This window comes from Microbacterium sp. ZW T5_56, assembly GCF_044987425.1.
In the GTDB taxonomy this organism is placed as follows: Bacteria; Actinomycetota; Actinomycetes; order Actinomycetales; family Microbacteriaceae; genus Microbacterium.
Genome location: NZ_JBJDRI010000034.1, coordinates 1 through 46227 on the forward strand (window position 1 = coordinate 1; position 46227 = coordinate 46227).

Annotated in this window: 46 protein-coding genes; 23 read left to right on the forward strand and 23 right to left on the reverse strand. The window is 67.4% G+C overall.

The window, feature by feature from the left end; all coding sequences use genetic code 11:
- Positions 1-157: 157 nt before the first annotated feature.
- The 3 genes from ACI3KU_RS15030 to ACI3KU_RS15040 all read right to left on the reverse strand — a co-directional run bounded on the left by ACI3KU_RS15030 (position 158) and on the right by ACI3KU_RS15040 (position 3175).
- Positions 158-1489, reverse strand: coding sequence for a class II 3-deoxy-7-phosphoheptulonate synthase (locus ACI3KU_RS15030; RefSeq protein WP_404923118.1), 1332 nt, complete (start codon positions 1487-1489; stop codon positions 158-160).
- Positions 1490-1553: 64 nt separating this feature from the next.
- Entirely contained in the window at positions 1554-2240 is a 687-nt protein-coding gene (locus ACI3KU_RS15035; protein WP_404923119.1) for a lysophospholipid acyltransferase family protein, read from the reverse strand.
- Positions 2237-3175 carry an ROK family glucokinase gene (locus tag ACI3KU_RS15040; protein WP_404923120.1) on the reverse strand — a complete coding sequence of 313 codons (939 nt, stop codon included), beginning with the start codon at positions 3173-3175 and terminating at the stop codon, positions 2237-2239. Before ACI3KU_RS15040 ends, ACI3KU_RS15035 begins: the two co-directional genes overlap by 4 nt.
- A 207-nt stretch (positions 3176-3382) precedes the next feature.
- Here ACI3KU_RS15040 and ACI3KU_RS15045 point away from each other — a divergent pair, with 207 nt between their 5' ends.
- On the forward strand, positions 3383-5215 hold the full coding sequence (locus tag ACI3KU_RS15045) for an AMP-dependent synthetase/ligase (protein ID WP_404923121.1): 1833 nt from the start codon (positions 3383-3385) through the stop codon (positions 5213-5215).
- A gap of 65 nt (positions 5216-5280) precedes the next feature.
- On the opposite strand, the gene def is transcribed toward ACI3KU_RS15045, so the two are convergent.
- The 3 genes from def to ACI3KU_RS15060 are packed head-to-tail and all read right to left on the reverse strand — an operon-like array spanning position 5281 to position 11461.
- Positions 5281-5772, reverse strand: a complete 492-nt coding sequence (def, locus tag ACI3KU_RS15050) for a peptide deformylase (protein ID WP_404923122.1) — start codon at positions 5770-5772, stop codon at positions 5281-5283.
- A gap of 1 nt (position 5773) precedes the next feature.
- On the reverse strand, positions 5774-8005 hold the full coding sequence (locus ACI3KU_RS15055) for an AAA family ATPase (protein WP_404923123.1): 2232 nt from the start codon (positions 8003-8005) through the stop codon (positions 5774-5776).
- 48 nt (positions 8006-8053) lie between these two features.
- Positions 8054-11461 (reverse strand): pyruvate carboxylase, encoded by a 3408-nt coding sequence (locus ACI3KU_RS15060; protein ID WP_404923124.1) that lies wholly within the window; start codon positions 11459-11461, stop codon positions 8054-8056.
- A gap of 72 nt (positions 11462-11533) precedes the next feature.
- On the opposite strand from ACI3KU_RS15060, the gene ACI3KU_RS15065 reads away from it, so the two are divergent.
- Both ACI3KU_RS15065 and ACI3KU_RS15070 read left to right on the forward strand, forming a co-directional pair.
- Positions 11534-12352 (forward strand): ParA family protein, encoded by an 819-nt coding sequence (locus tag ACI3KU_RS15065; protein ID WP_404923125.1) that lies wholly within the window; start codon positions 11534-11536, stop codon positions 12350-12352.
- Positions 12349-12858, forward strand: a complete 510-nt coding sequence (locus ACI3KU_RS15070) for a GNAT family N-acetyltransferase (protein WP_404923126.1) — start codon at positions 12349-12351, stop codon at positions 12856-12858. Before ACI3KU_RS15065 ends, ACI3KU_RS15070 begins: the two co-directional genes overlap by 4 nt.
- Positions 12859-12883: 25 nt before the next feature.
- Here ACI3KU_RS15070 and ACI3KU_RS15075 read toward each other — a convergent pair whose 3' ends face one another.
- The 6 genes from ACI3KU_RS15075 to ACI3KU_RS15100 all read right to left on the reverse strand — a co-directional run bounded on the left by ACI3KU_RS15075 (position 12884) and on the right by ACI3KU_RS15100 (position 16879).
- Positions 12884-13978, reverse strand: a complete 1095-nt coding sequence (locus ACI3KU_RS15075; RefSeq protein WP_404923127.1) for a hypothetical protein — start codon at positions 13976-13978, stop codon at positions 12884-12886.
- 4 nt (positions 13979-13982) lie between these two features.
- The gene (locus ACI3KU_RS15080; RefSeq protein WP_404923128.1) at positions 13983-14378 is read right to left on the reverse strand and encodes a VOC family protein; all 396 of its coding nucleotides are present in this window, start codon (positions 14376-14378) and stop codon (positions 13983-13985) included.
- Positions 14379-14397: 19 nt separating this feature from the next.
- Complete coding sequence (locus ACI3KU_RS15085) at positions 14398-14937, reverse strand: MerR family transcriptional regulator (RefSeq protein ID WP_404923129.1); 540 nt, start codon at positions 14935-14937, stop codon at positions 14398-14400.
- 103 nt (positions 14938-15040) lie between these two features.
- Positions 15041-15724, reverse strand: a complete 684-nt coding sequence (locus ACI3KU_RS15090) for a MerR family transcriptional regulator (RefSeq protein WP_404923130.1) — start codon at positions 15722-15724, stop codon at positions 15041-15043.
- Complete coding sequence (locus ACI3KU_RS15095; RefSeq protein ID WP_404923132.1) at positions 15724-16209, reverse strand: FHA domain-containing protein; 486 nt, start codon at positions 16207-16209, stop codon at positions 15724-15726. Before ACI3KU_RS15095 ends, ACI3KU_RS15090 begins: the two co-directional genes overlap by 1 nt.
- Positions 16210-16312: 103 nt before the next feature.
- Complete coding sequence (locus tag ACI3KU_RS15100; protein ID WP_404923133.1) at positions 16313-16879, reverse strand: TetR family transcriptional regulator; 567 nt, start codon at positions 16877-16879, stop codon at positions 16313-16315.
- A gap of 105 nt (positions 16880-16984) precedes the next feature.
- Between ACI3KU_RS15100 and lpdA the strand changes: the two genes are divergently transcribed.
- Positions 16985-18385 carry a dihydrolipoyl dehydrogenase gene (gene lpdA / locus ACI3KU_RS15105; protein WP_404923134.1) on the forward strand — a complete coding sequence of 467 codons (1401 nt, stop codon included), beginning with the start codon at positions 16985-16987 and terminating at the stop codon, positions 18383-18385.
- A gap of 63 nt (positions 18386-18448) precedes the next feature.
- Here the strand turns inward: lpdA and ACI3KU_RS15110 are convergent, their stop codons facing one another.
- The 5 genes from ACI3KU_RS15110 to ACI3KU_RS15130 form a co-directional block, all read right to left on the reverse strand.
- Positions 18449-18838, reverse strand: a complete 390-nt coding sequence (locus ACI3KU_RS15110) for an MmcQ/YjbR family DNA-binding protein (protein ID WP_404923135.1) — start codon at positions 18836-18838, stop codon at positions 18449-18451.
- 29 nt (positions 18839-18867) lie between these two features.
- Positions 18868-19485 (reverse strand): CYTH domain-containing protein, encoded by a 618-nt coding sequence (locus ACI3KU_RS15115; RefSeq protein ID WP_404923136.1) that lies wholly within the window; start codon positions 19483-19485, stop codon positions 18868-18870.
- Position 19486: 1 nt separating this feature from the next.
- Complete coding sequence (locus ACI3KU_RS15120; RefSeq protein ID WP_404923137.1) at positions 19487-19702, reverse strand: response regulator; 216 nt, start codon at positions 19700-19702, stop codon at positions 19487-19489.
- 158 nt (positions 19703-19860) lie between these two features.
- On the reverse strand, positions 19861-20448 hold the full coding sequence (locus tag ACI3KU_RS15125; RefSeq protein WP_404923138.1) for a prepilin peptidase: 588 nt from the start codon (positions 20446-20448) through the stop codon (positions 19861-19863).
- A 249-nt stretch (positions 20449-20697) separates the two neighbouring features.
- Positions 20698-21006 (reverse strand): DUF1905 domain-containing protein, encoded by a 309-nt coding sequence (locus tag ACI3KU_RS15130; protein WP_404923139.1) that lies wholly within the window; start codon positions 21004-21006, stop codon positions 20698-20700.
- Positions 21007-21052: 46 nt separating this feature from the next.
- Between ACI3KU_RS15130 and ACI3KU_RS15135 the strand changes: the two genes are divergently transcribed.
- From ACI3KU_RS15135 to ACI3KU_RS15150, 4 genes are all read left to right on the forward strand, one after another.
- On the forward strand, positions 21053-22198 hold the full coding sequence (locus ACI3KU_RS15135; protein ID WP_404923140.1) for a serine hydrolase domain-containing protein: 1146 nt from the start codon (positions 21053-21055) through the stop codon (positions 22196-22198).
- A gap of 105 nt (positions 22199-22303) precedes the next feature.
- Entirely contained in the window at positions 22304-23059 is a 756-nt protein-coding gene (locus ACI3KU_RS15140; protein WP_404923141.1) for a hypothetical protein, read from the forward strand.
- Positions 23056-24606: a DNA polymerase Y family protein gene (locus tag ACI3KU_RS15145; RefSeq protein ID WP_404923142.1), complete on the forward strand. Its 1551-nt coding sequence runs from the start codon at positions 23056-23058 to the stop codon at positions 24604-24606. Before ACI3KU_RS15140 ends, ACI3KU_RS15145 begins: the two co-directional genes overlap by 4 nt.
- A complete protein-coding gene (locus ACI3KU_RS15150; RefSeq protein WP_404923143.1) occupies positions 24606-28049 on the forward strand; it encodes an error-prone DNA polymerase in 3444 nt (1147 codons plus the stop codon). The genes ACI3KU_RS15145 and ACI3KU_RS15150 overlap by 1 nt, the downstream gene beginning before the upstream one ends.
- 157 nt (positions 28050-28206) lie before the next feature.
- Here the strand turns inward: ACI3KU_RS15150 and ACI3KU_RS15155 are convergent, their stop codons facing one another.
- Entirely contained in the window at positions 28207-29064 is an 858-nt protein-coding gene (locus ACI3KU_RS15155; RefSeq protein WP_404923144.1) for a 3-hydroxyacyl-CoA dehydrogenase, read from the reverse strand.
- Positions 29065-29081: 17 nt separating this feature from the next.
- Positions 29082-29654: a TetR/AcrR family transcriptional regulator gene (locus ACI3KU_RS15160; protein ID WP_404923145.1), complete on the reverse strand. Its 573-nt coding sequence runs from the start codon at positions 29652-29654 to the stop codon at positions 29082-29084.
- A 129-nt stretch (positions 29655-29783) separates the two neighbouring features.
- On the opposite strand from ACI3KU_RS15160, the gene ACI3KU_RS15165 reads away from it, so the two are divergent.
- The 7 genes from ACI3KU_RS15165 to ACI3KU_RS15195 all read left to right on the forward strand — a co-directional run bounded on the left by ACI3KU_RS15165 (position 29784) and on the right by ACI3KU_RS15195 (position 35496).
- Positions 29784-30584 (forward strand): ABC transporter ATP-binding protein, encoded by an 801-nt coding sequence (locus ACI3KU_RS15165; RefSeq protein WP_404923146.1) that lies wholly within the window; start codon positions 29784-29786, stop codon positions 30582-30584.
- On the forward strand, positions 30581-31918 hold the full coding sequence (locus tag ACI3KU_RS15170) for an FtsX-like permease family protein (protein ID WP_404923147.1): 1338 nt from the start codon (positions 30581-30583) through the stop codon (positions 31916-31918). Before ACI3KU_RS15165 ends, ACI3KU_RS15170 begins: the two co-directional genes overlap by 4 nt.
- 102 nt (positions 31919-32020) lie before the next feature.
- Positions 32021-33121 (forward strand): ABC transporter permease, encoded by a 1101-nt coding sequence (locus ACI3KU_RS15175; RefSeq protein ID WP_404923148.1) that lies wholly within the window; start codon positions 32021-32023, stop codon positions 33119-33121.
- The gene (locus ACI3KU_RS15180; RefSeq protein ID WP_404923149.1) at positions 33118-33525 is read left to right on the forward strand and encodes a hypothetical protein; all 408 of its coding nucleotides are present in this window, start codon (positions 33118-33120) and stop codon (positions 33523-33525) included. The genes ACI3KU_RS15175 and ACI3KU_RS15180 overlap by 4 nt, the downstream gene beginning before the upstream one ends.
- The gene (locus ACI3KU_RS15185; protein ID WP_404923150.1) at positions 33522-33746 is read left to right on the forward strand and encodes a helix-turn-helix transcriptional regulator; all 225 of its coding nucleotides are present in this window, start codon (positions 33522-33524) and stop codon (positions 33744-33746) included. The genes ACI3KU_RS15180 and ACI3KU_RS15185 overlap by 4 nt, the downstream gene beginning before the upstream one ends.
- 107 nt (positions 33747-33853) lie before the next feature.
- A complete protein-coding gene (locus tag ACI3KU_RS15190) occupies positions 33854-34690 on the forward strand; it encodes an ABC transporter ATP-binding protein (RefSeq protein WP_404923151.1) in 837 nt (278 codons plus the stop codon).
- A complete protein-coding gene (locus ACI3KU_RS15195; protein WP_404923152.1) occupies positions 34687-35496 on the forward strand; it encodes a hypothetical protein in 810 nt (269 codons plus the stop codon). Before ACI3KU_RS15190 ends, ACI3KU_RS15195 begins: the two co-directional genes overlap by 4 nt.
- A gap of 54 nt (positions 35497-35550) precedes the next feature.
- Here ACI3KU_RS15195 and ACI3KU_RS15200 read toward each other — a convergent pair whose 3' ends face one another.
- The 4 genes from ACI3KU_RS15200 to ACI3KU_RS15215 all read right to left on the reverse strand — a co-directional run bounded on the left by ACI3KU_RS15200 (position 35551) and on the right by ACI3KU_RS15215 (position 38562).
- Complete coding sequence (locus tag ACI3KU_RS15200; protein ID WP_404923153.1) at positions 35551-35922, reverse strand: hypothetical protein; 372 nt, start codon at positions 35920-35922, stop codon at positions 35551-35553.
- A gap of 3 nt (positions 35923-35925) precedes the next feature.
- Entirely contained in the window at positions 35926-36909 is a 984-nt protein-coding gene (galE, locus tag ACI3KU_RS15205) for a UDP-glucose 4-epimerase GalE (protein ID WP_404923154.1), read from the reverse strand.
- Positions 36910-36955: 46 nt separating this feature from the next.
- The gene (locus ACI3KU_RS15210; protein WP_404923155.1) at positions 36956-37777 is read right to left on the reverse strand and encodes an ABC transporter ATP-binding protein; all 822 of its coding nucleotides are present in this window, start codon (positions 37775-37777) and stop codon (positions 36956-36958) included.
- Between the two features lie 116 nt (positions 37778-37893).
- A complete protein-coding gene (locus tag ACI3KU_RS15215; protein ID WP_404923156.1) occupies positions 37894-38562 on the reverse strand; it encodes a FadR/GntR family transcriptional regulator in 669 nt (222 codons plus the stop codon).
- A 196-nt stretch (positions 38563-38758) separates the two neighbouring features.
- Between ACI3KU_RS15215 and ACI3KU_RS15220 the strand changes: the two genes are divergently transcribed.
- The 8 genes from ACI3KU_RS15220 (at position 38759) to ACI3KU_RS15255 (ending at position 46225) form a co-directional block, all read left to right on the forward strand.
- Positions 38759-40462 (forward strand): 2-isopropylmalate synthase, encoded by a 1704-nt coding sequence (locus tag ACI3KU_RS15220; RefSeq protein WP_404923157.1) that lies wholly within the window; start codon positions 38759-38761, stop codon positions 40460-40462.
- A 91-nt stretch (positions 40463-40553) separates the two neighbouring features.
- The gene (locus tag ACI3KU_RS15225; RefSeq protein ID WP_404923158.1) at positions 40554-41558 is read left to right on the forward strand and encodes an ADP-ribosylglycohydrolase family protein; all 1005 of its coding nucleotides are present in this window, start codon (positions 40554-40556) and stop codon (positions 41556-41558) included.
- 192 nt (positions 41559-41750) lie between these two features.
- Complete coding sequence (locus tag ACI3KU_RS15230) at positions 41751-41939, forward strand: hypothetical protein (RefSeq protein ID WP_404923159.1); 189 nt, start codon at positions 41751-41753, stop codon at positions 41937-41939.
- A 129-nt stretch (positions 41940-42068) separates the two neighbouring features.
- Positions 42069-43142, forward strand: a complete 1074-nt coding sequence (locus ACI3KU_RS15235) for a PfkB family carbohydrate kinase (RefSeq protein ID WP_404923160.1) — start codon at positions 42069-42071, stop codon at positions 43140-43142.
- Entirely contained in the window at positions 43139-43786 is a 648-nt protein-coding gene (locus ACI3KU_RS15240) for an IMPACT family protein (RefSeq protein ID WP_404923161.1), read from the forward strand. The genes ACI3KU_RS15235 and ACI3KU_RS15240 overlap by 4 nt, the downstream gene beginning before the upstream one ends.
- 100 nt (positions 43787-43886) lie before the next feature.
- Complete coding sequence (locus tag ACI3KU_RS15245; RefSeq protein WP_404923162.1) at positions 43887-44555, forward strand: DNA alkylation repair protein; 669 nt, start codon at positions 43887-43889, stop codon at positions 44553-44555.
- Positions 44552-45238, forward strand: coding sequence for an HAD family hydrolase (locus ACI3KU_RS15250; RefSeq protein WP_404923163.1), 687 nt, complete (start codon positions 44552-44554; stop codon positions 45236-45238). The genes ACI3KU_RS15245 and ACI3KU_RS15250 overlap by 4 nt, the downstream gene beginning before the upstream one ends.
- A 15-nt stretch (positions 45239-45253) precedes the next feature.
- A complete protein-coding gene (locus ACI3KU_RS15255) occupies positions 45254-46225 on the forward strand; it encodes a nucleoside hydrolase (protein WP_404923164.1) in 972 nt (323 codons plus the stop codon).
- Positions 46226-46227 lie beyond the last annotated feature (2 nt).

Below are 46227 nucleotides of genomic sequence, written 5' to 3' on the forward strand. Positions count from 1 at the left end.
AACCGGCCTCAAACAACGCTACCGCCGTGGCACGCTGGTCATCGGAAAGCGAACTGCGTGGATGCATGAAACTGCTCCCTGAATGTCAGAACTGAATTCATCAGTCCAACTTCCAGGGAGCAGTTCACCTGTCCGCACCCCCTCTTCTCGATGGGTCTCAGCGCGTCTCGAGCTGCTCGGCGACGAGGAACGCGAGCTCCAGGGACTGCATGTGGTTCAGACGCGGGTCGCAGAGCGACTCGTAACGCGTGGCCAGCGTGGCCTCGTCGATCATCTCGGAACCACCCAGGCACTCGGTGACGTCGTCGCCGGTGAGCTCGACGTGGATGCCACCCGGGTGGGTGCCGACGGCGCGGTGCACCTCGAAGAAGCCGCGAACCTCGTCCACGACGTCGTCGAAGCGACGCGTCTTGTATCCGGTGGGCGTGGTGATGCCGTTGCCGTGCATCGGGTCGGTGACCCACAGCGGCGTCGCACCGGAGTCCTTCACGGCCTCCAGCAGCGGCGGCAGCGCGTCGCGGATCTTGCCCGCACCCATGCGTGTGATGAACGTCAGGCGGCCCGGCTCGCGCTCGGGGTCGAGCTTGTCGATCAGCGCCAGCGCCGTCTCCGGCGTGGTGGTGGGGCCGAGCTTCACCCCGATCGGGTTGCGGATCTTCGAGAAGTAGTCGACGTGCGCGCCGTCCAGCTCACGCGTGCGCTCGCCGATCCACAGGAAGTGACCCGAGGTATTGTACGGCGTACCGGTGCGGGAGTCGATACGCGTGAGCGGCGCCTCGTAGTCCATTAGCAGGCCCTCGTGGCCCGTGTAGAAGTCCACCCGACGCAGCTCGTCGAAGTCGGCGCCCGCCGCCTCCATGAACTTGATCGCCCGATCGATCTCGTTGGCCAGACCCTCGTAGCGCGCGTTGGCCGGGTTCTTGGAGAAGCCCTGGTTCCAGCCGTGCACCTCGCGCAGGTCGGCGAAGCCACCCTGGGTGAACGCGCGGATCAGGTTCAGCGTGGACGCCGCCATGTGGTAACCCTGCAGCAGGCGCTGCGGATCGGCGGTGCGAGAGCCCTCGGTGAAGTCGTAGCCGTTGACGATGTCGCCACGGTAGGCGGGCAGCGTGACATCGCCACGGGTCTCCACGTTGCTGGAGCGCGGCTTGGCGAACTGTCCGGCCATACGGCCCATCTTGATGACGGGCATGGAGGCGCCGTACGTCAGCACGACGGCCATCTGCAGGATGGTCTTGATGCGGTTCTTGATGTTCTCGGCGTTGGCACCGGCGAAGGTCTCGGCGCAGTCGCCACCCTGCAACAGGAAGGCCTCACCGGCGGCGGCGCGACCGAGGCGATACTTCAGGTCGTCGACCTCGCCCGCAAACACGAGCGGGGGGAACGAGGCAAGCTGCGTGGAAGCGGCGGCGACGGCATCTGCGTCGGGCCACTCCGGCTGCTGCTTGATGGGAAGCGAGCGCCACGAATCCAGATCTGCAAGGGACATCCCTCGATCGTATCGTTCCCGCGAGGGGCCTCAGACCACCGTGACGCCCGGCATCGATCGCCGCTCAGGAGGCGGGCTTCAGGCGGTCCTTCACGGTCGACGCATAGACGTCTTCATAGGTCTGCTCGCCCAGTTGCTGGATGGCCACCATGATCTCGTCGGTGATGCTGCGCAGGATGTACCGGTCCGATTCCATGCCCTCGAATCGCGAGAAATCCAGCGGCTCTCCGATCACCACGCCCACCCGCATGATGCGCGGCATGCGCCGTCCGATGGGCATCATGGTGTCCGTGTCGACCATCACCACCGGGATGACGGGAACACGCGCCTCCAGCGCCATGCGGGCGATTCCGGTGCGCCCACGGTACAGGCGGCCGTCGGGGCTGCGGGTGCCCTCCGGGTAGATCCCCAGCAGGTCACCGCGACCCAGCACCTGCAGCCCGGTGTTCAATGACGCCTCAGAGGCCTTTCCCCCGGAGCGATCGATCGGCAGCTGCCCGGTTCCGATGAAGAACAGCTTGGTGAGCCAGCCCCTGATGCCCTTGCCGGTGAAGTAGTCGCTCTTGGCGAGGAAGGTGACGGGCCTGTCCAGCATCAGCGGCAGGAAGATCGAGTCGGCGAACGAGAGGTGATTGCTCGCGAGGATGGCGGCTCCTGAGGCCGGGACGTTTCGTCGACCGGTGATCCAGGGCCGGAACACGGCCTTGACCACAGGCCCGATGACCACGTACTTCAGGAACCAATAGATCACTCGCTGCCCTCCCTGGCGAGATCGGCGACGCCGATCACACCGGCGTCATTGACCAGCTGGGCGATGGTGAAGTCCCCACCCGGGCGGTTGCCGTGCGCCGGCAGATACTGATGATAGGCCTCGCGCATGGGAGCGAGAAGAACTTCGCCGAGCTGCGACACGCCGCCGCCGATGACGAACACGGCGGGATCGAATGCGGCCGAGAACGTGCCGCAGGCCTCACCCAGCGCCGCCGACACGGCGCGCAGCGCCTCGAGGGCTCCCGGGTCGCCCTCCAGCACCAGGCGCGAGATGGTCGCGCCCTCGAGAGATCCTTCCGCGGCGCGGGCTGCGGCGAGTCCTCCGCCGATGCCGCCGGCGTCGGCCAGTTCACCGGCGACGCGCTGCAGCGCGCGCCCGGAGGCGTACTGCTCGACGCAGCCGCGCTGACCGCAGCCGCACATGAGGCCGTCACGCTGGAAGCGCATGTGGCCGAGCTCGGCGGCAGCGCCGAAGCCGCCGCGGAACAGTTCGCCGTTCACGATGACCGCGCCGCCGATGCCGGTGCCGATGGTCAGCATCATGAGGTCTTTGATGCCGCGCCCCGCACCGAAGCGATACTCCGCCCATCCAGCGGCGTTCGCGTCGTTCTCGACGACGACGGGCAGATCGAGCCGCCTCTCCAGGCGCTCCTTCAGCGGCTCATTGCGCCACGCGAGGTTCGCGGCGTAGGTGACCACCGCGCGACCACGATCGATGAAGCCGGCAGCCGCGACCCCGACCGCGCCCACTTCGTGCTCGGTGCGCAGATCTCCCACCATCGCCGCCACGGCATCCTCGATGCCTGCAGAGTTCGCCGGGGTGGGGGTACGTCGCGGCGAGAGCAGTTCACCGTCTTCGGTGACCACGCCGCCCGCGATCTTGGTTCCGCCGATGTCGATGCCGATGGTGAGCACGCGTTCGTGGTCCTTCCCGCGCGCACCCGCGTGCGCACGATCATGAAGTCTACCGAGCGCAGCCGCCGTGATGACGCCGAAGAGCAGCGCGCGGAACCCGGTTTCGCAACTATTGGCACTGGGTTCCAGGTCAGGCAGAACCCGTGCCCTAGAGTGGAGATACGACACCCGCGTCGTATCCACCCGTCCGGTATCGAAGGAGCTGCCGTGGTTGCATTCGAAGTCCCAGCGATCGTTCCCGCCGCCCCGCAGGACAACATCACCGACCTGCTCGAACAGCGTGTCGCGGCCACACCCGATCGCGCACTGTTCTCCGTTCCCGAACAGGGCCGGTGGCGAGACATCACCGCCGCGCAGTTCCGTGAACAGGTCATCGCCCTCGCGAAGGGCTTCGTCGCCGCGGGCCTCGAGCCCGGCGACAAGGTGGGCTTCATCGCCCGCACCACCTACCAGTGGACTCTCGTCGACTTCGCCCTCTTCTACACGGGCGCGGTGATGGTGCCGATCTACGAGACCAGCTCCCCCGCCCAGATCCAGTGGTACATGGAAGACTCCGGCGCCGTCGCCCTCATTGCAGAGAGCGGCGATCACTTCGCACGCTTCGACGAGGTGGCCTCGGAGCTGCCGAACATCCGCACCGTCTGGCAGATGCACCTCGGCGCGCTCGACACCCTCGTCGCCGGCGGCACGGGTGTCACCGATGAGGAGATCGAGCGTCGTCGCACCATCGCGAACGGTGACGACATCGCCACGCTCATCTACACCTCCGGATCCACCGGCCGCCCGAAGGGCTGCGTACTCACACACAGCAACTTCGTGGAGCTCGCACGCAACTCGGCACGCTCGCTCGACGAGGTCGTGCACATGCCGGGCGCCTCCACGGTGCTGTTCATCACCACCGCGCACGTCTTCGCCCGCTTCATCTCCATCCTCGACATCCACGCCGGCGTCCGTACCGGTCACGAGCCCGACACCCGCAACCTGGTGCCCACGCTCGGCTCCTTCAAGCCGACCTTCCTCCTCGCCGTCCCACGTGTGTTCGAGAAGGTGTACAACTCGGCCGAGCAGAAGGCGGAGACCGGCGGCAAGGGCAAGATCTTCCGCGCCGCGGCGGCCGCCGCGATCGAGCACTCGACCCTGCTGGGTGAGGGCAAGAAGATCCCGTTCGGACTGAAGCTGCGCTTCGCGCTGTTCGACAGGCTCGTGTACGCGAAGCTGCGCGAGGCCATGGGCGGCAACGTGAAGTACGCCGTCTCCGGATCGGCACCCCTCGGTGCGCGCCTCGGCCACTTCTTCCACAGTCTCGGCATCCACATCCTGGAGGGCTACGGACTCACCGAGACCACAGCTCCGGCCACGGTGAACCAGGCGACGAAGTCGAAGATCGGTACCGTCGGTCCCGCGCTTCCGGGCGTCGGAATCCGTCTGGGCCAGGACGACGAGATCCAGGTCCGCGGCATCAACGTGTTCAAGGAGTACTGGAACAACCCCGAGGCGACGGCGGCGGCTTTTGACGACGGCTGGTTCAAGACCGGCGACATCGGCTCGTTCGACACGGAGGGCTTCCTCACGATCACGGGCCGCAAGAAGGAGATCCTCGTGACGGCCGGAGGCAAGAACGTCTCCCCCGCGCCGCTCGAGGACGTCATCCGCGCAAACCCGGTCGTGGGACAGGTTGTCGTCGTCGGCGATCAGCGTCCGTTCATCGGCGCTCTCGTCACCCTCGACCCGGAGATGCTGCCCACCTGGCTCGCCAACAACGGCCTGCCGAAGGACATGTCCATCACGGACGCGGCGAAGAACGAGCGTGTCATCGCGGAGGTGCAGACCGCCGTTGATCGCGCGAACAAGAACGTCTCGCGCGCCGAGTCGATTCGCAAGTTCACGATCCTGCCCACGGAGTGGACGGAGGCCAGCGGCCACCTCACCCCGAAGCTGTCGATCAAGCGCAACGTGATCATGTCGGACTTCGCGACCGACGTCGAGGAACTCTACACCGCTCCCGGAGCACAGACCACGAACGTCTCGGTCGCCGGCTGATCAGTTCGCATACGAGTGGCCCGGAGGGTTATCCTCCGGGCCACTCGTATGTTCTCTGTGAACGATCAGAACCAGTCGCTCTCACGCACCTCGCGCATCGCGATCTTGCGATCCTCGGGGGCGAGACGCGAGAGGTAGAGCATGCCATCAAGGTGGTCGGTCTCGTGCTGCAGCGCCTGCGCCATGAGGCCGGTCCCTTCGAGCACGACACGCTCGCCGTCCAGGTCGATGCCCTCCACCCGCGCGTACGGGTGGCGCAGCGCCGGATGCCAGAGCCCGGGGACCGACAGGCACCCCTCGCCCGTGGGCACGGGCTCGCCCTGCACCTCGACGATGACGGGGTTCAGCACGTAGCCGACCTCGCCGTCCACGTTGTAGGAGAAGGCGCGCAGGTTCACGCCGATCTGCGGGGCGGCGACTCCGGCACGGCCGGGTTCGCGCACCGAGTCGAGAAGGTCCTCCACCAGCGAGCGCACGCCGTCATCGATCTCGGTGATCGGCTCGCTCGGCTGCCGAAGAACGGGGTCGCCGAAGAGGCGGATCGGACGAACCGCCATCTCAGGCGCTCGTTCCGCGCAGGCCATTGACCACCAGTGCCGCCAGCTCGCGCGCGGCGATACGGGTCTCCGGCTGCAGGTCACGGAACGTGATCGCGCTGCCGGAGGCGATCATCGGGTCGTACGGAATGCGCACGACCTCGCTCACGCGCGTGCGGAAGTGCTCCTCGACCTCGTTCATCCGCACGACGGGCGCGCCGGCGGAGGTCTGGTTGAGCACGACGATGGCACCGCGGGCGATGTCGGAGAAGCCGTTGGTCTCCAGCCAGGTGAGCGTCTCGGATGCGGCACGAGCCTCGTCGACACTGAGCCCGGCCACGATCACGAGCTGGTCCGCCAGGTCCAGGGTCGCGCCCATCACGGAGTGAACGATGCCGGTTCCGGTGTCGGTGAGGACGATGGAGTAGTACCGGCTCGCGACGTCGGCGACGTGACGGTAGTCGATGTCGCTGAAGGCCTCCGACACACGGGGATCGCTGTCGCTGGCGAGCACGTCCAGGCGCGTCTCGTCCCGCGACACGATGCCGGAGAGATCGTTGTAGCCACGAATCTCGTCGCGCACGCGCACCAGATCTCGGACCGTCTGGGTGCTGGAGCGCGAGATGCGCTCAGCGAGCGTCCCGCGATCGGGGTTCGCGTCCACAGCCACCACGCGGTCGTCGCGGGCGTCGGCGAGTGCCATGCCGATCAGCGTGGTGACGGTGGTCTTGCCGACGCCGCCCTTGCGGGAGAGCACCGGGACGAAGCGCGAACCACCCGTGATCGGTGCGGCGATGCGCGCGGTGAGCGCCTTGCGCTCGCGCGCGCGCTTGCCATCGCCGAGGTTGATGCGCTTGCCGGAGATCGAGTACACGAAGTGCTGCCAGGCGCCCTCGGGCTCGGGCTTCGGCTTGCGATGCGGGTCGAGCAGGCGATCAGCGGTGAGCAGGTCCGGCGTCTCGCGGGACGCGCCCTCACCGACCTCGCCCAGTCGGCGCGGCGCGGGCGTCGTCTCGACGGCACCGGTGCGAACTGTCACGCGCTCCAGGTCGTGGATGTCGCGGTTCTCGGACACGGGATGCTCCTCGACGGCTGCCCGCGGAGCGGGTGCCGAATCAGTCTGGGCGGCGGGTGCAGCGGCGGCGGGAGCCACCGGCGCGGGCTCGGAAGGGGCCTCGCTCGTCACCGCGGGCCCCGTGGTGTCGGACGATGGGGCGGCGGGGGCAGCGGCCGCAGCGATTGATGCATCGACGTGCTCGTCGAGGATCGGGGAGTCGATCTCAGCCGCGTCTTCGCTCGACGCGGAATCTTCGTCAGCCTCCGTGTCCTCCTCGGACTCACCGCTGTCGGGTTCTTCGCCGCTGTCGGGTTCTTCGCCAGCTTCGACGTCGGAAGCCTCATCGGCAGAGTTCACGCCAGCAGCTTCCGCCTCGGACTCATCGCCATGGACGTCGTCGTCGGGTTCGTCATCCGCAGATGTGTCGACAGACTCCGCCTCAGACTCATCCGGGCCCGATTCGACTCCATGGTCGACGGCGTCAGCAGCATCAGCAGCGGACGCGTCCTCGGAGTCTTCGCGCTCGAACTGGTCGGCGGCGGACTCGTCATCCAGCTCATCAGCGTCGGACTCATCGTCCAGCTCATCGGCCTCAGACTCATCGTCCAGCTCATCAGCGACAGACTCAACGTCCGAATCAGCGACAGACTCGTCGTCGGACTCCGCAGCGTCAGACTCGTCTTCAGGCTCCTCAGCACGGACCTCCGAGACATCGAGGGCGGCAGGGACAACAAGGTCGTCTTCGTCTTCGTCTTCGATGATCTCGGCCTCAACGACGTCGATCTCGTCATCGCTCTGCTCGGACATCGGCTCGGACCCGGGCGTCGTCTCGGGCTCGGGCTCGGGTGCCGTCTCGGGCTCGACCTCGGCCTCGGCCTCGGCCTCGGCCTCGACGACACTCTCCTCGACGTCCTCCGCCTCACTGAGGTCGTCCGTGTCAATGACGACCGGGGCGGCATCCTCCTGCTGAGCGGTGACCGTGTCACCGCTCAGCAGTGAGTCGAAGAGGATCGAGATGTCGTCGTCATCCACGACGTCGTCATCGTCCTCGTCCTCCTCGGTCGGCAGAATCACGTTCACGTGCGCCGTGTTCGTGGAGAGCAGACCGAGGTCCGAGGTGTCGATGGCGCCGGTCTCGGCGAGAACGCCGTTCTCCGGCTCGTCGGAGGGCACGTTGATACTGGGATCAGACGTCACTGAAACATCACTTCCGTACTGCTGGCGAGGCTGTCCCGCCCACCCAGGTTACTGGGCGGGCCGGACGACGACCAAAAGATCGCCTGCCTCCACCTGCTGCGTGCTCGAGATCGCGATGCGCTCGATGACTCCGGAAACCGGCGAGGTGATCGCCGCTTCCATCTTCATCGCCTCGATCGATGCGACCGGAGCACCAGCCTCGATGGTGTCGCCCACGGCCGTCTTGATGGTCACGACACCGGAGAACGGAGCCGCCACCTGACCGGGCTTGGATGTGTCGGCCTTCTCCGCCGAGCGCGCCGCAACCTCGATGCTGCGGTCACGCACGAACACCGGGCGCAGCTGGCCGTTGAGCGTCGTCATCACCGTGCGCATACCCTTGGCATCGGCCTCACCGATGGCCTCAAGACCGAAGTACAGGCGGACGCCGCGATCGATCTCCACCACGTGCTCGGCACCGGGCACCAGGCCGTAGAGGTAGTCGGCGGTGTCCAGCACGGACAGGTCACCGTAGACCTCGCGGGTCTCCTCGAAGATGCGGGTGGGTGCCGGGAACAGCAGGGCGTTGAGCATCGCACGGCGCGTGGCCGAGTCACCGTTCAGCGCCGCCTCCTGCTCCGCGGTGATCGGCGTGATGCCGATCTTCACATCGCGCCCCGCCAGCACCTTGGTGCGGAAGGGCTCAGGCCAACCGCCGGGGAGATCTCCCAGCTCGCCTGCCATGAAGCCGACCACCGAATCCGGAACGTCGTACTTCTCCGGGTTCGCGGCGAAGTCCGCGGGATCCGCCTTGACCGCGGCGAGGTGCAGGGCGAGGTCGCCCACCACCTTCGAGGACGGCGTCACCTTGGGCACACGGCCCAGGATCTCGTTGGCGGCCGCGTACATGTTCTCGATGAGCTCGAAGTCATCGGCCAGGCCCAGCGCGATCGCCTGCTGACGCAGGTTGGAGAGCTGACCGCCGGGGATCTCGTGGTGGTACACGCGACCGGTGGGGCCGGGCAGGCCCGACTCGAACGGCGCGTACATGTGGCGCACCGCTTCCCAGTAGGGCTCCAGATCCGAGGCTGCCTGCAGGTCGATCCCGGTGTCACGCTCGGTGTGAGCGAGGGCCGCGACGAGCGCGGACATCGACGGCTGGCTGGTGGTGCCCGACATCGGTGCGGAGGCCACGTCGACGGCATCCGCACCGGCCTGCGCCGCCGCCATGAGGGTGGCGAGCTGGCCGCCGGCGGTGTCGTGCGTGTGCACGTGCACCGGGACGTCGAAGCGCTCGCGCAGTGCGGAGACCAGCTTCGCCGCTGCCGCGGGACGCAGGAGTCCTGCCATGTCCTTGATGCCGATGATGTGAGCGCCCGCGGCGATCATTTGGTCGGCGAGGTTCAGGTAGTACTCGAGGGTGTACAGATCCTCGTTCGGGTTCAGCAGATCTCCGGTGTAGCACAGGGCGGCCTCGGCCACCGCGGTGCCCGTGGCGACGACCGACTCGATGGCCGGACGCATCTGCTCGACGTCGTTCAGCGCATCGAAGATGCGGAAGATGTCGACGCCGGTAGCCGCCGCCTCCCGGATGAACGCGTCGGTCACCTCGGTCGGGTACGGCGTGTATCCGACCGTGTTACGACCACGCAGCAACATCTGGATGGCGACGTTCGGCAGCGCCTCACGCAACTTCGCCAGACGCTCCCACGGGTCCTCGCCCAGGAAGCGCAGTGCAACGTCGTAGGTCGCACCGCCCCAGGCCTCCACCGACAGCAGCTGCGGCAGCATGCGTGCCTCGTAGGGCGCGACGGCCAGCAGGTCCTTGGTGCGCACGCGAGTCGCGAGCAGCGACTGGTGCGCGTCGCGGAAGGTCGTGTCGGTGACGGCGAGCGCGGTCTGCGCGCGCAGCTCCTTCGCGAATCCTTCCGGGCCCAGCTCCTGGAGGCGCTGACGCGATCCGGCCGGAGCGGGCTGCGCCAGGTTGATCTTCGGCAGTTTGACGACCGGGTTCACCGACAGCGGGTTCTCGCCATGGGGCTTGTTCACCGTCGTGTCGACGAGCCAGTTGAGGACCCTGGTACCGCGGTCCTTGGACTCGCGACCGCGCAGCAGCTGGGGGCGCTCGTCGATGAAGGAGGTCGACACGTCGCCGTGGACGAAGTCGGCGTCATCCAGCACGGCCTGCAGGAACGGGATGTTCGTGGACACACCACGGATGCGGAACTCCGCCAGGGCCCGGCGCGCGCGCGAGACAGCGGCCTCGAAATCGCGACCGCGGCAGGTGAGCTTGGCGAGCATCGAGTCGAAGTGCGGGCTGATCTGCGAACCGGCGGCCGTGGTGCCACCGTCGAGGCGGATGCCGGCACCACCGGGCGAACGGTAGGTGGTGATCTTGCCGGTGTCGGGACGGAAGCCCTGCGTCGGGTCCTCGGTGGTGATGCGGCACTGCAGAGCGGCACCGCGCAGGTGGATGTTCTCCTGCTGCAGACCGAGCTCGGCGAGGGTGGCTCCCGAGGCGATCTTCATCTGTGTCTGGACGAGGTCGACATCGGTGACCTCCTCCGTGACGGTGTGCTCCACCTGGATGCGCGGGTTCATCTCGATGAAGACGACCTCACCCGTGCGCGGACCCGCGGTCTCGAGGAGGAACTCGACGGTTCCGGCGTTCTGGTAGCCGATGGACTCGGCGAAGGCGACCGCGTAGCGGTGCAGGTCGTCCTTGATCTCCTGCGCGAGGTTCGGCGCGGGAGCGATCTCGATCACCTTCTGGTGACGACGCTGCACCGAGCAGTCACGCTCGAACAGGTGCACGGTGCCACCCTGCGAGTCGGCGAGGATCTGAACCTCGACGTGGCGCGGGCGCAGCACGGCCTGCTCGAGGAACATGCGCGGGTCACCGAAGGCGGAGTCCGCTTCGCGCATGGCCTCGGCCAGTGCCGGGGCCAGCTCCTCCTGGGTCTCCACGCGGCGCATGCCGCGACCGCCACCACCGGCGACCGCCTTGGCGAACAGCGGGAAGCCGATCTCCTCGGCCTGTGCAACGAGCGCGTCCACGTCATCGGACGCGCTCGTGGAGCGCAGGACCGGCACGCCGGCCGCGATGGCGTGCTCCTTGGCGGTCACCTTGTTGCCTGCCATCTCCAGCACGGACGAGGGCGGGCCGATGAAGGTGATGCCGTTGGCTGCGGCCTTCGCCGCAAGGTCGGGGTTCTCCGAGAGGAAGCCGTAGCCCGGGTAGATGGCGTCGGCGCCGGATTCGAGGGCGACGCGGATGATCTCATCGACATCCAAGTAGGCGCGCACGGGGTGGCCGACATCACCGATCTGGTACGCCTCATCCGCCTTCAGACGGTGCAGGGAGAAGCGATCTTCATACGGGAACACGGCGACGGTGCGGGCACCGACTTCATAAGCGGCGCGGAATGCGCGGATGGCGATCTCACCACGGTTGGCTACGAGGATCTTCGAGAACATGACACCTCTGTCTTCTGTGAGACGTGTGGGGGAATAGCCCTTCCACCCTACGGGACGGTAACGTGGTTGATTGTGCACGTACTCAGCGTCAGCTCATTGAAAGGCGGAGTCGGCAAGACGACAGTGACTCTCGGACTTGCCTCCGCGGCATTCGCGCGCGGCATCCGCACACTCGTCGTGGACCTCGACCCGCAATCCGACGTCTCTACGGGGATGGACATCCAGGTGGCCGGGCGGTTGAACATCGCCGACGTCCTCGCCAATCCGAAGGAGAAGACAGTCCGCCAGGCCATCACCTCCTCGGGTTGGGCGAAGGTTCACCCGGGGACTATTGACGTCCTCATCGGCAGCCCTTCGGCGATCAACTTCGATGGTCCACACCCAAGCGTGCGTGACGTGTGGAAGCTCGAAGAGGCGCTGGCCACGATCGAGGCGGACTACGACCTGGTCCTCATCGACTGCGCGCCATCGCTGAACGCCCTCACACGCACCGCGTGGGCGGCGTCTGACCGGGTGATCGTCGTGACCGAGCCGGGTCTGTTCTCCGTGGCCGCCGCCGACCGTGCTCTGCGCGCCATCGAGGAGATCCGTCGCGGCCTCTCCCCTCGACTGCAGCCGCTGGGAATCGTCGTCAACCGCGTTCGTCCGCAGTCGATCGAGCACCAGTTCCGCATCAAGGAGCTGCGCGACATGTTCGGCCCGCTCGTGCTCTCACCCCAGCTGCCGGAGCGCACGTCGCTGCAGCAGGCGCAGGGTGCGGCGAAGCCCCTGCACATCTGGCCCGGTGACTCCGCTCAGGAGCTTGCCGCGGACTTCGATGCACTGCTGGACCGGATCATGCGCTCGGGTCGCATCGCGACTCCCGGCGACGAGGCCACCCCCTCCGCGTGAGCGGAGCAGTCATTCGACTCATCGAGGTCGGCGACGCGGAAACGCTCGCCGATCTCGTCTTTTCCAATGCCGATTTCCTGGCTCCGTTTGAGCCATCGCGTGCGGCGGACTGGGCCACGGTGCGCCGTCAGCGCGTCTCGATCGCCGCGTCGCTCGATCAGAGCGACGCGGTTCCGTTTGTGATCTTGGATGCGAACGGCCAGGTGGCGGGTCGAATCACGCTGAGTTCGATTCAGCGCGGTGTGGCTCAATCAGCCTCACTCGGATACTGGGTGGATCAGGACCACAACGGACAGGGACTCGCCACGGCGGCCGTCGCGGCATCCGTGGCTTACGCGTTCGACGTGCTCGATCTGCACCGCGTCGACGCCGCCACCCTCGTCGACAACATCCGCTCCCAGCGCGTGCTGGAGAAGAACGGATTCCAGCGGATCGGACTCTCCCCCGCGTACCTTGAGATCGCCGGGCGGCGTCAGGATCACATCCTCTTCACGCGAGTGCGCTGACGCAATCGTGATGGAACCGTCACCGTCACATTTCGTCACGCGCACGGTCGGGGGCGTTCTGGATCGTCTGCCGCCAGCGATCGTCATCGTCGAGAATCCAGTGCTGGGGCAGTTCGTCGTCGAGCACCAGGCTGTTCGTGAACCAATAGGTCGTGTCGGGATCCCATCCCGCGATCACTGACGCTCGATCCTCGTCCACCGCCAGCGCACGACCTGCCCCGGCCAGATAGGCGGCAACCGTGAGGTGAACACCGTCCCATTCTTCGGCCACCGCGTCCCAGTCCGGCAATGCCCAGTCGCCGACGCGCCCCGTCGTGCGGAACCACTCATGACGGCGTGACGCGGAGACATCGACGGAGAATCTCCGACAGAGGCCTGTCCAGTCCTCCGGTGTCCGGATCTCCAGCACACGCGGTCCCCCGCGCACGGCGAACGTGCGCGCGGTTCTCGGACCGTAGGAGTCCTCCATCAGGGCGAGGGCGTCCGGCAGCCGACTGACGGTGTGGTGGTGCCAGCCGGCCAGCGACCACCAGGAACCACTTATCGGGTGAGTGGGGTCGGCGGGACGCTCGCGCTTGGCCGCTGCTTCCTCTTTGACGACACCGCGATGCAAGTCACGAATCTTCTCCCGCACCTTGCTGACATCGATGGCGGGATTCAGAGCGGCGAGATCCTCGATGCCCTGCGGTGCGGCGTAATCGACGATCCAGTGGTGTGCCGGGGCCGACGTCCACCATTCGATGCCGGCGGCCTCGGCGACCGCTTCCGCTATCGGTCGAAGCGCTGCGATCACGGGATCCTGCGCTGCGATGACATCGCGGCCGTCGGGATCCTGCCAATAGCGGGCGCTGTCCACGCTGTCGCGGAGCGCGCCGCTGATCGCCGCGACATCAACGCGCACCGACGCCGCCGAGATCAGTCGCCCGACGTCGTCCACGGAGAACACCGGATCAGGTTCCTGCTCTCCTTTTCGCATGCGGATGATCGTGCCGGGATTCGGGTCGTGTGTGTGTCCTGCCCAGAACAGGGCGTTCATCACGGCGTCGTCCTGCGCGGCGAGCTCCAGACACAGGCGGCGTCCGCGGGGTCCCTGCATGAGGATCTCGGCGGTCAGTTCCATGTCTTCACCCCTTCGTCGCTGCGACGACCTCCGCTTTGAAGCCATTCGCGTTCTCCAGCCACCCGGCATAGTGATCCGGCCCACCCGCGTGCGGGTAGCGATCGTGGTACAGCGGGCTCCAGCCGTGACTGGTGGCGTCCCTCGTGATCCGGTCCACGTCCTCGCGCGTGCCGCCGACGAACGCGAGATGGTTGAGCCCGGGGCGTCGCCGATCGTACGGCTCATCACGGAGGTTCGGCGAACCGGTGAACGTCAGGTACACGCCCTCGGCGGACCACGTCTCGCCTTCGGGCCAGGTCGTCGTCCGCGACCAGCCCAGCTCCGTCAACAACCAGCGCCAGTCATCCAGGCCATCACCGGTATCCGCGACCCAGATCTCGACGTGATGGAGACCGGGCATCGCTCAGTGAGCCGTTCGCTCAGGCGGTGCGTCGTGCGCGACGAGCGGCGAGCTCATCCACGGGGTCCGGAGTGGTCGCATCGAACTGCACGAGCGTGGACTCCACCTCGCGCAGCACCTTGCCCACGGCGATACCGAACACGCCCTGACCCCTGCTGACCAGATCGATGACCTCATCGTTCGAGGTGCAGAGATAAACCGAGGCGCCATCGCTCATCAGCGTGATGCCTGCGAGGTCGCGGATGCCCTGCGCACGCAGCTGCTCGACAGCGGTACGGATCTGCTGCAGCGAGATGCCCGTGTCCAGCAGTCGCTTCACCAGCTTGAGCACCAGGATGTCACGGAAACCGTAGAGCCGCTGCGAGCCCGAGCCGGACGCACCACGCACGGTGGATTCGACGAGCTCGGTACGAGCCCAGTAGTCCAGCTGACGGTAGGTGATGCCTGCGGCACGGGCGGCCTGTGCACCGCGGTAGCCCACCTCGTTACCGAGCTCCGGCATGCCGTCGGTGAAGAGCAGCTCAGCGGAGAACTGCGCCTCGTCGCCCTCATCGACCATGTGGCCGCACCTCCAGTTAGAAACTTTCAACTTCTACTCCAAAGTTAGAGCAGGAGTCGTGCGCTCACGGAGACATTCGCGTGAGCGATTCGGCGTGTCGCTCTCAGGACGAGAGCATCCGCTCCAGGGCGGACTTCACGAAGATCTGTCGCACCTCATCCAAGCGCGCCGCGAGCTCCGGGGCAACCTCATCTGCTCGCGCACGCGACGGCGCATCGGTGCGGCGAAGGAGCGGAGTGAGAGCGGATTCGATGAGCGCCACCTCGCGCTCGGCCGCCTGCCGAAGGCCGCGCACATGACGCGGCTCGATGCCGTGCTGGTCCAGCGCCACCAGAGCGCGGAGCATCGTCAGGGCCTGTTCGCCATAGGAGTCCCCCGCAGGGAGCAGACCAGTGCTGATGGCGTCATTGAGAAGCTGCGCACCCGATCCGCTCGCCACCAGCAGTTCGGTGCGGTTGTAGCGCCGGGCTGTGGAGTGGATGGTGATCGGGACCGGGATGGCGGGCTCGCGCCCGGCATCGATGTCATCGAGATAGTCGCGAATCACCTGGAGGGGAAGGTAATGGTCACGCTGCAGCGTGAGCGCGAGCGTGAGGCGCTGCACGTCGGCGGGCGAGAACTTCCGATACCCCTTCGGCGTGCGCGCCGGCGTGACGATGCCCTGCACCTCGAGGAATCGCAGCTTCGAGCTGGTGAGCGCCGGGAACTCCGGCGACAGCCTCCGCAGCACCTGCCCGATGCCGAGAAGAGAACCGGAGGCCGCCCGCGAGTCGGCGGCGGCGGCCATCAGGCTTCGGTTCCGAGATCGGCGGGCGAGGCGAAGAAGTTGAGGCGGAACTTGCCGATGCGAACCTCGGCACCGTTGGTCAGCGCACCGCGGTCGGCACGTTCGCCGTTGAGGTACGTGCCATTGAGCGAGCGCTGATCGATCATCTCGAACGCGCGGCCATCGCGGACGATCTCGGCATGACGACGCGACACGGTCACATCGTCGAAGAAGATATCCGCCTCGGGGTGACGACCGATCGTGGTGACGTCACCATCCACGAGATAGCGCGCTCCCGCGGTGGGGCCGGAGCGAACCAACAGGATCGCGGAACCGGACGGCAGCGCGCCGATGGCATCGATCTCGGCCTCCGAGAGCTCGGCTCCGAAGGGCACGAACGAGAGGTCGGAATCGTGACCCCCGAAAGTCTGGGTGTTGTCCGATCCCCGGTCGTACCGGTCACCTTCGCGGTGGACCTGGCTCAGGCCGTTCTCATCTGCAGACACGCTCGTCCTCCTTCGTCTGACCAGCCTATCTGAATCACCTTTGCGACAGGCAATTCCGATGGCGCGATCTGAGAGATCTCATAGGCGCCTGGCGAGTCTGGGCTCAGCCGCGCACGGCCGCCTCGATCATCGCTCGCAATGGAGCGCGCAGCGCCCCAAGCGGCATGCCCTCCGCGACACCCACCACCGCTCGCTGTACCGCTCCGGCGAGGAGCAACGACACCGCGGCGCGTCTTGTCGGGTCGACCTCTGCACGATCGAGTGCATCCGTGAGCAACGACGCGGCGTATTCGCGCTCGAGCGCAACCCATCGCGCACGATCGATCACCGCAGGCCCGTCGACGAGCAGGATGCGCCGGTGACGGTCATCCGCACACGCGGCGACATAAGCCAGCGCCCCGTGCAGAAGCACCTCGATCGGGTCGTTGATATCGGCGGTGGCGACCGCGGCCCGTTCCGCAGCGTCCGCGTGGGCGTGCTCCACCACCTCGGCGAACAGCGCTGTCTTGTCCGCCCAGTTGTGATAGACCGCTCCCCTGCTGACACCAGCCGATCCCGCCACATCGACGACGGAGACGGAATGAAAGCCGCGCTCGGCGAACAGTGCGGTCGCGGACACCAGCAGCGCCATCCGGGTGCGCTCGGCGGCGTCTCGTGTGGCACGAGGCATGCGGAACTCCCCCATCTGGAACGGCTTTACGTACACAGTGTACGTAAAGCCGTGACCGGTCCACACGGGACGTGGTTCGGCCGTATGGAGCGCTAGGCTGGATGCATGCCTCACTATGACGTCGTCATCCTCGGCGCGGGCCCCGGCGGATATGTCGCGGCCGTGCGAAGCGCTCAGCTCGGACTGTCCACCGCGATCATCGAAGAGAAGTACTGGGGAGGCGTCTGCCTCAACGTCGGGTGCATCCCGTCGAAGTCGCTTCTGAAGAACGCCGAGCTCGCCCACACGCTGGCTCACAAGCTCGACTTCTTCGGCATCTCGGGCGAGAACATCTCGATGGACTACGGCGTGGCCTGGGATCGCTCGCGTGATGTGGCCGATGGCCGCGTCAAGGGCATCCACTACCTGATGAAGAAGAACAAGGTCACCGAGTACGACGGCCGCGGCACCTTCGTCGACGCCAACAGCATCTCGGTCGCGCTCAGCAAGGGCGGCGAGGAGACGGTCACGTTCGACAACGTGATCATCGCCACCGGCTCCACCGTGCGCCTGCTTCCGGGCGTGCAGCTCAGCGAGAACGTCGTCACGTACGAGAAGCAGATCCTCACCCGCGACGTCCCCGACTCCATCGTCATCGTGGGCGCCGGTGCCATCGGCATGGAGTTCGCCTACGTGCTCTCCAACTTCGGCGCCAAGGTCACCATCATCGAGTTCCTCGATCGTGCCCTCCCCAATGAGGACGCCGACGTCTCCAAGGAGATCCAGAAGCAGTACCGCAACTACGGGATCGACATCCTCACCTCCACCAAGGTCGAGACGATCACCGACAACGGCGGCAACGTCACGGTGACCTACACCGGCAAGGACGGCCAGGCCGGTTCCATCGACGCGTCGAAGGTGCTCATGTCGGTCGGCTTCGCCCCGAACGTCACCGGGTACGGCCTGGAGAACACCGGTGTGGCCCTCACCGAGCGCGGCGCCATCGACATCGATGACTTCATGCGCACGAACGTGCCGCACATCTACGCCATCGGTGACGTGACCGCCAAGCTCCAGCTGGCGCACGTGGCGGAGGCGCAGGGCGTCGTCGCCGCCGAGACCATCGGCAAGGCCGAGACCATGGCCCTGGGCGACTACCGCATGATGCCGCGCGCCACGTTCTGCCAGCCGCAGGTGGCCTCGTTCGGCCTCACCGAGCAGCAGGCGAAGGACGCGGGTCACGAGATCAAGGTCGCGACCTTCCCGTTCATGGCAAACGGCAAGGCTCACGGCCTGGGCGAGCCGGTCGGTTTCGTCAAGGTCATCGCCGACGCCGAGCACCTGGAACTGCTCGGTGCGCACATGATCGGCCCGGACGTGTCCGAGCTTCTCCCCGAGCTCACGCTCGCACAGAAGTGGGATCTGACCGCCTGGGAGCTCGCGCGTAATGTGCACACGCACCCGACGCTGTCGGAGGCCCTGCAGGAGACCTTCCACGGCCTCACCGGCCACATGATCAACTTCTGATCGACAGAGAGAATGACCCTCGAGGCGCTGTCTCGGGGGTCATTCTCTTGCTACCGCCCGACTTCAGATCTCGGAGCGGTGCGCGAAGGTCGCAGGATCAACGGGTCGATCACGCCGGGGTATGCCCTCAAGCACGAGCAGGTAGGACTCGGTGACCAGCTCGCGGACGAGGTCCGCGTCGATGTCCCCACCGGCGTACACCGTGATCCAGTGCTTCTTGTTCATGTGATAGCCCGCAGTGATGTCGGAGTAGGACTCCCGCAGGGCACGCGCATCCTCCGGAGCCGACTTCAGAGTCAGACGCACGTCGCCGCCGTATTCGGTGTGCAGCATGAAGACCTTGCCGCGCACCTTGTAGACGTCCCACTCCGGCCCGAAAGGATGGGTCATCTCGGTGCCAGGAAGTTCCTCCGCCCGACTGGCAGCCACCTCGTAGAGATCTTCTGCGCGCATCGTGCCTGCTCCCCCTCTACGTCGTGTGGTCAGTGCCCGAGCGCGCGGGCGAGCTTCGATGCGGAGGACGCGGGTCTCGCGCCTGCTTCATGAGCGAGCAGGGTGGCGGCGGCGAAGAAGTCGTCTCTCGCGCCGCGATCTCCGGGGGCGGCCGATCCGAGCTCGACCTCCCACTCGCGCCACGCGCGCGCCTCGCCCGATCGCAGATCCTCCGCTTCGACGTGGTCATCCACCATCTCGGCGATGACGCCGCCCTCAGCATCGCGCAGTTCGAACGCGTGCCGTTCGTTGCGGATGCGCGCCAGGGGAACGAGCGGTTCGTCGGTCCACTCCGCGGCCGCCTGGCGCACCGTGTCGGGAATGTCGATGCCCACAGTGATGGGCCAGTGCAGCTCCACCCGCCCGCCGTCGACGATCGGCCCCTTCAGGTGCCAGCCCTCATCGGGCCCTCCCGTCCGGCGACGGATGGCGACGCCGGCCCGCGCCAGCGTTCCGGAAGCCGTGTCGAGGTACAGCGCATCCAGCGGTCGCACCTCGGGACCCACCACGTGACGCACGCCCGGCAGCGCGCTCCAATCCGGAAGCGGCGTCGAGACGTCCGCGTCGAAGGTGATCTCGATCTCGATACTGCGGTGCGGGCCAGCCACGTCAGTCGTCGGAGGGGTTGATCGGCTCGGTGTCTTCGACGAAATGGAACTCCGCCGTGGTGGCACCGTCCGTGGATCCCGTGTTCTCCAGCGCGCCAGCGCGGCGGTAGATCACCTGTCCTTCCGTGTAGGGCAGGATCAGCTCATCCTGGTTGGAGTCGTCAAGGGGCAGCAGCTGGCCGTCGAGGGGGCCACCGGAAAGTCGTGCAATTGCCATGGGCACATGGTACTCCCGGCCTCGGACATCGCTCGGTGATCACTCCCCCGGCTCGCGCACCGTGGTGCCGTCCTTGCCGGGAGTGGGCTCGTCACGACGGCTGATGTTGGCGCGGGCGTCGACGATGTGGCGCACACCTCCGTCCGCGAGGCGCCTGGTCAGGACAGCAGCAGTCCGCACCATCCGCCGAGGACGAGGAACGGACCGAAGGGGACGGCCTGGCTTGTTCGCAGCCGGCCGAGTGACAGGCCTGCGAGCGCGAACACGCCGGCGCTGAGGAAGGCGGCGGCGAAGCAGATCGCAAGCGACGGCCACGATGCCCATGCCGTGAGGCCACCCAGGAGACCCGCCAGCTTCACGTCTCCCCCTCCCATTCCGCCGGGGTGCAGGACCGCGAGCACCAGAAAGGCGAGGAACGAGACGAGCGCTCCGACTCCTGCCCGCAGCGCAGCAGCACCGGTGCCGTCCTCGAGCCAGCCGATCAGCACGCACGCCGACAGCGCTGCGAAGCTCGGGAGCATGAGGGTGTTGGGGAGGCGGTGCTCGGTGATGTCGATGACGGTGAAAGCTGCGCCGGCGGACGCGAAGACGAGGAGCGCGGCGACGCTCACCAAAGGGGATCCCGGAAGCGGCAGCCGGTCTCGGAAGGTGGCGTCGACGGCGACGAGGAGCGCCCCGACGCTGAACAACACCGTGCTGATGACGACGATGGGCCGCGGTCGTGTGCGCTTCTGGGTTCCAGCCATCTCGGGAGGATAGGCGGCCTTGCACACCCGTGATGCCGCCTGTGGACAAGAAAATCGCCCGTCCGGAGCCGAGGGGGTCGGCATCGGACGGGCGAAGCCGGGAGGAACGATCTCGGCCTGACCGTCACTCCTGCTATCGCCATTCGGGTGGCGACTCTCGCAGCGCAGGAGAACGAGTGCTCCTCCGAGTATGAGACTTTTCTCATGAACTTGCAAACGCTCCCAGGATCTTCAGACGAAGCGCTCAGATCACAGCTGGACGAGCTCGATCACCACGCGGATCTCCGTCCCCGGCTCCAGCTTTTCGGCCAGGCGCACCGCCTTCTTGACGGGGAGCACATATTCCTGCCCGACGCCGGGAACCTCCTGTTGCGGGAAGATCGAGGTGCGCCATCGCGTGCCGCCGATGACCGCCTCGACCTTGACGGCGCCGAACCCTCGTCTCATCCGAGGCATCTCAGCGATGTCGCCGCCGAGCTCGGCGGGAACCGTGATGAAGTACCAGTCTTCTGTGCGCGCCTCCCAGCGCCACAGTGAGCCGTCGAACTCGAATCGCATCCTCCGATCCTGCCGCACACCACCGACACCGACATAAGCTCGGCTCATGCGTGCAGGAGCTGTGGACAGGGCAGTCCAGGATGCGGTGGACGACGGCATTCCGGGGATCATCGCGGGAGTGACGGGCGTGGACGGCATTCAGCATCTGGTCGCACGGGGACGGCGCAGCGCGGATGATGCCGAGCCCCTCGATGTCGACGGGATCATCGCGCTGTACTCGGCGACCAAGCAGGTGACGGCCACAGCCGCTCTGCAGTGCATCGAAGACGGACTGTTCGAGCTGGACACCCCGGTGACGCAGATCCTCCCCGAGATCGAACGCGTCGGCGTCCTGGAGAGCATCGACGAGGACGCAACGCCACACACACGTCCGCCCCGCACCCCGATCACCGTGCGCGATCTGCTGCTGCACACGTCGGGATTCGGATACGACATGTTCGATGAGCGTCTCGCGCTCCTGGCTCGCTCTCGGCCCCGCACCGCCACCCCACTGCGCGACTCGCTCTTCCAACCTCTGCTACATGATCCCGGCGAGCGGTGGACGTATGGCATGTCGATGGACTGGCTCGGTCTGGTGATCGCCGCCGTGCGTGAGCAGCGACTGGAGGATGTCCTGCGCACGCGGATCTTCGAGCCCTGCGGAATGACCGACACGTCTTTCGACATGCCACCCGAGCGCGTCGCGCGACTCGTGCCGGTGCATCGTCGGCGAAGCGACGGCTCGCTGCGCCCCTCTTCTGCACTCCCGCCGGAGACGCCGGAGGTGGACATGGGCGGACAGGGGCTGTTCGGCACGGTCGCCGACTATCTGGCCTTCTTGCGACTCTGGCTCGGCAACGGTGCCGCCCCGGGAGGACGCGTCCTGCGCCCGGAGACACTCGCCTGGGCCACACAGGCGGCACCGGGCGTGACCGTCCACCCGTTCGCCTCCGCGATCCCGGCGCTCACCCGGCCCGTGGATCTCTTTCCCGGCAGGGCGAAGTCCTGGGCGATATCGCTGCTGCGCTTGGAGGAGGACCTTCCCGGTCGGCGCCGGGCCGGCTCGCTGTCGTGGGCGGGACTGGCCAACGTGCATTTCTGGGTCGATCGAAGCAGCGGCATCGCCGCCGTCTGGAGCGCGCAGCTGCTGCCCTGGTTCGATGATGCCGCCGCGCGGGGGCTGGATGCCTTCGAGCGCGCCGTATATTCCTGACGGTTACTCACAGCCAGATCCCTCGTCGGACGCCAATGTCCGACGTTCGAATTAGTGTGCTCGTATCGCGTTGCGATATTCGAACATACTTTCTAGGATCGATCCATGGCACTGGCACGAAAAAGCGATCTCGGCGACCTCGCCGCCGAGATCGAGCGCCTGCAGGGCAGCATCGACACGATGCAGCGCCGCCGTGCTGATACCGCGCTGGTCCCCGTCTCCGAGGAGCTGTCCTCGCTGTTTCCCGGGGGCGGTCTCGCGCCCGGTTCCGTCTACGCCGTGGAATCCTCCACCAGTCTGCTGCTGGCGCTGCTGAGCGAGGCCTCGCGCGCCGGATCCTGGTGCGCGGTTCTCGGCATCCCCACTCTCGGTACAGAGGCGGCATCCGCTTACGGGATCGCTCTGGATCGACTCGCCCTCATCCCGCAGCCCGGTGAGCGCTGGATGTCGGTGGCCGCTGCCGTCTCCGAGGTGATGCCGCTGATCGTCGTACGTCCACCGACGCGCCCTCGCGATGCCGAGGTCGCCCGGCTGAGTGCACGGCTACGCGACCGCGGCAGCGTCCTGGTGATCGATGGTGATTGGTCGGGTGCAGACGTGACGTTGCGACTGGACGAGCCTCGGTGGGAGGGACTCGGTACCGGATACGGCCTGCTGCGCTCACGCACCGTCACGGTCACTGCCCGAGGACGCCGCTCCGCCGGCACACGACGCTCTCGGGTACAGCTTCCCGGCCCCACAGGCACCCTGTTCACCCCGCAGCAGCCTGCTCCCACCCCGGTCCCGTCCTCCGTCACCGGTTCGGACGAACTCGCCCTCCGGCGCGATGAACGCGCGCTTGCCTCGCTGGGGGCGCGATGAGCACGCCCGTCCGCACTCTCGTGCTGTGGTTTCCCGATTGGCCCGTCACGGCGTACTCCCTGAGCCTGCCGCAGCCCTGGGACCCGGCCTCGCCCGTCGCGATCATCCGGGCCAATACGGTCATCGCGTGCTCCGCCTCCGCTCGCGCGGAAGGCGTACGGCGCGGGAGTCGCCGCCGCGACGCTCAGGCCGCCTGCCCGTCGGTTCACCTCGTCGCCGATGACCCGGATCGCGATGCACGTTTCTTCCAGCCGTTCATCGCCGCGGTCGAAGAACTCTCCCCCGGCGTACAGCTGCTGCGTCCCGGCTTGTGCGCGCTCCGCGCCCGCGGCCCGGCGCGGTATTACGGCGGAGAAGACGAGGCCGCTCGTGTCCTGCTGCACATGCTCGCGCAGCACGGTGCGCCCGGAGTGCGTGCCGGGGTGGCAGACGGCCCCTTCACCGCCGAGCATGCGGCGCGAGCGGCAGCGGCGGACGACGTTCGCATCGTGGCACCGGGAGAATCTGCCGCGTTCCTGTCCCCCGTCCCGGTGACGGCACTGGAGGATCCCGCACTCGCCGATTTCCTCGCTCGCCTGGGAGTGCGCACCCTGGGCGAGTTCGCCGCCCTCGACCCCACCCGCGTCCACGATCGTCTGTCCGAAGCCGGTGCGCGGCTGCAGATGCTGGCAGCCGGGGCCGATTCGCGTCCGGTGACCAGTCGTACTCCGCCGCCGAAGCTGTCGCGCGAGGTCTTCTTCGAGCCCCCGCTGGAGCAGGCGGATCAGGTTGCCTTCGCGGTACGCACCACGGCAGACGCGGTCATCCGGGCGCTGGCTGATGTGTCGCTGGTGTGCACCGAACTGCGCATCGAGCTGCACGATGACCGCGGCCACATCGCGGAGCGCATCTGGTTGCATCCCTCTTGCTTCGATGCCGGTGCAATCGTGGATCGCGTTCGGTGGCAGCTGCAGAGCTCGTGGGAGGCTTCCGAACCGCTGCTGGCGGGAGGCGTGTGCCGGGTGAGGCTGATCCCCGAGGCCGTGGACGATGCCGCGCACCATCAGCCGGGTCTGTTCGGTCAGGGCACCGATGCCCGATTGCACCATGCGCTCTCGCGCGTGCAGGGACTCCTCGGGCACGAGGGTGTGCTGGTCGCCACCGCTTCCGGTGGTCGTCTGCTCGCCGACCGACAGGCCTTCATCCCCTGGGGGGATCGTGCCGTCCTCACTCGGGACCCGCATCGGCCCTGGCCGGGTCGAATGCCGGATCCACTGCCGACGACGGTCTTTCGAGAGCATCGCGCCGTCCGTGTGGTCGGGCACGACGGAGAGCAGATCGAGGTGGATGAGCGTGGGGTGCTGAGCGCGGAGCCCGTGATGCTCCTCGCCGACGGCTCCTCACGCCATGTGGAGGGCTGGGCCGGCCCGTGGGCGCTCCGCGAGCGAGAGTGGGATGCCGAGAACGCCGTCCGCGCTCATCGCCTGCAGCTGCTGTGCGCCGATGAATCCGCCTGGCTCGTGTTGCGAGACGAATCCGGGTGGCGCATGGAAGGGAGGTACGACTGATGGGGTTCTCGAATCCGCCGATCTCGTGGTCGAAGCTGGAGAAGGTGCTGAGCGGAACACGAGAGACGCCCGTCCCCGCCTGTGCTGATGGCGGAGACAGCCCCGCGTGGAGCAGGCACCGCGGCGCCTATTCACCGCCGCCCGTCGTACGGCCCGACGATGCGCTGCCGTACGCCGAGCTGCACGCCCACTCCTCGTTCTCCTTCTTGGACGGCGCGTCCTCTCCGGAGGAGCTCGTGGAGGAGGCAGAACGGCTCGGCCTGCATGCCCTGGCCATCACCGATCACGACGGCTTCTACGGCATCGTCCGCTTCGCCGAGGCTGCCGAGGCGACGGGCGTCAACACGGTGTTCGGCGCGGAGCTCTCCTTGGGACTGCCGGGTCCACAGAACGGCCAAGCCGATCCGGCGGGAGCACACCTGCTGGTGCTGGCACGTGGGGAAGAGGGGTATCACCGACTCGCGGGAGCCATCACCCGCGCACAGCTGCGTGGTGGTGAGAAGGGCCGTCCGCTATACGACCTCGATGAGCTCGGTGCCGAATCCGGGGGTGAGTGGGTCGTGCTCACCGGATGCCGCAAAGGCCTCGTGCGCCAAGCACTGGAGGTGCCGGATTCCCCGTTGCTCGCCCGGCTGCTCGGGCCGTCCTACAGCGGAGAGCCCGGCATCGAGGGAGCGTCGGCGGCGCTGGAGCGACTGACCTCGCTGTTCGGGCGCGACAACGTGCACGTGGAGCTCACCGATCACGGTGAGCCGGAAGACACCGTGCGCAACGACGCCCTCGCCGCACTGGCCGCCCGTCACCGTCTTCCCACCCTCGCCAGCAACAACGTCCACTACGCGCGTCCGCAGCAGTCGCACCTGGCCTCCGCCGTCGCCGCGGTGCGGGCGAACCGGAGCATGGACGACCTCGACGGCTGGCTTCCCGCACACGGCGGGGCGCATCTGCGCTCCGGCGCGGAGATGCACCTGCGCTTCACGCGGTATCCCGGGGCGGTAGCCCGCACGGTGACCCTCGCCGATGAACTCGCCTTTCCCCTGCGCCGCGCCCGCCCCGCGCTTCCGAAGCAGGAGGTTCCCGCGGGCCACACTCCCATGAGCTACCTCCGCGAGCTGGTGTATGACGCCGTGCCGGAGAAGTACCCGCATGCCGACAAGGCAGTCATCCAGCGCATCGACGATGAACTGGCCGTCATCGAGCAGAAGGACTTCCCGGGCTACTTCCTCATCGTGTACGGCATCGTGAGGCAGGCACGGGAACTCGGGATCCTCTGCCAGGGGCGCGGATCGGCCGCCAACAGCGCCGTCTGCTATCTGCTGAACATCACCGCCGTCGACGCGATCACATACGACCTGCCTTTCGCCCGATTCCTCTCCTCCCTCCGCGATGAAGAACCCGACATCGACGTGGACTTCGACTCCGATCGTCGTGAGGAGATCATCCAGTGGGTGTACAACGAGTACGGCCGCGAGCGCGCGGCGCAGGTGGCCAACGTGATCCAGTACCGACCCAAGAACGCGGTTCGGGACATGGCTCGGGCGCTCGGTTACTCTCCCGGGCAGCAGGATGCGTGGTCGCGTCAGATCGAGCGGTGGGGTGCCGATCTGTCCAGCGAGCAGAACCACGACATTCCCGATCAGGTGGTCGAGTACGCCACAGAGCTGCTCAAGGCTCCGCGTCATCTCGGCATCCACTCCGGGGGGATGGTGCTGACAGATCGTCCTGTCGGGGAGGTCGTTCCCGTCGAACATGCACGCATGGCGAAGCGCACCGTCATCCAGTGGGACAAAGACGACGCCGCCTGGATGGGGCTGGTGAAGTTCGACCTGCTGGGGTTGGGGATGCTGGCAGCCCTGCAGCACTGCTTCGATCTCATCCAGCAGTCCACGGGCGAGGTGTGGAAGTTGGAGACCATCCCCAAGGAGGAGCCGGCGGTCTTCGACATGCTGTGCCGCGCTGATTCCATCGGGGTGTTTCAGGTGGAGTCCCGAGCGCAGATGGGCCTCCTGCCGCGCCTGCAGCCGCGGCGGTTCTACGATCTCGTGATCCAGATCGCCCTGATCCGCCCGGGCCCCATCCAGGGCGGTGCCGTGCATCCGTTCGTGCGTCGCAAGATGGGGCTGGAGAAGGTCACCTATCCGCACCCCAAGCTCAAGCCCGTGCTGGAGCGGACGAAGGGGATCCCGGTCTTCCAGGAGCAGTTGATGCAGATGGCGATGGCCATCGGCAACTGCACCGGGGAAGATGCCGATCTGCTGCGGCGCGCGATGGGATCCAAACGCGGACTGGAGCGCATCGACTCACTGAAGGAGAAGCTCTACGCCGGCATGCGCGAGAACAACCTCAGCGATGAGGCCGCCGACACCATTTACGCGCAGATTCAAGCTTTCTCGAACTTCGGCTTCGCGGAGTCACACTCCATCTCGTTCGCTCTGCTGGTCTACGCCAGTTCCTGGATCAAGCTGCACTACCCGGCAGCGTTCCTGGCCGGGCTCCTGCGCTCCCAGCCAATGGGCTTCTACTCACCCGCGTCGCTCGTGTCCGATGCCCGCCATCACGGCGTGCAGGTGCTCCGCCCTCATGTGGAGCTGTCTGGGGCGACCGATGGCGTGGAGCTGATCGGCGATGCTCCCGCCGCTACCGGGCTCGATTCCTGTCTCGAGTTCACCCAGCCTCCCGTTGGGCCGTTCGATCGCGAAGCGCCGGATCTCTCCGCCACGCACCGCCGCGACGGATCGTGGGCGGTGCGGTTGGGGCTTGCCGGGGTGAAGGGCATCGGTGAGCCCACCGCGCGTCGCATCGTGGCGGAACGTCAAGCACGCGGGAGCTTCGCCGACCTGCACGATCTGGTGCGTCGCACCGGCATCACCACCGTGCAGGTGGAGGCACTGGCCACCGCCGGCGCGTTCGAGCATCTCGGCATGAGCAGGCGTGAGGCGCTGTGGCAGGCCGGGGCGGCTGCGGAGGACCGACCCGAGTACCTTCCCGGCACGGCGATCGCCGTACAGCCACCCCTGTTCGCGGATCCCTCCGCGTACGAGACGCTGGCAGCCGACCTCTGGGCCACCGGAGTCTCCACGGATGACCATCCGATGACGCACTTCCGATCGGCGCTCAATGATCGCGGTGTGCTGCGCTCCTCGCAGCTGCGCACTCATGAGACCGGCCGTCGGGTGCTCGTGGCCGGACTGGTGACGCACCGGCAACGCCCCGCCACAGCTTCCGGCATCACGTTCCTGAACCTGGAGGATGAGGACGGACTCGTGAACGTGATCTGTTCGCAGGGGGTGTGGAGTCGTCATCGCCGTGTGGTGCGCGACTCCCCCGCACTCATCATCCGCGGCATGCTGGAGCGCTCGCCCGAGGGCGTGACCAATATCCTCGCCGACGATTTCGAGGATCTGAGAGTGGGGGTCTCCCATGCTTCCCGCGACTTCCGCTGACCGGGCTGTTCCGCTGGAGAGCTCGCGCCGTCACCCGCAGGGTGCAACCCGGGCGAGTCCCCGGGGAACCCGGACGGAATCCCCGGGGGAACCCGTCCGGGCCCGGCATACAGAGGCCTCGGGCGCGGTGCGATGCCACGCCGAAGGAGGCTCCGAATCACTCGCCGTAAGAATAGAAGCCCTCGCCCGTGGCGATGCCGAGCTTGCCCTGATCGATGTAGTTCTCCTTCAGCCAGGCGGCGATCTGCTGCCCCTTCTCATCCCCGTGGCTCGAGATGTTGTACGGGGTGGTCAGCCCGATCACGTCGAGGATCTGGAAGGGGCCCATCGGTGCTCCGGTCGCGATCCGCCAGACCTTGTCAACATCGGCGGGCTCCGCGTAGCCGAATGCCGCCAGCTCCATACCGGCGTCCAGGAAGGGCACCAGCAGCGAGTTCAGCACGTAGCCGGCCTTCTCCTTGCGGATCGGAATCGGGACCATGCCGATCTCGGCGGCGAACACGACAACGCGGTCGAAGACAGCAGGGGCGGTGTCGGGTGTGGCCATGACCTCGCCGGTGTTGAACTTCCACACCTGGTTGGCGAAGTGCAGCGCCAGGAAGCGGTCGGGACGACCGGTGAAGTCCTTGATGTCGCTGGGCAGCAGCGTGGAGGAGTTCGTGGCGAAGATCGTCTTCTCCGGTGCCAGTTCGCCGAGCTTGCGGTAGGTCTCCTGCTTGATGGAGAGCACCTCAGGCACCGCCTCGATCACGAGATCGGCGTTAGCTACGGCGGTGGCGAGATCCGCGCTGAGCACGATGCCATCACGGGTGGAGTCGGCCTTGTCGGCGCCACCCTCGACGTCGGTGCGGTAAATCTCGGCGAGCTTGGCGAAGCGATCGCGAGCGGCGGTGAGTGCGGCCTCATCGATGTCATACGCGGTCACCTCGAACCCGTGGAAGGCCGTCTGGAAGGCGATCTGCGAGCCGAGCACACCGGTACCGAGAACGGTCACCTTGCGAATGTCACTGGTCATGTCTGTGTCCTTTCCTGTCACGCGGTCACGCCGCGCACGATCTGTTGGATCTGGAGCCGGACCGAGCGGGTTCGCTCGATCGGAGTGAGAGACGCGCTCACAAGCGCGAGATGAAGCACGGCGAAGACCGAGCGCGCGGCTAGTTCCGCCGCGGTGCCATCGACGGGCAGAAGGGCGGCGACAGCTCCTTCCAGCCGGGCGATGACGGCGATGCCCTCCTGCCGATGCGGCTCCTGCGCACCGCCGAAGAGGAGTTCACGCTGATATGCCGTCGTGTTCTCCGGGTGGCGTTCGGCCAGCGCGAGCACCGGCTCGACGAGGGCGAACACCGCCGCAGCCGGATCGTCGATCGTGCGCGCCCGCGTGATTCCGTCATCGACGGCTGCCGCGAACGCCTCGTTCTCCACCATGAGGATGAGCTCGCCCTTCGTGGCCGCGTAGCGGAACAGCGTGCCGGCGGCAACGTCGGCACGCTCGGAGATCTGCTGCGTCGTCACCCCGGAGAAGCCGTGCTCGGCAAACAGATCACGCGCGGCCGCCATGATGCGATCCCGCTTGTCCTGCTTGTTGCGATCCCGTCGCCCGCTCATCACTGCTCCTGAGTTTGCTCATTTATGAGTGTACTCACTTTTCTGGATGATGGGGTCTCATGCCGGAGGATGACGCGAATCAGCCCGCGGACCGACGCGCCTGCGTCGCCGAATGCCCAGGCTGGAAACATGAACTCGATCATCCGCGCAGACAACCTCGTCAAGACGTATGGCGCTACCACTGCCCTGGCCGGGGTGAGCCTGGCCGTGAGCGCGGGCGAGTCGGTGGCCATCATGGGCGCATCCGGATCCGGCAAGACGACGCTGCTGCACACGCTCGCCGGTGTGATCACGCCGGATTCCGGTTCTGTCATGCTGACCTCCGGCGGAGGCACGCAGGACGTCGCGCGCATGAGCGACAGCGAGCGCTCTCGCCTGCGCCGCGAGTCGTTCGGCTTCGTCTTCCAGCAGGGCCTGCTGCTGCCAGAGCTCACCGCGCTGGAGAACGTCGCCCTCTCGGCAATGCTCGCGGGCGCCGCCCGCGCGGACGCAGAGGCGCGCGCCCGCACCTGGCTCGCCCAGCTCGGCCTCGGCGGCATGGAGGATCGCCGCATCGGCCAGCTCTCCGGTGGCCAGGCGCAGCGCGTCGCCATCGCCCGCGCCCAGGTGACCGGCGCGCCGGTCGTCTTCGCCGATGAGCCGACGGGAGCACTGGACTCGCGCACGTCATCCGAGGTGATGACGGCCCTCATCGCCGCGACAGCAGGGCAGGGGCGCACGCTGATCGTCGTGACGCACGACCGCACCGTCGCCACGCGATGCAGCCGCATCGTCGAGATGCGCGACGGTCGTATCTCGGGCGCCTGGGCCGCCCCGCAGACAGAACGGGCGTCGGCTCCGGATGTCCACACAGGCGTCGCCTCCCATCCGGATGCTCTTCTCGCCGCCGTCGCCATGCCGACGACCACACGAACGGGGAACGGACGATGAGCGCGCGCATGATCGGGCGGGTACTGTCTCTCTCGCTGCGCAACGAGAAGGGCAGCCGGTCGACCGTGATCCTGCCCCTCGTCGCGTTCGCGATCGTCACGGCCCTGATCCTGGTGCTTTTCGGTGGCGCGCAGACGTTCTGGACCTATCAGGACGAGGTGTCGATGATGTATCAGGCGCTGGCCGTCATCGCTCTCGCTCTCCTGCTGCCGCCGATGCTCTCCCTCGGCGGTGCGGCCGCGCGCCTGTCGGCGGGACGTCGCGATGAACGACTGTCAACCCTGCGACTTCTCGGCGTGCCGTCGTCCGCGATTCAGGTCGCGACCGTCATCGAGTCCGCGGTGATCGCACTGCTCGGAGCGATCCTGGGATCGATCGGATCATTCGCACTGCTGCCGCTGATCGCGCTCGTTCCGTTCCGCGGTGCGCCGCTCGGTTTCGCGGCCGTCGTTCCCCCGGTGTGGGGCTTCGCCGCCGTCGCCGCGACGGTCGTGCTGCTGGCCGCGATCAGTTCCATCCTGAGCCTCCAGCGCGTGGTGCTCTCACCGCTGGGTGTGCGCACACGCCAGGACGCACCGCGCCTGTCGTGGCTGCGTCCTGTGATCGCCGTGGTCCTGGTCGCCATCGCCTCGACCGTCACCGGCGCGATAGGAGGCGTCGCCGCAGCACCGTTCATCATCTTCGGCATCCTCGCGCTCTGCTTCGGCGGCACACTGGCCCTCCTCAACCTCGTGGGCCCGTGGGTGCTGGCGACCGTCGCTCGCGGACAGGCTCGTCGGGCGGCCACACCGGCGAAGCTCCTCGCCGCCCGGCGCGTGACGGAAGATCCGAAGGCGGCGTGGCGTCAGATCTCCGGCATCGCGATGACGAGCTTCATGTCAGTGTTCGCCGGAGCCGGCGTCTCGCTGCTCGGCATGATCGGCAGCGAAGCGGGAACGGCCGCCGACCAGTTCCTGATCGCGGATATCCGGACCGGCTTGATCATCACCGTGGTGGGCTCGTTCCTCATGGTGGCGTGCGCAGTAGGCGTCTCACAGTCAGCGGATGTGATAGATCGTCGCGAGCTGTCGCGCTCGCTCACCATGCTCGGCACGGAGCTGTCCACCATGGACGCGGCACGACGCCGTTCGGTGATGTCACCATTGCTGGTCACCAGCCTCGGCTCAGCCGCCATCGCCGCGATCGTGCTGTTCCCCCTGGTGGGCGCGAGCCTCATCCTCGCGCCGCTGACATTCGTGGTCATCGGCGGTGTGCTGCTGGTGGGAGCAGGCATTGTGCGAATCGCGCTCATGACCTCGCGCCCGCTGCTGGCGGGAACCGCGCGGATCAACTGACGCGATTTCCGAGAGGCATGACAAGGAGCCTTGACATCCGTCCTCGCATCGAGGAGAGTGGTGTCAAGGTTCCTTGTCATCTGCGATCGGAAGGAGAGCATCATGCCCCTCCGCAATCTGAGGTGCCGAACCCGGTCGTTCTCCCAGCTGATGGTGATGGACACCCGTGAGATGGTCCGATTCCCCCTGATCGGGGTCTCCATGGTCACCATGATGCTGATCCTGCTGGTCATCCATGTGAGCCTCTGGTACGCGTTCACGATGATGGGCGCCCAGCCTCGTGTCGTCGTCACCGGCGCCAACGCGCCGACGATCGCGGCAGAACTAGCGACCGAGGGCATCATCACGACCCCGGCGGAGTCGGGCACGCACGCTGTCAACTCGCGTGTCGAGGTGGACGCAGATGGGGCCACGGTGACGCTGCTCGAGAGCGGCGTGGCGTGGGACCCGATCTGGCAGGCGCTCCGAACCGCGGGGCTTGCGGCCGAGCACATCCGCGTCATCGACTCCGTCGGCGACGAGGTGCCCGACTTCCTCCGAGTGAACCTGGGGACCACCCTGCTTGCCGGCATCGCTTCGATCGCGCTGATCGGTACCGCTGTGCCCATCATCGCCATGCGGGAGCGCGGGGCTCTTCGGCTCATTGCCACGACGCCTACGCCTCGCTGGCTGTACCTCGTTTCGTTGCTGCCTCTGCGGCTGGCCCTCGTGACCGTCACCAGCGTCGGGATCGCGATCATCGCGATTGCTCGCCAGTACGCGGATCCCGGCGCGATGGGCGTTCTGACGGTCACGATCGCCTGCGGTGCCGTGATGCTGTTCGGCGTCGCGGCACTGGTCGCCTCCCGCGGTGCGAACACCGACGCGGCGCAGCAGGCACTGGTCACCGTGATTCTCGCCCTCGTCTTCAGCTCCGGCGGCGCGGTGCCCCTGACGCTGCTGCCCGAACCGGTGCGCGTCGGGCTCGGACTCCTTCCCGGCTCGTGGTTCGTCGGCACCGTGAACGAGGCGATTGCCGGTATGCCCGCAGCCCTACCCTTCGCGGTGGCGTGGGCGCTGATGCTCCTCCTCGGCGGGACCTGCGCGGTGGCTGCGTCCCGCCGCTTCCGCTGGGACGGCCCCTCGGGCAAGTCCGACCGTGCCATCGCCCTCCGCGCCCAGACCCCTATCGATCCGCTGTCCCGGGAAAGGACGATGTCATGAGCGACAGAACTCCGCGCGAACGTGCGGCCGCGCGCCGCTACCTCTGGGAGTTGATGATCCCCTCGGCGCTCTTCGTGGTGCTCCTCGTGATCGTGCCGATCGTAATCGACCCGCCGGAAGGGTCACCCCTCGCGATAGTGATCGCCCTCCTCCCTCTCATCCCCACCGTGTGGATGCTCATCGCCGTTGTCCGCTTCACCCGGACGTTCGACGAGTACATGCGCGGGTTCGCCCTGCGCGCCTGCGCGGTGGGCTTCGGTGCGGCGATGATCACCGCCGTTGCGGGAGGAATCATCGAGGGTGCGGTCGGCCCGCTGCCGAACCTGGTGTGGGCCGTGTTCGTGGTCGGCATGTCCGCGTGGGGAATCACGCTGGCGCTCTCGTCGATACGAGATGCACGGTGAACAATGTGATCCGGTCGCTGCGACTCGCGGCGGGCCTATCCCAGGTGGAGCTCGCCGAAACGCTCGGAGTGTCACGCCAGACTGTGAACGCGTTGGAGACCGGCAAGTACGATCCCTCGCTTCCCCTCGCGTTTCGCATCAGCGCGACCTTCGATCAGCGGATCGAAGACATCTTCTTTCCCGGCGCCGAGGACGCGCCCCCGACGGGAGGCCGACGATGAGCACGGCGATCCTCGTGAGGAACGCCACCCGTTCCGTCCCCGCACCGCGAGCGCGTCGGCCACGACGGAATGGAGGCGAAGCCGCACCCCGGACGATTCTGAACGACGTGTCGTTCGAGGTGCGGGAGAACGAGATCACCGCGTTGCTGGGGCCGAATGGCGCGGGGAAGTCGACGACGATCGATCTCATCGCTGGGTTGGAACGCCCGTCATCCGGTGAGGTTCGGGTGTTCGGCTTCGATCCGTATCATTCGCGTCGAGAGATCACGCAGCTCGTCGGCGTCCAACCGCAATCCGGCGCGCTGCCCCCGTTCCTCACCGTCGATGAAACGCTCCGCTTGTTCGCCGCGTTGCGGCACGCCTCGTCGAACACCGCTGGTCTGCGCGGCCGACTCGGGTTGGACTCGGCACGGAACACGAGAGTGAAGCACCTCTCCGGTGGTCAGCAACGACGCCTTCTGATCGGCGCCGCCCTCCTCGGCAATCCTCGGCTCCTCGTCTTGGACGAACCCGGGGCCGGACTCGATCCCGCGATGAGACGCGAAGTCGACGACCTGATCCTCGAGATCCGGGCCGAGGGCACCACCGTTCTGCTCACCACTCATCACCTCGACGAAGCCGAGCTCCTGTGTGATCAGGTGGTCATCCTGGCGGACGGACGTGTGGTCACCGCCGGTACGCAGGAAGATCTCACGCGCGAGCTCGCGCAGGACGCGGAAGTCTCCTTCACCCTCGCACCAGGAGCTGATCCGAGTCGTCTCCACGATGTGATCGGTGAACACTGGCAGACCCGCCCGCTCCACGATGGCGACCGGATCACCGTGACCACGCCCGACGTCGACGCGCTCCTGCGACGGCTCACGTTTGCGCGAGACCTCCGCGTCACCGGGATCAGCGTTCGCCAGCCGACCCTGGAAGATGCCTACCTCGCGGTGACCTCATGAGCGCAGGTGAGGCTGCCGGGGCGTGGGATCTGACCGACTCGCCGACCCGAACGTTCGACACCCTTCACGACGTGGCAGCGCTGACGGGCGTCTTCCTGCGCGAACTGCAACGATCCCGCGGGCTCTGCCTGACTGTCGTCGGCACGGCTATCGGACCCATCGCCGCTGCCGTGTGCCTGGATCTCCTCGTGCGCAGCAACGGCACACTGTTCGCCGCCAGCGCTCCCACACTTGCCGCGCTCCTCGGTTTGATGGTCCCGACATCGCTGCTCGCGCTCCCACTGGTGCGACTGCGCGACAGAGGAACTCTCCGGTTGATTGCGACGACACCCGCGCGCCAGTCTTCGGCGATGCTGGCGGGAGTCGCAGTCGCGACACTCGGCACAGGGGCGACGATGGTGGTGTTCCTCGGCACGCTTGCGATCTCCTCAACGCTCGGGCCGCTCGCCGTGGCGGGTGCTCTGGCATCGCTCACGTTCGGTGTCGGGCTCGCATCCCTCGTTGGCGCATTCGTTCGGAACCCGGCCACCGCGCGTGCGCTGGCGATGCTGGCCCCGGCGGTCACCGTGGTTGTGAGCGACGCACTCCCCTGGGCGCGCATCTTCCCCACGCTCACCCCCGTGATCGACCTGCTGCCGACCGTCATCATCGGTCACGCCGTCAGCGCGGGCGCGGGCGCGGGTGCGGGTTCAGGTTCAGGTGCTGTGGCGCCGTCTGCCGAACCGGTTCTGATCATCGCGGTTCTGATCGTCGCGGTTGTGGGCGTCGCGATGTGCATCATCGGCATCCGACGATGCCACACCTGATTACACGGCGGCCCTCCGGCCGGGCCACAGTGCATCGACCCACGCGGGATCGGATCACATCGCCGTGCGAGGAGTCCTTGCCCGTCGTACGTGCGCCGCTTCTCCGACGCGAACCACGCCGACGTAGGAGATCGACTTGCCCGCGGCGCTCGCGTAATCGACCTCACGTTGCACCGACGTGCCGAGGTACCCATCGGGGCAGACCACGACGACACGATCCGCCAGGTCGATCTTGCGCAGATGCAGCGCATCCAGCACGGTCTTCTGCTCGTCCGTGACCGGCCCGTCTGCTTCTGCGGGAGCAAGCACGATGATTCCGGCAAACGTCAGCTGGCGGTTCACCATTCGCATCACGTCCGCGAACCGAGCCGAGCCGCAGATGCAGACGATCTCCGGACGATCCTCGACCTCGTGGACGTCAGACATGCCTCAGCCCGCGAAACCCTGCCGTGCTTCCCAGGCCGAGCGAACCATCTCGTCGACATCGTGACGCATCGCCCAGTCGAGGTCGCGCGCAGCAAGCTCGCCCGTGGCGACGATGCGGTCCGGGTCGCCGGCGCGGCGCGGTGCGATCTCCGGCGTGAAGTCAATGCCCGTGACGCGCGCCATGGCGTCCATGATCTGCTTGACGGAGAGGCCGTTCTGCGAGCCGAGGTTGTAGGCGGCCTCTACCGGCTCACCGGCATCAAGGCGACGAGCGGCGGCCACGTGGGAGATCGCCAGATCCGACACGTGAACGTAGTCGCGCACGTTGGTGCCATCGGGGGTGTTGTAGTCGTCGCCGAAGATCGCGGGCGTGTGTCCCTCGATCAGGCGATCGAACACCATCGGGAACAGGTTGTGGGGGCTGGTGTCCGGCAGACCCTTCTCCCCCGAGCCGACCACGTTGAAGTAGCGCAGCGAGGTGTGACGAAGCGGCTTGTCGCTGTCGGCGGTCGCCACCGCCTGATCCCGGATGAGCCACTCGCCGATGAGCTTGGACTCCCCGTAGGGAGATGCGGGAGCCTTCGGCAGATCCTCGGTGACGAGATCGACATCGGGGGTGCCATACACGGCAGCGGACGAGGAGAACACGAGCTTGTCCGCGCCGGTCTCCGCCATCGCGTCCAGCACCACACGGGTCGCTTCGACGTTCTGCTGGTAGGTGTGCAGCGGGCGACGCACCGAGACGCCCGCGTACTTGTAGCCGGCGACGTGAATCACGCCGCTCACGCCGTGCTCGCGCAGCACGCTGACGAACAGCTCGCGGTCCAGGATATCGCCCTGGATGAAGGTGACATCTTCCGGCACGAACGACGCGTGCCCGCTGGAGAGATCATCGATCACGACCGGGGTCATCCCGGCGCTCTGCAGAGCGCGAACGACGTGGGAACCGATGTAGCCGGCGCCGCCGGTGACAAGCCAGGTGGTCATGGTTCCATCCTGCCAGGTGCGACGCGCGGCTCCCGCCGCCGCGGCGTCAGGATCCGGCGGCGTGGCGGGCCCGTTCCGCACGCGCCGACCAGCGTGCACCCTCATATCCCACCGTGATCGGATGCTCGAAAGCACGGGAGATCACATCGGTGGTGACCGTATCCACTGCCACACCCGATGCCACCGTGGCGCCATGCGAGATCACCAGGGCATGCGTGGTTGATTCCGGAAGCTCCTCCAGATGATGGGTCACCAGCACCGACGCCACCTCAGGAACGTCCCGCGCCAGATCATCGATGGTCTCCAGCAGCTGTTCTCGAGCGGCCACGTCCAGCCCCGTGGTCGGCTCGTCCAACAGCAGAAGTCGCGGCTCGGCGATCAGGGCACGCGCGATCAGCGACCGTCCGCGCTCACCCTGCGAGAGGTGCTGCCACAGTCCGTCACGCTGCGCGGTGAGGCCCACGAGGGCGATGAGCTCATCGGCGTGGGCAATCTCCGCAGCGCTGGGCTCCCAGCGCATCGGTCGCTCGACCGTGCCGGTGATTCCGGTCAGCACGATGTCCTGAACGGAGTGCGCCGTGCGAATCGGGTGGCGCGGATTCACGTGTCCGATATCGCGCCGCAGCACGGCCAACTCGACCCGTCCGAGACGCCGCCCCAGCACGTCGACGGTGCCGGACGTCGGGAAGGTCTGCGCACCACAGAACCCCAGGATCGTGCTCTTGCCCGCACCGTTGGGTCCCAACAGTGCCCAGTGTTCCCCCGCCCGCACGGTGAGATCGATGCCGTGCAGGATCGTCCGACCCTCGCGGCGGAACACGATGTCGCGCAGCTCGAGAACGGCTGGGGAGGATTCGAGGACGGTCATGGCAGAACTCCTTCACGACAGTTGGCGGATACCGACGTGCGGGTTCCACTCTGAACATCAGCGGAGGGCTCAGAGACGGTCATGGCAGAACTCCTTCATGACCGGAAATCTCGCCCTCATGACAGGAAGTCCGTCAGCGCGGTCAGATGGGTGCGGCTGGTTGCGGCAGAGCGGGCCGCATCACGATCGATGATCGCCTCCGCGAGGGCGACATGATCGTCGTGATCGGCGTCCGATCCCCCGGTGGGCCGTCGTCTCACCATGTCCTGCATCGATTCACGCAGCCGCGGCGTGAAGCCGTCGAACAGGTCGAGCAGGATCGGGTTGTGGGCCGCAGCCACGACAGCGCGGTGGAAGGCGAGGTCCGCCACCACGTACTCCTCGCGGCTGAGCGTGTCGTCGGCGCGTGCGGCCAGCGCATCGCGAAGTGCGCGGATATCGGTGCGGGTGCGGCGCTCCGCCGCGAGCGACGCAGCTTCGGTCTCGATCGCGATGCGCGCCTCGATCACGGCGGTGAGATCGGAGCGCCGAACGACATCGTCCCATTCCTCCACCACGTCCAGCGCTGTGACGAACACGCCGGCCCCCTGACGAGAAGCGAGCACACCGCGACCGGCGAGGAGACGAATCGCCTCACGCACCGTGGAACGACCGACACCGAGCTGTGGGGCGAGCGTGGTCTCCCCCGGCAGCTTCTCGCCGAGCTCCCATTCCTGCGAGCGCACGCGCTCCAGGAGGAGGCGCGCCGCCTGATCGGCCAACGGCTCGCGTCGCACCTGCGCCATCTCCGCCTCCGTTCTCGTGCCCGTCCAGTATCACCCCAACAAGCCAAACATGTCTACTTGTCTGAGGAGTGGTGTACAGTGAACGCCATGACTCGGCTTCTCCTCCTTCTTCGTCGCCACGACGGGCTCTGACCGACCGGTACCCGTCGTGGCTCGCGTGCACCGGCCGATCACGCTCCGCAGAAGAGGAAAAGTCATGACCATCCCTACGACCACCCCGTTCTGGAACCGCCAGCAGCCGTCCCCGATGCCGTCGCACCGCTACGCCGACGTGTTCTCCCGGGTCGAGGTTCCCCTCACAGAACGCACGTGGCCCGATGCCCGCATCACCACCGCACCGCTCTGGGTTCCTGTCGACCTGCGCGATGGGAACCAGGCGCTCGCCGAACCCATGGACCCCGCCCGCAAGCGCCGCTTCTTCGAGATGATGGTGCGCATCGGCTACACCGAAATCGAGGTGGGATACCCGTCGGCGTCGCAGACGGACTACGACTTCGTGCGACTCATCGCGGACACCGACATCGCGCCGGAGAATGTCACCATCGTCGTGTTCACGCCGGCGCGACGCGACCTCATCGAGCGCACTGTGGAGTCGATCCGCGGCGTGCGAAACCCCGTGGTCATCCACATGTACACGGCGACGGCCCCGATGTGGCGCGATGTGGTGTTGGGGCGTGATCGCTCCCAGCTGTTGGAGCTGATCCTGAACGGCGGACGAGACGTCCTGGAATTCGCCGGCGACCTGCCCAACGTACGGTTCGAATTCTCGCCCGAGGTGTTCAATCTCACCGAGCCCGACTTCGCCCTGGACGTGTGCAACAGCATGACCGCGCTCTGGGAGGCGTCGGAAGACCGGCCGGTGATCCTGAACCTGCCGGCCACCGTGGAGATCGCGACGCCCAACGTCTACGCGGACCAGATCGAGTTCATGCATCGCAACCTGGCTCGTCGTGACGGGGTGATCCTGTCCGTGCATCCGCACAACGATCGCGGTACCGGCATTGCCTGCGCGGAGCTGGCCGTTCTTGCTGGAGCGCAGCGCGTCGAGGGCTGCATCTTCGGCAACGGCGAGCGTACGGGCAACGTCGATCTCGCCACGCTCGCCCTGAACCTGCACGCGCAGGGTGTCGACCCGATGATCGACTTCTCCGACATCGACGAGGTGCGCCGCGTGGTCGAGGACAGCAACCGCATCGAGGTGCACCCGCGGCACCCGTATGTCGGCGATCTCGTACACACCGCCTTCAGCGGCACCCACCAGGACGCGATTCGCAAGGGCTTCGCCGAGCACCGCGAGCGCGCCGCTCGTGAGGGGGTCCGCGAGCGCGAGGCTGCGTGGCGCGTGCCCTACCTGCCCGTGGATCCGGCTGATCTGGGTCGCTCGTACGACGCCGTGATCCGCGTCAACTCTCAGTCCGGGAAGGGCGGTATCGCCTACCTGCTGGAGACCGAGTACGGCATCGAGCTGCCGCGCCGCGCCCAGGTGGATTTCTCCCGTCGCGTGCAGCGCCACACCGACGCGACCGGCGACGAGGTGTCGGCCGCCGAGCTGTGGGACGTGTTCGCGGAGGCGTATCTGCGCGCGACTCCCTTCGCCGTGCGGGAGATCGACACCGACGAGAAGGGCACGGCGGCTCGGATCGTTGACGGCGAGGGGACGGAGTCCAGCGCGACCGTGGTCGGCGGTCCGGTGGAGGCGGTGCTCGCCGCGCTCGGGTCCGCAGCCACGGGGATCGATGTGCTGAGTCTGCACCAGACCTCCATCGGCCGCGGCGCCGATGCGGATGCGCTCACGCTGATCGAATACCGCTCCCCCGCCGGCGTCGGGTGGGCCGCGGGTCGTCATCGCTCCACGGTCACCGCCACCGCGCAGGCGGTCCTCGCCGCCGCCGGTTCCTGAGCAAGCGCGGCGCGAGACGAAGGGCCGTCGCAAGTCACGTCCCGCCGCGGCGCAAGTTGCCGCGGCGGGACGTGGGCCTCAGAGTTAGTCCATGACCACTGCACTCGATCGTGCTCGGGGCGCGCTCACGGGCCTCGCCCTCGGCGATGCGCTGGGCATGCCGACACAGGATCTGTCGCGGAGCGTGATTCTCGCCGACTACGGCGAGATTCACGAACTCCGCGCCGCGGCGCCCCGCCAACTCATCGCGGCGGGGCTTCCCGCCGGCACGATCACCGACGACACCGAGCAGGCCCTCCTCCTCGCAGATCTTCTGATCGACGCCGCAGGCACAATCGACATCCATCGTTTCGCCGAAGCACTCCTGTCCTGGGAGCAGCGCATGCTCGCGGCAGGGTCTCTCGATCTCCTCGGGCCGTCAACGAAGCTCGCTCTCTCTCGTCTACAGGCGGGCGAGGACCCCGCCGTCACGGGCACCCGTGGGGCGACGAACGGTGCCGCGATGCGGGTCACGCCCGTCGGTATCGCGTTCGCTCCCGAGCCGCGCGGTCGGCTGCTGGATGCCGTCCGCGCCTCGGCGCTCGTCACGCACAACACGTCGATCGGCCTCGCGTCCGCAGCTGCCGTTGCCGGAGCGGTCAGTGCTGGCATCGAGGGTGCCGATACGCACGCCGCCGCACTGTTCGGTGCCGGCCTCGCGGATGAGGCGGAAGCACGAGCACCCTGGATCGACGGGGCCAGGGTCGGACCGCGCATCCGCTGGGCGACGGATCTGCTGCGCGATGCGTCGCCCACCGATGCAACGCGCCTGTGCATCGACCTCATCGGCACATCGGTCGCGGCTCAGGAGTCGGTGGTGGCGGCGCTCGCCCTTGCCGCCAGCGGTCTCGAGCCGTGGCGCGCCCTGGGTGTGGCGGCCAGCGTCGGCGGCGATACCGACACCATCGGGGCGATCGCCGGCGCTGTGCTCGGAGCTGCGCACGGGATGCAGGCGTGGCCGACGGACTCCGTGTCACTCGTGACGCGCGTGAACGATCTGGACCTCACGTCTCCCGCGTCCGGCCTGCTGGCACTGCGCGTGTCTCCGTCCGCGTGAGCACCCGAGCGGAGACACACGCGAACAGAGCCGGTGCACGGCTTCGGAGCAGTCGCGAACAATTCGGACCTCAGCGGTGAAGACAGATGCGCAGCGCCGCCCAAGCACTCGCGCGCCATGTCTCCGGACCAGCGCGCCGCCCGAGCCCGTTCATCATTCGCGGACGCGCACGGGGTCACCTAGGATGCCTGCATGAACTTCGCCGGCCCCACCGCCATCTTCCTCGTCGTGCTGGCCACCGTCATCGGCTTGGCCATCGCGTACACGGTGATCTTCCTCGCGGTGCGCCAGGCGCTGCGCTCTCACGCCGTCTGGGTGGCCACGGGCAAGCTGGACGCGGTCGTGAATGGCCGCCCATACACGGAGCGCCCGAAGGGCTGACGAGCTCAGCCCGGTTCGCACCCGGCCCGTGGCGACCTGCGGGAGACAGAACAAGAGTCCTGGTTCTCGGGACCACCCGCCCGCCCCACGATGCCGCGCACACCACCCACACCCACGACGGAGACACGCATGACCTCCACGAAGCAGCCGGGTCGACTGGTGTACGCCGGCAGCGTCATCGTCGACATCGGTGTCGCGGTGCCCGCGGTCCCTCGGACCGGCACGGAGGTGCTCGCCACGCATGCTGAGATCACGGCGGGAGGTGGAGCCAACACGCTCATCGCCGCGGCACGCGACGGCGCGGCCACTGTCTATGCGGGACGCTACGGCAGCGGCCCGTTCGGCACGATCGTCGCCGACACGCTGCACAGCATCGATTGCGCGACGCCCATCCCCGCGGCGGAACGGGACAGCGGCTACTGCATCGTGATGGTGGACGACACCGCGGAGCGCACCTTCATCACGGTCGATGGCGCGGAAGCAGACGTCTCCCTGAGGGAACTTGCGGCAATCCCGATGCGCGACCAGGACCTCGTGGCGGTGACGGGATACGTCCTGACCCCCGCGACAAGCGCAGAGACCGTTCCGGCCTGGCTGGAGTCCCTGCCATCGGCGCGCGTACTGCTGGATCCCGCGCCCGTGTTCGCCACCGTGCGAGCCGAAGTGCGTCGACGAGTCCTCGCCCGCACCGACGTCCTCACCGCCAACGCTGCCGAGGCCCGCGAACTCACCGAAGCCGGCGACGATGTACCGCTCGCCGAGGTCGCAACCCGACTGCGCAAGCTGCTACGACCCGATGCCGTCGTCCTGGTGCGCGATGGCGGTTCCGGCTGCTGGATCGCCGACAGCACGGGCACACGCGCGGTGGCCGGATTCCCGCAGCACGCCGTGGATACGACGGGTGCCGGCGACACGCACCTCGGCGTGCTGTGCGCGGCGCTTCTGCGCGGCGACTCGATCGACGCCTCCGCGCGCCGGGCGAACGCCGCCGCCGCGATCTCGGTCACGCGTCGCGGGCCCGCAACGTCGCCCGACGCACAGGAAACCGATGCGCTCCTGGCGGCGCATGGGGTCGATCTGCCTCGCGTTTCACCTTCGGACGGGTCGCAGGCTGAACCGTCGTCCGCTGACGACCGCTCACCGCAGTCCATGGATCCCGCAAACCGAGCCGCAGCGGCGACGCGGACCGAGCACGCCGGATGAGGTCATACCCCGACAGCATCGCCGCCACCGTCGAGCATGAACTCGTGATCAAGAAGTCCCGGTTCATCACGCACGCGATCCCGGTGCGATCCGTTCCCGAAGCGGACGCCGCCATCGCTCATATCCGCACGCGGTACTGGGATGCGCGACACAACTGCACGGCGATGATCACCGGTGTCCTGGGTGACCAGGCGCGCTCGTCAGACGATGGCGAACCGAGCGGCACGGCCGGGATGCCGATGCTGGAGGTGCTGCGTCGTCGCGAGCTCACCGATCTGGTGGTGATCGTCACGCGGTACTTCGGCGGAATCAAACTCGGTGCAGGCGGCCTGGTCCGCGCGTACTCCTCCGCCGTGTCCGAAGCCCTCGACCTCGCTGCGATCATCCATCGCCGCGAGCTGGTCGCGGTGACCGTGGAGGTCCCCTACGCGGATGCCGGGCGATATGAGAATGTGCTGCGCGACTGGTCGGGCCGCCATGATGCGGTCATGGACGAGACGCGGTACGCGGCGAGTGCCGTGCTGGGGATGCGTGTGAGTCCCGATGCGCTGGACCGGTTCGATGCAGACCTCGCCGCGGCCTCGGGCGGGCTCGTCGCCGCGCACCGCGGCGAGGTGTCGATCATCGATGTCCCCGTAGGCTGACCCGGCGCGGACAGCCTCACGACACGAGCGGATGTCGGTGCCGTCCGTAGACTGGATGCCAGCCGCCGCGAGCGGTGCACGAGGCAGACGGGGAGGCGCGATGACGGACGATGTGGCGAGTGTGATGGCGGAACTCGCCGCCCTCGAAGACCCTCGCATGCGCGCGGTGAACGAGCGCCACGGCGACGACCACGGCGTGAACCTCACGAAACTCCGCGGCGTGGCCAAGCGGATCGGAGCGCAGCAGCCGCTGGCGGACGATCTGTGGGCCACCGGCGACACCGCTGCGCGCCTGCTCGCATTGCTGTTGATGAAGCCGAAGGACCACTCGCCCGACGAGCTCGACACGATGCTCCGCGAGGCACGCGCGCCGAAGGTGATCGACTGGCTCGTCAACTACATCGTGAAGAAGTCCCCGCACGCGGAAGCGCTCCGAGAGCGCTGGTTCACCGATCCCGATCCGATCGTGCAGGCAGCCGGGTGGGCGCTCACGTCCGAGCGCATCGTGAAGAAGCCAGCAGGGCTCGACCTGCCCCGGCTGCTGGACCTGATCGATCCGGCGATGCGCGACGCCCCCGAACGGCTGCAGTGGGCCATGAACGATGCGCTCGCGCAGATCGGCATCTATCACCTCGAGTATCGCGAGCGCGCTGTGGAGATCGGTGAACGGCTCGAGGTACTGAAGGACTACCCCACTCCGCCGAACTGCACGTCCCCGTTCGCTCCCCTGTGGATCACGGAGATCGTGCGCCGACGGGAAGGCGCGTGAGGGGCCGCTTCACCGACGTCTGGTTCGATTTCTTCGGCACGCTCGTCGAGTATGAGCCGAGTGTGCACACAGGAGACGGCACCGCGCTCACGGCACCACAGTCCTTCGCCGCGCGTCACGGCTCGGGAGCTGACGCCAGCGCCGCGTGGGGTCGTGCCTGGGCCGAACACGAATCGGATGCGGTGTGCACGGGACGCGAATACTCCCTCTCGCAGGTGGCGGCCCGGTTTGCTGACCTCATCGACGTGGACGCCTCCGCCTCTGATCGTCAGCTGCTGGTCGACGAGTACCTCGCGGACTGGATCGTGCCCGTCCGGGTGCGTGACGGTGCGGCTGAAGCGCTCGCGACGCTGGCGAAGGACCACCGCGTGATCGTCGTCAGCAACACGCATGATGAGCGGCTGGTGCCGGACCTGCTCGCCCGCTTCGATCTCGACCGGCACATCGAGGCCACGGTGCTGTCTGTGTCGGAGGGATGGCGCAAGCCGCACCCGAATCTCTTCGCGGCGGCCCTCACGAAGCACCCCGTCGACCCGTCGCGCGTCGCGTTCATCGGCGACACCTGGGACGCCGACGTCGAAGGGCCACGCCGCGCCGGCATGTCGGCGTTCTTCGTCGGCGCACCGACCCCGAGCCGTCCGGCGCTCTCACTGCATGATCTTCCCGCGCATCTCTGCGCCTGAACCCGAGAAGGATCCATGACCCCCACGTCAGCCCCCGCACAGCACAGCGTCATCCTCGATGTCGACACCGGCATCGACGATGCGATGGCCGTCCTGTACGCGCTGCACCACCCCGACATCGACGTGCGGGCGATCACGTGTGTCGCCGGCAACGTCGAGCTGCCGCAGGTGCTGGACAACACGCTCGCGCTGCTGGAACTGGCGGGCGCACCGCAGATCCCGGTGGCCGGCGGTGCCGAGCAGCCGCTCATCGGCGAAGCGCGATCTGCGGCCTGGATCCACGGCTCCGACGGCGTCGGCGGTATCGAGCTGCCCCGCGGCGTGCGCACGCCCGAGCCGGTGCGTGCGGTCGAGCTGCTGAGACGGACGCTCATGGCGTCGGAGCAGCCGCTCACGATCATCACGCTTGCTCCCCTGACGAACATCGCGCTGCTGCTGCGCGCACACCCCGAGGTGGCGCCGCGTATCGCGCGCATCGTGACGATGGGCGGTTCAGCATCGGTCGGCAACGCCAGCGCGACCGCCGAGTTCAACGTGTGGCATGATCCCGAAGCGGCGCACATCGTGTTCACCAGCGGCGTCCCGCTCACGATGTACGGCCTGGACGTCTTCGATCGCATCCGTGCCGACGACGTGCAGGTCGCAACGCTCCGTCAGGACGACCCCGTGCAGCGTGCCCTCGCCGGTCTCCTGTCGTTCACCGTGACCGTGCCCGGCGGCGACACGATCGTCGACAACCGGCGCATCGGCGATGCCGGTGCGGTGATCGCGCTCACGAACCCGGAGCTCTTCACGTTCGAGTCGTACCCGGTGCACGTCGAGCTGGCACCGGGCGCGAGTCGTGGAGCGACGATCGTGGACCGTCGCCCGCACGCCGCCGAAGACGCGGTGCACGGCGCACAGGGCGCGTGGCCGGTGCTGGACATCGCGCTGCAGGCCGACGTCGATGCCGTGCTGTCCACGTTCTTCGCCGTCTTCCCCCGCTGACT

What these genes read in the sequence shown, in the direction of transcription:
- ACI3KU_RS15030 (WP_404923118.1), bottom strand. Translation starts at nt 1,489, where the DNA reads ATGTCCCTTGCAGATCTGGATTCGTGGCGCTCGCTTCCCATCAAGCAG.
- def (WP_404923122.1), bottom strand. Translation starts at nt 5,772, where the DNA reads ATGGCGGTTCGTCCGATCCGCCTCTTCGGCGACCCCGTTCTTCGGCAG.
- ACI3KU_RS15060 (WP_404923124.1), bottom strand. Translation starts at nt 11,461, where the DNA reads ATGTTCTCGAAGATCCTCGTAGCCAACCGTGGTGAGATCGCCATCCGC.
- ACI3KU_RS15075 (WP_404923127.1), bottom strand. Translation starts at nt 13,978, where the DNA reads ATGGAACTGACCGCCGAGATCCTCATGCAGGGACCCCGCGGACGCCGC.
- ACI3KU_RS15080 (WP_404923128.1), bottom strand. Translation starts at nt 14,378, where the DNA reads ATGCCCGGTCTCCATCACGTCGAGATCTGGGTCGCGGATACCGGTGAT.
- ACI3KU_RS15085 (WP_404923129.1), bottom strand. Translation starts at nt 14,937, where the DNA reads ATGGTCGATGAGGGCGACGAGGCGCAGTTCTCCGCTGAGCTGCTCTTC.
- ACI3KU_RS15090 (WP_404923130.1), bottom strand. Translation starts at nt 15,724, where the DNA reads ATGGCCGCCGCCGCCGACTCGCGGGCGGCCTCCGGTTCTCTTCTCGGC.
- ACI3KU_RS15100 (WP_404923133.1), bottom strand. Translation starts at nt 16,879, where the DNA reads ATGCCTCGTGCCACACGAGACGCCGCCGAGCGCACCCGGATGGCGCTG.
- lpdA (WP_404923134.1), top strand. Translation starts at nt 16,985, where the DNA reads ATGCCTCACTATGACGTCGTCATCCTCGGCGCGGGCCCCGGCGGATAT.
- ACI3KU_RS15110 (WP_404923135.1), bottom strand. Translation starts at nt 18,838, where the DNA reads ATGCGCGCAGAAGATCTCTACGAGGTGGCTGCCAGTCGGGCGGAGGAA.
- ACI3KU_RS15120 (WP_404923137.1), bottom strand. Translation starts at nt 19,702, where the DNA reads ATGGCAATTGCACGACTTTCCGGTGGCCCCCTCGACGGCCAGCTGCTG.
- ACI3KU_RS15125 (WP_404923138.1), bottom strand. Translation starts at nt 20,448, where the DNA reads ATGGCTGGAACCCAGAAGCGCACACGACCGCGGCCCATCGTCGTCATC.
- ACI3KU_RS15130 (WP_404923139.1), bottom strand. Translation starts at nt 21,006, where the DNA reads ATGCGATTCGAGTTCGACGGCTCACTGTGGCGCTGGGAGGCGCGCACA.
- ACI3KU_RS15135 (WP_404923140.1), top strand. Translation starts at nt 21,053, where the DNA reads ATGCGTGCAGGAGCTGTGGACAGGGCAGTCCAGGATGCGGTGGACGAC.
- ACI3KU_RS15140 (WP_404923141.1), top strand. Translation starts at nt 22,304, where the DNA reads ATGGCACTGGCACGAAAAAGCGATCTCGGCGACCTCGCCGCCGAGATC.
- ACI3KU_RS15145 (WP_404923142.1), top strand. Translation starts at nt 23,056, where the DNA reads ATGAGCACGCCCGTCCGCACTCTCGTGCTGTGGTTTCCCGATTGGCCC.
- ACI3KU_RS15150 (WP_404923143.1), top strand. Translation starts at nt 24,606, where the DNA reads ATGGGGTTCTCGAATCCGCCGATCTCGTGGTCGAAGCTGGAGAAGGTG.
- ACI3KU_RS15155 (WP_404923144.1), bottom strand. Translation starts at nt 29,064, where the DNA reads ATGACCAGTGACATTCGCAAGGTGACCGTTCTCGGTACCGGTGTGCTC.
- ACI3KU_RS15160 (WP_404923145.1), bottom strand. Translation starts at nt 29,654, where the DNA reads ATGAGCGGGCGACGGGATCGCAACAAGCAGGACAAGCGGGATCGCATC.
- ACI3KU_RS15165 (WP_404923146.1), top strand. Translation starts at nt 29,784, where the DNA reads ATGAACTCGATCATCCGCGCAGACAACCTCGTCAAGACGTATGGCGCT.
- ACI3KU_RS15170 (WP_404923147.1), top strand. Translation starts at nt 30,581, where the DNA reads ATGAGCGCGCGCATGATCGGGCGGGTACTGTCTCTCTCGCTGCGCAAC.
- ACI3KU_RS15175 (WP_404923148.1), top strand. Translation starts at nt 32,021, where the DNA reads ATGCCCCTCCGCAATCTGAGGTGCCGAACCCGGTCGTTCTCCCAGCTG.
- ACI3KU_RS15180 (WP_404923149.1), top strand. Translation starts at nt 33,118, where the DNA reads ATGAGCGACAGAACTCCGCGCGAACGTGCGGCCGCGCGCCGCTACCTC.
- ACI3KU_RS15195 (WP_404923152.1), top strand. Translation starts at nt 34,687, where the DNA reads ATGAGCGCAGGTGAGGCTGCCGGGGCGTGGGATCTGACCGACTCGCCG.
- ACI3KU_RS15200 (WP_404923153.1), bottom strand. Translation starts at nt 35,922, where the DNA reads ATGTCTGACGTCCACGAGGTCGAGGATCGTCCGGAGATCGTCTGCATC.
- galE (WP_404923154.1), bottom strand. Translation starts at nt 36,909, where the DNA reads ATGACCACCTGGCTTGTCACCGGCGGCGCCGGCTACATCGGTTCCCAC.
- ACI3KU_RS15210 (WP_404923155.1), bottom strand. Translation starts at nt 37,777, where the DNA reads ATGACCGTCCTCGAATCCTCCCCAGCCGTTCTCGAGCTGCGCGACATC.
- ACI3KU_RS15215 (WP_404923156.1), bottom strand. Translation starts at nt 38,562, where the DNA reads ATGGCGCAGGTGCGACGCGAGCCGTTGGCCGATCAGGCGGCGCGCCTC.
- ACI3KU_RS15220 (WP_404923157.1), top strand. Translation starts at nt 38,759, where the DNA reads ATGACCATCCCTACGACCACCCCGTTCTGGAACCGCCAGCAGCCGTCC.
- ACI3KU_RS15225 (WP_404923158.1), top strand. Translation starts at nt 40,554, where the DNA reads ATGACCACTGCACTCGATCGTGCTCGGGGCGCGCTCACGGGCCTCGCC.
- ACI3KU_RS15230 (WP_404923159.1), top strand. Translation starts at nt 41,751, where the DNA reads ATGAACTTCGCCGGCCCCACCGCCATCTTCCTCGTCGTGCTGGCCACC.
- ACI3KU_RS15235 (WP_404923160.1), top strand. Translation starts at nt 42,069, where the DNA reads ATGACCTCCACGAAGCAGCCGGGTCGACTGGTGTACGCCGGCAGCGTC.
- ACI3KU_RS15240 (WP_404923161.1), top strand. Translation starts at nt 43,139, where the DNA reads ATGAGGTCATACCCCGACAGCATCGCCGCCACCGTCGAGCATGAACTC.
- ACI3KU_RS15245 (WP_404923162.1), top strand. Translation starts at nt 43,887, where the DNA reads ATGACGGACGATGTGGCGAGTGTGATGGCGGAACTCGCCGCCCTCGAA.
- ACI3KU_RS15255 (WP_404923164.1), top strand. Translation starts at nt 45,254, where the DNA reads ATGACCCCCACGTCAGCCCCCGCACAGCACAGCGTCATCCTCGATGTC.